The sequence below is a fragment of the Terriglobales bacterium genome, from assembly GCA_035651655.1.
Taxonomy (GTDB): domain Bacteria; phylum Acidobacteriota; class Terriglobia; order Terriglobales; family Acidobacteriaceae; genus DASRFG01.
On sequence record DASRFG010000015.1, the window covers coordinates 1 to 57,671 of the forward strand.

42 protein-coding genes and 1 tRNA gene (1 of these 43 running past the window's edge) are annotated in these 57,671 nt (G+C 54.4%); 19 read left to right on the plus strand and 24 right to left on the minus strand.

The window, feature by feature from the left end:
- Positions 1 to 171: 171 nt before the first annotated feature.
- The gene (locus tag VFA76_06610) at positions 172 to 645 is read right to left on the minus strand and encodes a hypothetical protein (protein ID HZR31508.1); all 474 of its coding nucleotides are present in this window, start codon (positions 643 to 645) and stop codon (positions 172 to 174) included.
- Between the two features lie 690 nt (positions 646 to 1,335).
- On the opposite strand from VFA76_06610, the gene VFA76_06615 reads away from it, so the two are divergent.
- A complete protein-coding gene (locus VFA76_06615; protein ID HZR31509.1) occupies positions 1,336 to 2,436 on the plus strand; it encodes a helix-turn-helix transcriptional regulator in 1,101 nt (366 codons plus the stop codon).
- Positions 2,437 to 2,625: 189 nt separating this feature from the next.
- Here VFA76_06615 and VFA76_06620 read toward each other — a convergent pair.
- Positions 2,626 to 2,702 (minus strand) — tRNA-Val (locus tag VFA76_06620).
- A 235-nt stretch (positions 2,703 to 2,937) separates the two neighbouring features.
- On the opposite strand from VFA76_06620, the gene VFA76_06625 reads away from it, so the two are divergent.
- Entirely contained in the window at positions 2,938 to 3,537 is a 600-nt protein-coding gene (locus VFA76_06625; GenBank protein HZR31510.1) for a hypothetical protein, read from the plus strand.
- Between the two features lie 135 nt (positions 3,538 to 3,672).
- Here VFA76_06625 and VFA76_06630 read toward each other — a convergent pair whose 3' ends face one another.
- Entirely contained in the window at positions 3,673 to 4,182 is a 510-nt protein-coding gene (locus VFA76_06630) for a hypothetical protein (GenBank protein ID HZR31511.1), read from the minus strand.
- Positions 4,183 to 5,188: 1,006 nt separating this feature from the next.
- Between VFA76_06630 and VFA76_06635 the strand changes: the two genes are divergently transcribed.
- The 4 genes from VFA76_06635 to VFA76_06650 all read left to right on the plus strand — a co-directional run bounded on the left by VFA76_06635 (position 5,189) and on the right by VFA76_06650 (position 11,395).
- Complete coding sequence (locus tag VFA76_06635) at positions 5,189 to 6,280, plus strand: hypothetical protein (GenBank protein HZR31512.1); 1,092 nt, start codon at positions 5,189 to 5,191, stop codon at positions 6,278 to 6,280.
- A gap of 214 nt (positions 6,281 to 6,494) precedes the next feature.
- On the plus strand, positions 6,495 to 8,789 hold the full coding sequence (locus VFA76_06640) for a polysaccharide biosynthesis tyrosine autokinase (GenBank protein HZR31513.1): 2,295 nt from the start codon (positions 6,495 to 6,497) through the stop codon (positions 8,787 to 8,789).
- A 135-nt stretch (positions 8,790 to 8,924) separates the two neighbouring features.
- Positions 8,925 to 10,088, plus strand: a complete 1,164-nt coding sequence (locus tag VFA76_06645; protein HZR31514.1) for a carbohydrate binding domain-containing protein — start codon at positions 8,925 to 8,927, stop codon at positions 10,086 to 10,088.
- A complete protein-coding gene (locus VFA76_06650) occupies positions 10,085 to 11,395 on the plus strand; it encodes an O-antigen ligase family protein (protein ID HZR31515.1) in 1,311 nt (436 codons plus the stop codon). Before VFA76_06645 ends, VFA76_06650 begins: the two co-directional genes overlap by 4 nt.
- Before the next feature lies 1 nt (position 11,396).
- Here the strand turns inward: VFA76_06650 and VFA76_06655 are convergent, their stop codons facing one another.
- From VFA76_06655 to VFA76_06665, 3 genes are read right to left on the minus strand one after another with little or no spacing between them, the layout of a single operon-like run.
- Positions 11,397 to 12,050 carry an exosortase-associated EpsI family protein gene (locus VFA76_06655; protein HZR31516.1) on the minus strand — a complete coding sequence of 218 codons (654 nt, stop codon included), beginning with the start codon at positions 12,048 to 12,050 and terminating at the stop codon, positions 11,397 to 11,399.
- The gene (locus tag VFA76_06660; GenBank protein HZR31517.1) at positions 12,023 to 12,952 is read right to left on the minus strand and encodes an exosortase/archaeosortase family protein; all 930 of its coding nucleotides are present in this window, start codon (positions 12,950 to 12,952) and stop codon (positions 12,023 to 12,025) included. The genes VFA76_06655 and VFA76_06660 overlap by 28 nt, the downstream gene beginning before the upstream one ends.
- Positions 12,927 to 13,121, minus strand: a complete 195-nt coding sequence (locus VFA76_06665) for a PExPT-CTERM protein (protein HZR31518.1) — start codon at positions 13,119 to 13,121, stop codon at positions 12,927 to 12,929. Before VFA76_06665 ends, VFA76_06660 begins: the two co-directional genes overlap by 26 nt.
- 337 nt (positions 13,122 to 13,458) lie before the next feature.
- Here VFA76_06665 and VFA76_06670 point away from each other — a divergent pair, with 337 nt between their 5' ends.
- A complete protein-coding gene (locus VFA76_06670) occupies positions 13,459 to 14,259 on the plus strand; it encodes a class I SAM-dependent methyltransferase (GenBank protein HZR31519.1) in 801 nt (266 codons plus the stop codon).
- Between the two features lie 40 nt (positions 14,260 to 14,299).
- On the opposite strand, the gene VFA76_06675 is transcribed toward VFA76_06670, so the two are convergent.
- From VFA76_06675 to VFA76_06685, 3 genes are all read right to left on the minus strand, one after another.
- Positions 14,300 to 15,379 (minus strand): peptidyl-alpha-hydroxyglycine alpha-amidating lyase family protein, encoded by a 1,080-nt coding sequence (locus VFA76_06675; GenBank protein HZR31520.1) that lies wholly within the window; start codon positions 15,377 to 15,379, stop codon positions 14,300 to 14,302.
- Between the two features lie 127 nt (positions 15,380 to 15,506).
- Entirely contained in the window at positions 15,507 to 17,108 is a 1,602-nt protein-coding gene (locus tag VFA76_06680) for a hypothetical protein (GenBank protein HZR31521.1), read from the minus strand.
- 301 nt (positions 17,109 to 17,409) lie between these two features.
- Complete coding sequence (locus VFA76_06685) at positions 17,410 to 19,134, minus strand: pyrrolo-quinoline quinone (GenBank protein ID HZR31522.1); 1,725 nt, start codon at positions 19,132 to 19,134, stop codon at positions 17,410 to 17,412.
- Between the two features lie 553 nt (positions 19,135 to 19,687).
- Here VFA76_06685 and VFA76_06690 point away from each other — a divergent pair.
- From VFA76_06690 to VFA76_06715, 6 genes are all read left to right on the plus strand, one after another.
- Positions 19,688 to 20,446, plus strand: coding sequence for a CpsB/CapC family capsule biosynthesis tyrosine phosphatase (locus tag VFA76_06690; protein HZR31523.1), 759 nt, complete (start codon positions 19,688 to 19,690; stop codon positions 20,444 to 20,446).
- Between the two features lie 100 nt (positions 20,447 to 20,546).
- Positions 20,547 to 21,896 carry a nucleotide sugar dehydrogenase gene (locus VFA76_06695; protein HZR31524.1) on the plus strand — a complete coding sequence of 450 codons (1,350 nt, stop codon included), beginning with the start codon at positions 20,547 to 20,549 and terminating at the stop codon, positions 21,894 to 21,896.
- A 132-nt stretch (positions 21,897 to 22,028) separates the two neighbouring features.
- The gene (locus VFA76_06700; protein ID HZR31525.1) at positions 22,029 to 22,151 is read left to right on the plus strand and encodes a hypothetical protein; all 123 of its coding nucleotides are present in this window, start codon (positions 22,029 to 22,031) and stop codon (positions 22,149 to 22,151) included.
- Positions 22,152 to 22,406: 255 nt separating this feature from the next.
- Positions 22,407 to 23,198 (plus strand): M23 family metallopeptidase, encoded by a 792-nt coding sequence (locus VFA76_06705; protein HZR31526.1) that lies wholly within the window; start codon positions 22,407 to 22,409, stop codon positions 23,196 to 23,198.
- 645 nt (positions 23,199 to 23,843) lie between these two features.
- Positions 23,844 to 24,455, plus strand: a complete 612-nt coding sequence (locus VFA76_06710) for a HEAT repeat domain-containing protein (GenBank protein HZR31527.1) — start codon at positions 23,844 to 23,846, stop codon at positions 24,453 to 24,455.
- A 278-nt stretch (positions 24,456 to 24,733) separates the two neighbouring features.
- On the plus strand, positions 24,734 to 26,317 hold the full coding sequence (locus VFA76_06715) for a hypothetical protein (protein ID HZR31528.1): 1,584 nt from the start codon (positions 24,734 to 24,736) through the stop codon (positions 26,315 to 26,317).
- A gap of 63 nt (positions 26,318 to 26,380) precedes the next feature.
- On the opposite strand, the gene VFA76_06720 is transcribed toward VFA76_06715, so the two are convergent.
- Genes VFA76_06720 through VFA76_06735 form a run of 4 tightly spaced genes read right to left on the minus strand, consistent with a single transcriptional unit; the run spans position 26,381 to position 29,559 of the window.
- Positions 26,381 to 27,142: an ABC transporter permease gene (locus tag VFA76_06720; GenBank protein ID HZR31529.1), complete on the minus strand. Its 762-nt coding sequence runs from the start codon at positions 27,140 to 27,142 to the stop codon at positions 26,381 to 26,383.
- A complete protein-coding gene (locus tag VFA76_06725) occupies positions 27,126 to 28,037 on the minus strand; it encodes an ABC transporter ATP-binding protein (GenBank protein HZR31530.1) in 912 nt (303 codons plus the stop codon). The genes VFA76_06720 and VFA76_06725 overlap by 17 nt, the downstream gene beginning before the upstream one ends.
- Entirely contained in the window at positions 28,034 to 29,044 is a 1,011-nt protein-coding gene (locus VFA76_06730; GenBank protein HZR31531.1) for an aliphatic sulfonate ABC transporter substrate-binding protein, read from the minus strand. Before VFA76_06730 ends, VFA76_06725 begins: the two co-directional genes overlap by 4 nt.
- A gap of 41 nt (positions 29,045 to 29,085) precedes the next feature.
- The gene (locus tag VFA76_06735; protein HZR31532.1) at positions 29,086 to 29,559 is read right to left on the minus strand and encodes an Rrf2 family transcriptional regulator; all 474 of its coding nucleotides are present in this window, start codon (positions 29,557 to 29,559) and stop codon (positions 29,086 to 29,088) included.
- A gap of 386 nt (positions 29,560 to 29,945) precedes the next feature.
- On the opposite strand from VFA76_06735, the gene VFA76_06740 reads away from it, so the two are divergent.
- The 3 genes from VFA76_06740 (at position 29,946) to VFA76_06750 (ending at position 35,542) form a co-directional block, all read left to right on the plus strand.
- Positions 29,946 to 31,709, plus strand: coding sequence for an Ig-like domain-containing protein (locus tag VFA76_06740; GenBank protein ID HZR31533.1), 1,764 nt, complete (start codon positions 29,946 to 29,948; stop codon positions 31,707 to 31,709).
- Positions 31,710 to 32,005: 296 nt separating this feature from the next.
- Positions 32,006 to 33,841, plus strand: a complete 1,836-nt coding sequence (locus tag VFA76_06745) for an alkaline phosphatase family protein (GenBank protein HZR31534.1) — start codon at positions 32,006 to 32,008, stop codon at positions 33,839 to 33,841.
- A gap of 165 nt (positions 33,842 to 34,006) precedes the next feature.
- Positions 34,007 to 35,542 carry a hypothetical protein gene (locus VFA76_06750; protein HZR31535.1) on the plus strand — a complete coding sequence of 512 codons (1,536 nt, stop codon included), beginning with the start codon at positions 34,007 to 34,009 and terminating at the stop codon, positions 35,540 to 35,542.
- A gap of 80 nt (positions 35,543 to 35,622) precedes the next feature.
- Here VFA76_06750 and VFA76_06755 read toward each other — a convergent pair whose 3' ends face one another.
- Positions 35,623 to 38,319 carry a N,N-dimethylformamidase beta subunit family domain-containing protein gene (locus VFA76_06755; GenBank protein ID HZR31536.1) on the minus strand — a complete coding sequence of 899 codons (2,697 nt, stop codon included), beginning with the start codon at positions 38,317 to 38,319 and terminating at the stop codon, positions 35,623 to 35,625.
- A 594-nt stretch (positions 38,320 to 38,913) separates the two neighbouring features.
- Between VFA76_06755 and VFA76_06760 the strand changes: the two genes are divergently transcribed.
- On the plus strand, positions 38,914 to 39,414 hold the full coding sequence (locus VFA76_06760) for an AMIN domain-containing protein (GenBank protein HZR31537.1): 501 nt from the start codon (positions 38,914 to 38,916) through the stop codon (positions 39,412 to 39,414).
- Between the two features lie 33 nt (positions 39,415 to 39,447).
- Here the strand turns inward: VFA76_06760 and VFA76_06765 are convergent, their stop codons facing one another.
- A complete protein-coding gene (locus VFA76_06765; GenBank protein ID HZR31538.1) occupies positions 39,448 to 41,001 on the minus strand; it encodes a CRTAC1 family protein in 1,554 nt (517 codons plus the stop codon).
- Positions 41,002 to 41,268: 267 nt separating this feature from the next.
- On the minus strand, positions 41,269 to 41,874 hold the full coding sequence (locus tag VFA76_06770) for a hypothetical protein (protein ID HZR31539.1): 606 nt from the start codon (positions 41,872 to 41,874) through the stop codon (positions 41,269 to 41,271).
- A gap of 291 nt (positions 41,875 to 42,165) precedes the next feature.
- Here VFA76_06770 and VFA76_06775 point away from each other — a divergent pair, with 291 nt between their 5' ends.
- Entirely contained in the window at positions 42,166 to 42,810 is a 645-nt protein-coding gene (locus tag VFA76_06775) for a hypothetical protein (GenBank protein HZR31540.1), read from the plus strand.
- 21 nt (positions 42,811 to 42,831) lie between these two features.
- On the opposite strand, the gene VFA76_06780 is transcribed toward VFA76_06775, so the two are convergent.
- The 6 genes from VFA76_06780 to VFA76_06805 all read right to left on the minus strand — a co-directional run bounded on the left by VFA76_06780 (position 42,832) and on the right by VFA76_06805 (position 54,494).
- Complete coding sequence (locus tag VFA76_06780; GenBank protein HZR31541.1) at positions 42,832 to 44,928, minus strand: DUF2723 domain-containing protein; 2,097 nt, start codon at positions 44,926 to 44,928, stop codon at positions 42,832 to 42,834.
- 167 nt (positions 44,929 to 45,095) lie between these two features.
- The gene (locus VFA76_06785) at positions 45,096 to 46,763 is read right to left on the minus strand and encodes a hypothetical protein (protein ID HZR31542.1); all 1,668 of its coding nucleotides are present in this window, start codon (positions 46,761 to 46,763) and stop codon (positions 45,096 to 45,098) included.
- A 346-nt stretch (positions 46,764 to 47,109) separates the two neighbouring features.
- Entirely contained in the window at positions 47,110 to 48,654 is a 1,545-nt protein-coding gene (locus tag VFA76_06790) for a glycosyl hydrolase family 28-related protein (GenBank protein ID HZR31543.1), read from the minus strand.
- An 84-nt stretch (positions 48,655 to 48,738) separates the two neighbouring features.
- A complete protein-coding gene (locus tag VFA76_06795; GenBank protein ID HZR31544.1) occupies positions 48,739 to 49,884 on the minus strand; it encodes a class I SAM-dependent methyltransferase in 1,146 nt (381 codons plus the stop codon).
- A gap of 190 nt (positions 49,885 to 50,074) precedes the next feature.
- Positions 50,075 to 51,166: a hypothetical protein gene (locus tag VFA76_06800; GenBank protein HZR31545.1), complete on the minus strand. Its 1,092-nt coding sequence runs from the start codon at positions 51,164 to 51,166 to the stop codon at positions 50,075 to 50,077.
- 91 nt (positions 51,167 to 51,257) lie between these two features.
- Positions 51,258 to 54,494, minus strand: a complete 3,237-nt coding sequence (locus tag VFA76_06805; protein HZR31546.1) for an Ig-like domain repeat protein — start codon at positions 54,492 to 54,494, stop codon at positions 51,258 to 51,260.
- A 550-nt stretch (positions 54,495 to 55,044) separates the two neighbouring features.
- Between VFA76_06805 and VFA76_06810 the strand changes: the two genes are divergently transcribed.
- Entirely contained in the window at positions 55,045 to 56,553 is a 1,509-nt protein-coding gene (locus tag VFA76_06810) for a glycosyl hydrolase family 28-related protein (GenBank protein HZR31547.1), read from the plus strand.
- 110 nt (positions 56,554 to 56,663) lie between these two features.
- On the opposite strand, the gene VFA76_06815 is transcribed toward VFA76_06810, so the two are convergent.
- Both VFA76_06815 and VFA76_06820 read right to left on the minus strand, forming a co-directional pair.
- Positions 56,664 to 57,641 (minus strand): polysaccharide biosynthesis/export family protein, encoded by a 978-nt coding sequence (locus tag VFA76_06815; GenBank protein ID HZR31548.1) that lies wholly within the window; start codon positions 57,639 to 57,641, stop codon positions 56,664 to 56,666.
- 21 nt (positions 57,642 to 57,662) lie between these two features.
- Positions 57,663 to 57,671, minus strand: partial view of a polysaccharide biosynthesis tyrosine autokinase gene (locus VFA76_06820; protein HZR31549.1) — the 3' end only. 2,256 nt of this gene lie beyond the right edge of the window; only the last 9 of its 2,265 coding nucleotides appear in the window; its start codon lies off the right edge, out of view; it ends in the stop codon at positions 57,663 to 57,665.

Sequence of the window (57,671 nt, forward strand, 5' to 3'; positions counted from 1 at the left end):
ATGACGTACATAAAACCCTCCATTTGCAATGACTTGCAGGCCGAGTGAAAACACCCCTTGCAAATGGCGGTGGACGCGCGTAGAAATACGAATGGCGTTTGCTTCTTCGCAAGAGGGGCGACACCTTCCGGGCTTATCGAAATTCGCGCTTCGATAGGCCCATAATTGTTTCTAGCCGCTTTTTAGTGCAACATACTTCTCACGACCACGTTTCTTCGTTCTGAAGATATCCTTGTGCGTGCTAATAGCTGATTCGATGGATTGACGCGTCACTCGCTTAATCTCGAGTGTCTCCAATGCTTCCTGAAGGTCGGAGACTCTTATCTCTCCCGTTACTGTGATTATCTGTTCGATTGCTTCCCACAACGAAAGACGCTGACGCAATTTGGCAGATGCCTTTCTCTTGTACGCATCCGAGTCATAATGCTCATCGAGATCACGTTGCGGAAGGTCGTAATCCGGCCCCAATGTACCCCGTAGCTTTTCAATGTCATGCTGGCGAAGTTCCATCTCTTTTCGCAAGTCGAGATAATGGTGGTACTCCGCAGCACTGCCCTCCATCTCACGACGGATTCTCACTACCTGCTCGTATTCGTGTACGAGCCGATTGTCGAGTGCCAGCAAGATGTCATTAACGGTGGGCACGAGAGACAGTGTAGGCCGTGTTGAAGATGTTGTCAACACTTCACTTGACAATGTCTTTACATTGACACGATCCGCGTTGAGAGTGCTAGACATCACGCACCCCCTTTTCCACAGCCTGTTTTGTGGGATTTGAGATTAGGACAGTACCTATCCCCCATTGCGTTGACCCTCTTCTTGTCCCGCCTGTAATATCGAGCTTTGCCCTCCCGGTGTTTCTGCCTGAAAGATGACAGTGAACAAGAGGCTTGAGAAATACCGAAACGTACTTCTCCGCACGAAAGCGAGACTAAGCGCAGAAGCCTGGCAGCCCGGCGCCCTGATGGAGAATCAATGACGATGTCCGATCGTCCAGCACAGCGCAGCACATCAGATCCAAAGCACACTCCTGAAGACGCACTGGAAAAAGTGAAGCTAAAATCTCTGAAGGCAGACCTTCGGGAGGAGCTGGCGCGGTGCGATACCGAATTAGCTGATCTGAAACGCGATCAGACCTTGTCTGCCGGCAGACGCGAGCTCCTTACGGAGCACTGCAACTATCGGCGCGAATCCGCTAGCGACAAACTAAGGCTCCTCGATTCACAGGCAGAAATCAAATCAGCGAGATTCTGGGCCGGAGTCAGCAAAGCCTGGGCCGAATCGCCAGACGCGATCAAGAGAGAAGCCACACATATCCGAAGGCGGCGCGCTGGTATGGCATTCGGCCCGGTCAGCGGGAACCAATACCATCGCTCCAAGGAGCAAACAACAACTCCCGAGCAGGAGGCTCTGCACAAACTCAAATCAGAGGCTGCGAAAGCGGCGGGTATTTTGAGCAGGTTGGAAACCGAAATTTCCGAGAGTCAACGCCGGGCACTGGATCGCTCCAGAATGGACACAGAATGGGAGCGTTTACTGGGCACACAGACAGAGAGCCCGAATACAGTTCTCGAGGCAGGGCAGGAGGTACCCGAATACGATCCGGTGAAGAAATTCGACAACCGGCTCACGTTCGCTGTGGCACAACAGGGAGATGCGCGGCTCGATGACGGTAGCGCCTCCAAATCTTCCAATCCCGACTTTGATTGGCAGCAAATTGACCTCTCCCTTGCCAACCTAATGCTTAGTAACATCTCAGAAGAGATTCGAAAAAGCATTCGAGAAGAAGAACATCGAATCGATTTTGACAACATTCGCAACGAAAATGTGCTTGCAATCCCCACCTTACGGTTAAAAATGCACTTGCGACGCACGGGTGAGTGGGCGCAGCGAATATACGACGCCTACCGCGAAGTTTGGCAACGACAAGGAAAGACCTTATCGCCGGAGTTTCTTCGTGCGGTGTGTGCGAGGGGGGTTCGTGTTTTAGTAGCGGCGCGTACAGGTGCGGTCATAAATGAACTTGAGACGGAAGCGGTACGTACGCGGAACTACCCGGAAGAGTGGCTGAAGGCCACCACAGCTGAGTTTCGTCGTGAAATGCAACGACTTCTCGCCCACTGGGAGCGCAGAATTGAAATCGATGCGAAGCGCCAAGAACATGACCGAAATGCCCTGACTGACGCTACTGGCAAGTACGACCACACCGCTGCAAAGTCCAAAAACTCCATTGTCGGAAAAAATCTAGACAGGTTTCGAAAGGAGTGTGGATGGAGTTTTAACGAGCTGGCGCAGCAGACGGGATTGGACAAGAAGCTAGTTCTCGGCCACATCAATAAAGGCAAAGGCATTCGGCCCAATACAGTAAAAATCTATGCTGACGCTTTCGGTAGAAAACTCGAACGCAAGGTTCTTGTTGCTGAACTGGAGAGCTAATGAGATTCGCCGAGCGATCGGAACGTCAGCAACGTTTAAAACGATACTCGCGGACGCGCGACTGAGTAGAAGCGTCGTGAGACGCACGCCAAAATTACCCGCGGATCCCTTGGTTATGCGCGACGCCGTGGCGAACGACACTCCCGGGTAGCATACTGGTAGCACGTCGAAATGTCGCTAAGGCAAGAATGGTGGGCAGTGCAGGACTCGAACCTGCGACCTCGTGCTTGTAAGGCACGCGCTCTAACCAGCTGAGCTAACCGCCCGTCTCGTATTGCACTCATTCTAAAATTTGGCCTTGCACCATGATTTTACCCTACAGCAGTGCACAATTTAGTGCACAAACTCAATTCAGCTTGCTTGCTGGCACTGCTTCCGGTGTTACGAATACACGTTGCTCCTGTGCTTGCGCTGCTCGCTTCTGCGAATCCTGGGAAATGTAGGGGCTAGGAGTTGCGATGGGGTTTATACTTTCGAACTTGTTTACAGGAGACTTCGACAATGTCCTCTGCACCTCAACCAGCCGTTATTGCCGGCGATCTAGCGAAGCTACAGCGAAGCACAAGGCGGCTAAAGATTACTTTTGCTATTGCCGCGATCATATTTTCGCTCTGCATAGGCGCATTAGTTTTTCTTGGTAGGCGTAAATCACAGGAATTGGGGAAAGCCAATGAAGACTTACAGTTCGATCAGTTTATCGCAGGTAACAATGCGGATACCGATTTTGTCCAACCGAGTGTGAACACGATTCAGTTTATGCACCGGGGATACTCAATTGTGTTCGATAGCGTGCAATACACCCAGAATGGGTTGGCCCTCAGCGGACGGCTCGGCAATCCAACGCAACTCTGGATTAGCTCACTAGCATTGAACTTTGCTGCTCGGCCATATCCATACAAAATTCGAGACAAATGGACCAAGGCGAAATTTCCATTTTGGGACTCCGAGTGGAATATCGGGACAGCAGAAACAACGGTTGGAGCCCTGAACCCGGGCGCAACAGCGCCCTTCAATGTCACCATTCCGAATGTGAAGCAGACCTCCGATACCCTTGAGATCGCAGTTCGCTTTTCGGGTGAGCGGTACTCATACACCCCATAGACAGTTCTAGTATTTTAACTGTCTCAACTGTTATTGGCATTAGCGTTGTTCCAAGCATGAGTGAGGCGGTAGAGCGAGAGTTGCGGCGGCTCAGCGCAAGAGATGGGGGCGGTCAAAGCCAAGCAAAGCAGTAGCCTATTTGCTCATCTTCCAAGCCATCGTGCGGATATGGTTAAAATTAAGCGCATCCAATCCAGCCTTACCCAATGCGTCCCAGAACGGCAAGTCATCAGTTATTACGAGGTAGTGTGATGCCCACTCTGCGATAACGCAATCTGTCAGTCCTAAGTAGGGGAACTCTGGTCTTGCCGTAGCTGAAAAGCTAGTGCTAGTAAGTTCCGTAAAGGTGCAGAAAGTTTCCACGAATTGTTTGAAACATCCTGCTTTGCGATTCTCTTGTATTTGTCCAGCAAGATTACTTACTTCGGTAAGTACGTGCGGAGTTGTCACAGACGTTTTGAACTTCTTCTCCAATAGCCAAGCCAACAATAAGAAGTCTTCAAGGGTATATGCCGCTACCCGCTTGAAATTTCCAATTAAAGTACGGTCATAAAAACCAATGAGAAGCAGAAGAAGCAAATTCGTATCAACCAAGGCACCTTTCGACTCAAATCGTGTTAACAAATCTTCGACATAAGTGCTCATAATTTCCGGATTCTGATGCTGTGGAGGTCGCCTTTATCGCTTCCGACTTGCACGACCTTGTATTCCCGATCCGATATCATGCTAAGTGGTGGAGGTTGGGGACGTAAAAAGGAAAAAGTAATGTTCCAGAACGGCCCTTCCTCTGCCAGCTCGACTTCTTCAAGTCTCACTTCTCTGACGTCTGGAAATACTTCAGCCAGATAGTCGCTAGCAATCTTAACCGCGTTTTTCATAGGGATCATTGGCATGCGAACTATTGTATCGTGGGACTATCGCCCTTTTAGGGCAGTGATGCATTCCCTCTGTTTTGTATTTGCACTTTCTTCGCCGGATGTTAGCTTTCGGTGCACAAAAAGTCTACAAAGCCCGGAGAAGTGGGGTAAACACGAAAGTATTAAGTAGAAGATGAGGCAAGGCTTAGTAAACGAGAGGAAATAATTAGCTGAACACGCGCTCTAACCAGCTGAGCTAACCGCCCGACTTTTGGTTACCGATACTTTATCACCCGACCTCGTTGCACAGCTTGCCCAGGGCAGCGGAGGGCGGCTGCCCCTACGTGAGTGTCGTCGCCATGGGCAGCTTCTCTAAACACGTGGGCACAGACGCCTCGCCTGTGCTGGCCAGCCGAGGGCGGCTGCCCCCCGTGAGTATTCTCGCCGTGGGCAGCTTCTCTAAATACGTGGGCACAGGCGCCTCGCCTGTGTCGGGCAGCCGAGGGCGGCTGCCCCTACGTGAGTATTCTCGCCGTGGGCAGCTTCTCAAAACACGTGGGCACAGGCGCCTCGCCTGTGCTGGCGAGCAAAGCTTGCCCAAGGCACGCGAGGGCGGCTGCCCCTACGTGAATTCAGAGACACTGGATTTTATCGAAAGACCTAGCGCTCGAAGTTGTTCCGTTAGCGGGTAAACACATCGTGGGCAGAGCGCATCACACATGGAAACCCCAGACCACTAGCCATTCTGGGGCTATATCCCCTTCTAACGTACACACAAAGAGTCCCATCTTTATATGAAACGCGTCTCGGTTCTCCTGCTTCTGGTAATTTCGGGCACCACTCCCTGGGTCACTGCTCAACACCTTCAATCTCAGCGTCGGGGAATCACTGCTGCAATTCCTCTGCATACGTCCAGCGGTATGGGGATGGCAGCGGCAGCAACTGCCGGAACCAGCACCCTGAAACACTGGTCGAGTTCGTTTGTCTGGAAGGGGACTACGTACCACTACACCATGGTGGGCACAAACCCGTGGAATGGGTCGGCAACCACGACCATCAGCACCGAGGTGCAGCCGTTAAAGGTAGTGTTCTCCAATGGGGCGACGTTTTGGCCGCCCACGCAAACGCTGGTTAATTCGCCGCTGTTTCTTAATACGAAATTTCCCAGCGAGACAGGCCAGTATGGGGACATCTTCCAGCGGGCAAACTTCTGGACGGTTGTGAGCCACTTGGCACCGAATTATCACGTTAAGCTGGGACAGCCGAGTGTGCGCCCCATCAAGACAATTCACGTACCAGCGATGTATGGCAGCACGCAAACGTGGAGTGGAACCAAAGTGGGCCTGGTTCAATTTGACTGGCTCACGGCGACGATTGACAACCTGGCGAAAGCTGAAGGCTTCAATGCCGCGACCCTGCCGATTTTTCTGGTGGGAAACGTGTTTGGGTACACCGACTCGCAAGTCAGCTCTTACTATGTCGGCTATCACTCGAGCGTTTCGCCGAGTCCCTCAACAATTCTGACGTACATCTTCGCGGCCTGGAACTCGGCAGGGTTGTTTACGAATGGGCTGAAGGACATGACGGCGATCAGCCACGAAGTAGCGGAATGGATCAATGACCCGTTCGTGAATAATATCGTTCCGGGCTGGAGTATCCCTATTAACCCGGGCTATTGTGTTTCCAACCTCTTGGAAGTGGGGGACCCAATTGATTCTTTCTCAGATGCGTCGTTCCCGGTGACGCTCAACGGCAAGACCTATCACCCGCAAGATGAGGCCTACTTCTCCTGGTTCGCCCACCAGAGTCCATCGAAGGCGTTGCACGGTCAGTACTCTTACATAGCACCGGAGAAACTGAAGAATCCCTCACCGTATTGCCAGTAAGGCCGGTTCCGCCAGCGCAGCGCAGTTGAACCCCGGTTGGGCTAGCTGAACGTGCGCCCCAAATTTTTCCCAAAACAACCCGCGCGTAGGGGTTTCACATACAAAACTTCTATTAACACCTGACAAAAAGTGCTAAACTTTGAGTCATCTCAGGATTAAACAATAAATCTTAATCAGCTGTCAGTGCGGGGATTTTTTCGTCTTGAAGTCTCTAATGCACCTGGAACCGAAGCCCGACAGGGTTGATACACCCTCCCTTGATGTCATAGAACCCCTCAGACTGAGGGCGTACCGGCCGATTTATCCGGACGCCCTGGAAGTTTCGCCTTTGCTGCACTACTGGCGAACCATCTACAAACGGCGATGGGTAGTGTTGGCAACTCTCTTCATCGTGTTTGCCTTAACGACGATTGCCACGTTGCGGATGACGCGCCTTTATGCAACGAGTTCGCGGATCGTAATTTTCCCCGAAAACGCTAATGTGCTGGGTTTGAAGGGGCCGGAGAACGCATACGCGGGCGAAGACGATCCTGACCTGTCACTGGAAACGCAAGTTGAAATATTACAAAGTGATGAGCTGGCAATGCGGGTCATTGAAACCGCCCACCTCGAAGAGAACCCCAGTTTTAACTTCGAAGCCGGAACTCCGGCTCAAAAAGACGGGCTAGGCTCCACGGGAACCGACCTTGACAATGTGCGCATGGCGGGTCTATTAGCCAGATTTCGTTCCGGTCTGAACGTAGAAGTGGTGCCTCGCACAAGGGTGGTGGAGGTCCGTTATGTTGATCCCGATCCCAAGCTGGCAGCCGAGATCGCCAACGCGCTGGTGAAAACCTTTGTCGAAGAGAACTTCAGGACAAAGTATGAAACCGCCATGCAGACCTCGGACTGGCTGTCCAAAGAACTATCAGATTTGCAGTTGAAGGTAGAAACTTCAGAACAGAGGGTGGTGCAGCACCAAAAGCAACACAACATTCTTGGAATTGACGAGAAGCAGAACATCGTCACCGCCAAACTGGATGCCTTGAACCGGGAGCTCATAGATGCGCAAAACGATCGCATCCAGAAGGAGGCGGACAGTAAGCTCGTAAGCTCCGGGGGCAGCAGCGCCTTTGCCCGCATATCAGCCAACTCATCGAGTGGAGGATTGCTGGAAAAACTGGAAGAAAAAGAAGCTGATTTGAGCTCCGACTACGCGCAAACCAGCACGCAATTCGGCTCTTCCTATCCCAAGGTAATGGCGCTGAGCAACCAACTCAGCCAGGTGAGAACGGCGATTGCTGCCGAACAGGCGAGGCTGAAGGCCAAGGTCCGGGACGGGTATCTGGCCGCGCTGCAGCGCGAAAAGATGTTGAGCGTCGAATTCGAAAAACAAAAACAGGAAGCTAACCAGCTCAATGAAAGCGCAATTGAATACCAGTCTTTGAAGCGGGACGCAGACTCCAACCGCCAGCTCTACCAGAACCTGTTACAGAGACTAAAAGAAGCTGGGGTCACGGCAGGATTGCGGTCCAGCAATGTGAGAGTGGTAGATATAGCCCGCGTGCCCGCCACTCCTTTCAAACCAAATACACGGCGCAATCTCGCGGTGGGGCTTTTCTTTGGGCTGCTGGCCGGTCTTGGCCTGGCTTTCTTGCTGGAAAGCATGGATTCGACGGTGCGTGATATGGAGGAAGCGAATGCCGTCTCCACGCTGCCGGGCCTGGGGACGATACCGTTGCAATTAAGTTCCCATGGCAGCAAGCGGCGAGAACTGTGGCAGGGTCCGCTCGGGGTTAACATCAGCAACAACCTTGTGGCGTATTGCAACCCGCAGTCGGCCGCGGCAGAGTCCTATCGCGCGCTACGCACTTCAATTCTGCTCTCTTCCAGCGGTGCGCCTCCCAAAGTATTGCTGATTACCAGTGCTCTCCCAGAAGAGGGAAAGACCACGATCTGTGCCAACTCGGCCATCGTGCTGGCACAAAAGGGCAGCCGTGTTCTGCTGGTTGATGCGGACCTGAGGCGGCGTGGGCTGGCAGCGATGTTGGGCGTGAGCTCCGACCGAGGTTTGAGTACGCTACTGAGCGGGGTGGATCCGGTGGAGCATTTCGTGATTCCGATTCCTCAGTTCCCTACCCTGTTTGTGCTTCCTGCAGGGCCGGTGCCGCCACATCCTGCCGAACTGCTCAGCTCGGACACCATGAAGGTATATCTGGCACAGTGGCGTGAGCAGTTCGACCACATCATTATTGATACGCCGCCCTGTCTGTCAGTAACCGATGCTGTGGAGCTTTCGGTGGACGTGGATAAAGTGATCCTGGTGGCCCGGTCGGGAAAAACACCGAAGGCAGCCTTGGGCAGGGCATGTGAGCTGCTGGGACAGGTAAACGCAAATGTTATGGGAGTGGTGTTGAATGCGCTCGATCTTCATGGCAGTTACTATCGGTATTCTTATCAGCAAACAGAATATGCCAGCCGGTATTACGCGACGGCGGAAGACCGGCCACTAAGTGTCCATGGTTCCTGAGTAGCTCCGCCCGTGGACCGTGGAGTGCAGTTGCGGCAGAAAGTCCGAAAACTACAAATTGCAATAGGTGCTGCGTGCGTGCTTCTTGCAATTTCGTATGGGTGGTTAGTCCTTAGACATTTCCGCGCGGAGCGATTGCGGGCTCGCTCTGATTTTGAACCTCTCAACCAAGCAGCCCAACTGGAAGCAGAAAATGCGGAAACGCATTGGCTGTTGGGACGCTATTGGCTACGACTAGCTCAGGCCCCCGAGCAAGCGCTGCCCGAACTGAATGCCGCTGTCAGCCTGGACCCGTACGCCGCACGTTATTGGCTGGAACTCGCGGTGGCATACCAAGTCTCAGATAATGCCCCACGGGAGAGATGGGCCGTGGAGCGCGCTCTGCAAGCTGAGCCCAGCTCGCCCGGGACCGCCTGGGAGGTGGCCAGTTCCTATTTAGCAACGGGGGAGTCCCATCGCGCGCTGCCGCTGTTTCGCATAGCAATGGCTAACGACGCAAACATGGTTCCCGCCGGCTTGGCCCTATGCTGGCGCGCCACCAAAGATGTACATCAGGTCTTGCGGGAAGCCGTACCTGCTGATCCGAAAGCCTATTTGCAATTCCTGCAGATGTTAGCGAGAGAAAAAGAACCGGAAGCAGCTAATCAAGTTTGGTCGGCGATTAAAGCACAACAATTAGAGCTCATTGCCAAAGATGCGTTTGGTTACGTTGATTTCCTGATCGAGAGGCGGGATGTTGATCGCGCACAGCAGGTATGGAGCGATCTGCGGGAGCTCGATCCCAAGCTGAAAGGCGTACCGCCAGACAGCAGCATGATCACGAACGGCAGTTTCGAGGGTGACACTTTTAATGGCGGGTTCGAATGGCGGCAAGAAGACAAAAACGGACTCGCGGTCTCAATTGATAGGCGGATTTTCCATGAGGGGGCTCGCTCGCTGCGCATTGTTTTCACCGGTCCGGCAGTGGATAACACGGGCGTCTTCCAGTTTGTTCCGGTGAAAGGTGATACGGCCTATCGGCTCTCGGCTTTCATCAAGGCAGACGGACTCGTAAGCGCCAGTGGCCTGCGCATTGTGGTGGAGGATGCATATTCCGGTGAGACATGGGCGGCAGGTGATGAAGTTCTTGGAACCTCTGACTGGCAGGAAAAGCACCTGGAGTTCCGCACCCGGCCCGATGGTCGCCTGTTAGTGGTCCGCGTTGTCAGGAGGCCGGGCACTCCTTTAATCAAAGGTACCTTTTGGATGGATGATGTGAGCTTGCTGCCGGACACAACTGTAGCGGCGCTCCAACCATGAGCGTGCTCCTGGCAGAACCGATTGTGCAGTTGAAAGCGACAACCTCCGCCGTTGGCCGGGCCTCGAAACTTGATCTTTTCTTGTTGATCGGCACCTCGCTGCTCCTAATGTTCGCGGTGCTCGCATTCGGAGCGGTCGAAATCTGGGCAGAAACGGCGCTCGAATTGGGAGCGGCCGCACTCTTGATTTGCGCAGTGTTAGCGCGGCTGTTTTCGAAAGATGCGCTGCGAATCAGGACCAGTCCATTATTCATTCCTGCCCTTTTATTCGCCGCTGTAATGTTAGCGCAGTTGGTTTTCCACCTTACGAGTTATGGTTACGTGACACTGATTACCGCCCTGCAATACGCGGCATACGGGATGGTCGCGTTCGTAGCCGTGCAAATGTCCGGGGAAGAAAAATCGTCAAGGGTGGTCATGTTGATGTGGAGCGGCTTTGGCGCCGCCCTGGCGCTGTTCGCCGTGTGCCAGCACCTGACCTGGAACGGAAAGATTTACTGGGTTCGTATGCTGCACATGGGTGGATCGCCCTTCGGTCCGTACGTAAACCACAATCATTACGCCGGGGTGGCGGAGATGCTGACGCCGTTCCTGGCTGTCCTTGCAGTTAGCGGGCAAGTAAGAGGAGGGCAGCGGGTCCTGGCGGGCTTCGGGGCCGTACTCATGGCGGGAAGCATCGTCCTTTCAGGGTCGCGAGGCGGCGCTGTGGCACTGCTGGCGGAAATTGCCGTACTCATTTATATCGTCGCGCGAATTCGGCAGTCGAACCTGAAAATCGTAGTCGCAGTTCTAGGGCTGCTGATGCTCGTATTTGTGATCTGGCTGGGCACACCCGCGTTGTGGCGTCATTTCGGAGACTTGCAGGACAGTACTCGGGTAGCGATTCTGGGCGACAGTTGGAAGATGTTTCGGCAGCGGCCGCTCTGGGGTTGGGGCCTGGGGACGTTTCCAACGGTTTACCCGGGCTTTCGAAGCTTTTACACAAACCTGCTGGTGAATGCAGCGCATAACGATTATCTGCAGGCATTGTTGGAGACCGGGGTGGCAGGATTCGCGTGCGTTGTATGGTTTGTTGCGTTGCTGTATCGCGACGGTCTGACCAAAATCCATCTATGGCACCGCACCTGGGGCCACTCACTTCGAGTGGCGGCGCTGGTGGGATGCACGGGAATCCTGGTGCACAGCTTCTTCGACTTCAACCTACAGATTCCGGCAAACGCCGCGATATTTTATTTTCTCTGCGCGCTGGTGACGAGTCCCAATGATCGGCCCGATGCGGCAGATAGAAGTCTGCACCTCGTTCCGTAAATTACTTTACTTGCGTCGCCTGGCGTAGCAGGCGCACCACGACGGGATCCACTTCTGCCGCTAATTGGGAGAGCCGGGAAAACGCCGCAGCAGAACTCGGCTGGTCCTTTATAGGCAGACAGAGATCCACGAGGAAAGAATCCTGGCCGCGGCCGCGTAGCAGGGCGAGTTTCTGTCGGAACCAGAGGCGGATCGCGTTGTCGTGAATACCGCCGTCCTCAACCCTCCAGTAGTATGCGCAAGCTTCAGTCTCGCCGGAAGGAGCAGTGGAGACGATCTGGCTGAGCTCCAGATTGGCAGCTCCGGGCAAGGGCGCTTGGCTGCGCTGCGTAAGCATCCAGCCGTTATAACGCAAGCAGTAGCTGGGACTGTGAACTCCCACGGGAACGGGCGCAATAAAGATTTCAACCGGAAGCTGTTTTCCATCCGAGTAATTGCGATAAACGATCGCCGCCGGCTGATAGGAGTTACGGGTTTCTCTCGCGTCGCTGTCCTGCACATCCGTACCGGAGAGTCCTGCTAATTGATAGGGGAAGGTGCGCAAGAGAGTAGTGTGAAGGAGTGGCGTCTGATGCTCCGGCAATATTGCTTGAGCAAGGATGCCAGAGCCCAGCATGGCGATAGCGATCAGCCAATTTCGCGAAATCGGTTGCACCTTATACCTCGAGCGATCACAAACAGGAGTAACACAGCCACCCCGAACACGAAAAATCCAAATACGTAATCTGATGCTTCTTCGTACTTCATGAAAGCTGGACCCACTGTGTACGTCAGGCAGACATTGGCAAAGAGCCGGATGAAATTTGAGAAATATGCGAGAGGTAGACCTGCGATAACCAACGCCGCCTTGCGATACCAGCGGGCGTCCACGAGATAGGCGTACAGGACTGCAACCACCAACATGGCCAGCGACGAGCGTACTCCATTACATGCCGGGGCCACATTCACCAGTTGCGCAGGATCGGGGAAAAGCAGCATGGTCCCGGCTCTCTGGACGCCAATTCCGATGGCGTGTGCCAGACCGACGGTAACTTGGGCACACATTATCTGCAGCGGATAATCGAAGCTGGCAAACACCGCGGGTGGCAGCGGCACCATAAACAGGAGAAATCCCAAGGGAAACGCCAAGGCACGCAGCACCTTGGAGCCCCACACCGCCAATATGATTCCGCTTAACGTAAAGACCAGGAGCAGAGGGGTCAACGAGTAGAACCCAGCACCCAAGCCATCCAGCGCCAGAAGAAGTAAAACGCTGGTTCCAAGCAGTAGAACGCCGCCGACTTTTGGACGCCGGGGGAGATCCCTGATCCGCTTAAATTTTAGATAAGCGAGCGCCAAGCTGGCGAAAGGCACCAATGCCGAGAAGGAGTACAACCCGTCCGACGTCCAGAGTTGAAACATCCAAACGAAGCGGTGCCAAAAGAGCCAGACCAGGAGAAAGGCTACGAGGAGCGCCAGGACAGTTTCGGATCCGAGAACATTCGAAGGGCCAGGCGTCGGGATGCGAAGGGATTCCGACTGCCGCACAGGATTATCGGCCAGAGCGGGCGCGGACATACTTCCACGTCACTCCTGCCGAACCTAAAAGTCCCAGAATGATGGTCGGGTTCTCCGGCGATCTCCTACGTCGGGCCTCGGCGTGAATAGGAATCAGAACAACAAGGAAAAGAACCACAATGGGTGCGCTCAATCCGCGCACACCCTTCGCCAATGCCTGAATGCTCATCGTAGGTCACAGAAAACCTTACTGAATGTTGAGCTGGACTGGCTGAGTTAACACCTTTATATCCGTGGCTTCCCTGACAGTCAACGTTAAAAAAAGTAGAAAAGTTGTGGGAAACCTTGGTGCGTGAAATAAAGGCGGCCAGCTGCTTTCGGCGGTGCAATTAGGTGGACGCAAATAAAGAGACTAGGTGCTTAATTACTTTGAGCACTGGTGCGTCTCGAGGTGCGCATTACACAAACAAGTCTTGACACTGTTCCGGAAGTGGATTAATGTGCTCGCACCGTCCCGCACCGCTCCGCAGAGCAACTTCCGAGCATCACGCTTCCGGTATTGAAACATGACTAGAGCGAGCACCGTAAGTGAGCATCACACGTTTACCATGCTCTCCGAGCTCCACGCCCTGCAGTCAGTGCTGGACTCCATGCCTGCACCGAGGACGGTCCTCGACGTTGGCTGCGGATCGGTAGCCTATGTCAACTTCCGAAACGCTGAGGTCACCGGGATCGATGTTTGCCAAGCGAATGTAGACCGGAACCAGAAACTCGCCCACAAGATTGTGGCTGACGTGGAAAAGCTTCCACTTCCGAAAGAGACATTCGATGCGGTTCTGTGCTGGGACGTGCTCGAACATCTGTCTTCTCCCATGGGCACTCTTGAACGGCTCTGCGGGTGTCTCACCCCAGGCGGCATCATGGTCATTGCGTTCCCGAATGTTCTCTCGCTGAAAGGGCTCGTCACGAAGTTCACGCCGCATGGTTTTCACGTGTGGGTGTACAAGCATTTCTACTCCAGCCAGAACTGCCCCTATGCGGAGCCTTTTCCTACGTACTTGCGATTCTCCATGTCGCCTGTTTCCATCAAGAGATTTGCAGCCGCGCATGCCATGGCGATCGAATACCTAAAACTTTACGAATCGCCTGAAGTCAGAAACATGCGTGCCCGCCGCAAGCTCATCAACACCTGTCTTGCCTTGATACGTCGTGCCTCGCTTTTGCTCATGCGACACGATACTGATTTGACTGACTGCATCATGGTGCTCAGGAAGGGGCAAGACCGCAGCGCCGTTACTTCGAGCCCCAGCAAAGACTACCGCGACCTAACCCGACAGCAAGCGGATAGTGACCTGTTGGTAGGTTGAATTGAGTGGGCTAGGAGTCCGCTCTTCCCGAGTTCTCTGACTAGTGGTTAGTTTCTAGAATGAGTTTCTGCACCCGCCAATTGAGCAGTTCGCCCACGTAGAGCTCGTTTTCCGAGGGGCAGGCAATTTCGTGGATCCACCCGAATTGTTTGAGTTGCTTGCCAGACTGGCCCAGCACTCCCATAACTTTTCCATCCAAACTCAGCTTGTATATACGGCCGGGAAATGCATCGGAGCTATACAAAACCTGATTAGGCGGAGGGGTAATGCAAATCGCCCACGGTGCGCCGGGCGCCATTGTGCCCGTGGGCTGCGTCGGCTTGTTGCCGATCGCGGGTCGAGCGTTCGCATCCACCGGCACGTTGATGGTGATCTGGCGGAGAAACTTGCCATCGCCGTCAAAAACCTGAATCCGCCGGTTGCCGCGGTCCGCCACATAGACATTCCCCTGGGCGTCAACTGCAAGGCTATGCGGCGTGCTAAATTGGCCGGGCTTGTCGCCGGGCTCGCCCCAGGACTTGATCCAGTTGCCATCCTTATCGATCTTCGCAATTCGGGAATTGATGTAGCCGTCGCTAATGTAAGTGTTGTCGGCTGAGTCCCAAGCCACATCAGTCACCTGCCTGAACATTCCGTCAACCGGAGGCAGCGGCGGCTGAGGATGCTTCAGCGGCGCCGTCCCCTCGTCGGAGGCCTCCTGTTTGCGTCCGAACACCATTGCCACTCGTCCCGCGGGGTTGAACTTGATCACCATGTCCGAGCCTTTATCGGTAACCCAGATGTTGTCATGTTTGTCTACCTTGACGGCGTGCGCGAACGACCAAGCGTAGAGATTGTGGCCAATCTCGCGCACAAAGGTTCCATCCGGGCTGAACTCCAAGAGCTGTGCCGCGCTTGCACCATAAGCAGGCCCAGTGCTGTTGGCGCGTGAGAAGACAAAGATGTGTCCTTTGGAATTCACCGCCACACCAGGCACTTCGCCCAAATAGAGGTCAGACGGGAGTTTCAGGAAATCAGGGACCGAGCTGTAGTGGATCTCCGGGACAGGTGATGATTGCTGAGCGGCCAGGCGGCCGATCAGAGCAAAAAACAAGATAATGACCAAGCACCTCATCGGCATGACCCTCCTGATAGCGCTCCGCATCATACGCCCTGGCTGTACTGGAGGAAATATAGGAGGCCGAAGAGCCGCAGTCGTTTAGCCAAAGGGAACCATTGTCCGAAATACCGGGTCGGGACGGCCCACTCTAAGGACCGACGTTGGTTACGTCTTTGGCGGTGCTCCATCGTGAGCCGCCGCCCGATGCAGTGGCCGAGTTGGTCACGCTAGCGGGAGCGTCGCTAGAGACGTTCACTGTCACCGTGACCGGCGGAAAAGTTGCACCGACCGCCAGCCCGTCGGACCGTGTGCAGAAGAGCGTTGCCAGTGTGCAGCTCCAACCATCGCCGGAAATGCCGGTCGCAACCAGTCCATCGGGCAGCCGATCAACCAGGTTCACGGCAGAGGTGTAGGCGGAGTGAATGGCGCGATCGCCAACGTTCTTTGCCGTAATCGTGTAGGTCGCGCCCATTTGGCCTCGGGTAAAATTGCCGGAGTGAGTGAGGGAGGTGAAGAGTTGGGGAGAGGCGAAGACCCAGGTCGCTCCGACGCCATTGTTATCAAATTCTTCGCTTTCGATCATGGTGTTACCATTTGCGGTAACGGCGAGAGCACTTCCACCTCCCGCTACGGTGCCTCCCTTTCCGATATATACGTTTTGCAGCTTCCAAGTGCCGCCTACTTTCACGAACAAATCTTGAAATGTCGTATGCTCGGAAGGGTGATAACGGTTTGCAATCACCGTGTGCCCATCTGCGGAAAGCACCGAGCCACCATCATCCGGGGCTCCAAGCTGGGGTCCGTTTTGAGACCACACACCATCTTTGCGGTAGAAAAACTGGTCACGAGTGAGAAGCGTATCGCCGTTGGCGGTAAGACTGGATGTCACAAGCTCATCGTTACTCACGGACAGCGACAACACTGCCTGTTGTGTCCAAATTTCATTCAATCGAGTGAAGACCACCACGGAACGTGCTGTGGCGTCTCCGGATGGGGGGAGGCTTCCAACAAGCGTGTTGCCGTCGGCAGAAATCGCAACAGGCCTTTCTAAGCCATAATCAGACAGTCTCTGCCTCTGCATCCAGATTCCGCTTGAGCGGGTGAAGACCCAAACACCTCCGCGACCACCAGCCGGAAAGCTCCCGGCATCGACAAGGGTGTTCCCATCAGCCGAAAGAGCAAGGCCGGTACCTTGAAATGGACGTCCGCTAGTATCACCAACGAGTTTACTTCCCTGCTGGGTCCAAGCACCGCCAGACCTGATAAATATCCATACGGCGCCGATGCCACCGTTATCTCCCCCACCGCCCACTGCGGCCGTGTTTCCGTCCGCGGAAAGCGCCACTGAGCCTCCTTGTGTGGCAGTCCCTATTGCACCAGTCCCGACAAGCTTTTCTCCTTGCTGGGTCCATACACCGTTGGTCCGAGCGAACACCCAAGCGGCTCCGACGCTTCCATTGTCCGATGGACCGCCGATCAGGGCAGTATTGCCGTCTGCCGAAATGGCAACAGAATTACCCTGCTGCACGAGGAATGGGGGCACGATGATCCATCCCGTCCCCACCAACTTCGGCCCTTGCTGGTTGTAGTTCCCGGGGCCGGCGCTTGCGACTGTTGCCGCCGTGCACACGACTAGCAATACGAGTAGGGTTCGTGCTGTTTCATTTCTGAACCGGCTCTTATTGCCCAGTTTCCGGCTGCCTGGAGATCCTCGCAATATCTCAGCAATGTTGAGAAGGGAGCGATTCACGGTACTCCTCCTGGGCTCGACAGGCGAACTGCCATTTCTGGCATCCTGGCCTCAATCGGTTAGTGGGCCGTTGTGTCCAATGGGCGGGAGAGTGCTCTTTGAGGCAGCAGAAGCCTACTCCCGAACAGGAGAAAAGGCAAATTGCATTTACAGAACAACCAGGCTTCGCTATTTCCGATTTCGGATGCAAGAACGGTAGCGCTGTCTTACTGCCGTCGTCTCAGAGGATGCAGATTTGGGTGAAGGCTGTGGCGCAAGATTCGGTGAGGGTAAGGTTTCGGTGACGGCGTCTGATCTCCCCTCACGGTAATAGACCAAAAATGAATAGCTTTCCCTGATTGTCGTTCAGATCATTGCTGGCGACGTAAACCCGCCCGTTTGCCACAGTAGGAACGCTGAACCTCGCGACCGCCTGCAAGGCGTCTCTGCTCGGAACCTGGTTGCTGTTGTACAGCTCTTTGGATAAGTTTGTAGCGTCATAGGCATGCAAGATGCCTGTACCCGGTCTTTCTAAGGCCCAGACAATGCCGTTCGTTAGACCGTTACTCGATACCACCGGGTTCGCACCCGGGTAGAAGAAGCTGGTAGAACTTTGTGACACCGGCGAAGTGGAGAGGCGGCCATCGGTAAGACTGAAGGCCTTCAGTGTAGTTGCGGACCCTCCAATGTAAACTCTTCCGGCAAAATAGGCAGGAGTGGTGTAGACACCATTAGGAAACTGACCGCTTATGGACTGCACAATCTGGCTGTCACTGCCGGGCTGGAAGTGACCCAGGTTTTGACGATCGAGAAGGTAAACACGACCCTCTTTTCCTCCGGCCACTATCAAGTCGGGATGAGGGGTTCCTGGTTTTGAAGGCAAAAGAAGTGTACCGCCAGACCCAACGTCAAGATCTTGAGCATCGAGAATGGATTGGTTAAACGGGGTGAAGTAATCGGCCACCTGCAAAACGCCACCGTTGGTGGTAAGACGCAGGAAGCTGTCCCCTAAGTTGGCATTAGGAACATCCCACGTGCCTTGCCCAACACTGCAAAACATATTTCCTTGCGCATCGGCGGCAAGGGCGGCGGGACTCCAAATGCCCGCAGCTTGCCCGTTAGGAGTTGGATTGAACACCGCGACAGTATCCAGCGTTTTAGTCGTATTGTTAGGAGCGTAACCGATTATCCAACCGTGATACGGATGAACGTCGTCGGGCGAACCAAAAGCCACGTAAACCACGCCATTTAATCGCAGCAGGGCAGCGCGGTTATTGGACGTCAAGCCATTAAAAGAAACGGTACTGCCGTTTCCGCCTTCTCCGTTGCCAGATACCGTAGCCTGAATGAGCTTCGAGCCCCACATTGCATGAAAGCCGGTTCTGATGTCTAAAGCGTGAATACGGTGAATATATTTGCCGTTCATCTTAAAACGCGCGACGACGTACATAGTATTGGTGCCGGGCGAGATGACGGGAGTCGCGGTAATCCCAATGCTGGCGGCAGTGCTGCACATGTGAACGTCAGCGCAGGGCACCGGTGTTGATCCGGTTGCTGCATTGTTAAGGTTTTTGTACCAGAGCGGCGTACTGTTCTTACCCTCGGCGTCAAAAGCGTACACGCTGTTGTTTTCAGTAGCCACATACACCACATTGTGCACGCCTTGATTTGGGATATCGACGTTCGAGACGTACAGCGGTTGGGCGTAGACGTAGCCGTCCACGGTGTAGGTAAATAATTTCCCGAAGCGAGAAGAGTTTACAGTCTTAGGAGTCAACACCGTTTCGCGGGAGTTCAGGCCAGACCGGGAATTATCGTTGCGATATGTAAACACCCCTACAAGATCGACGTCTGTAGCCGGGGCAATCGCGGACTGACTTTCGCCGGCCGAGCTGGCAGGAGTCAAAGTACCGTTCAGAACGTTCCCAGCAATGTGCACTAGCGAAAGCGTTGCGGAAGCAAACGTCGTGTTGACAAAGCTAATGAGTGCATTCTGATAATGAGCGGAGCAGGCAACGATCGAACAAAGCAACAGTACTACTCTCATTAAAGGCACAAGTCTCCTTCAAACAACCACCACCATTATGGTTAATTCGGCGCCCAAGCAATCCTGCAAGACGGGCGAAATGCTGCTAGCGCTATGTTGGAGATCAGAAAAGCCTGGGCTGTTGTCCGCCGCAACCCGCGACTGACGCCAGTTTTCTGGATTACCTTCCCCTTGTCAAGCGCTCGAAGCGCATACGCAATCTCCGAGCATAGAACTGCAACACTTTGCACTTAGGGAGTGCCTGATTGTGAACGCGATATGAATTTAGCTGCGAACGCTCACAGTGAATGAGTACATAGTGTCAGCATTTGATATCACTGTTTGAACGTGCGCACCTTGGCACCACGGGACTCCAAGCACGTATATATAATGCCAGTGTTCTGAATCTGTAACTTCATCCCCAACAACATCTGTGCCTGTCGCCAGGCAACAATTAAAAGGTTTGGCCTTCCCCAGGAGAGTTGTGGGCGGCTGGCTGCAAGGGACCATTTCCGCGGCATGCTACTGGGCGCTATGAGTCCGAATACATTAAGAGATCCTTCTGCCAGGTGCTATGATCAACAATTCCGGCACACTGATGGTTGACATCCACTGTCACATATTGCCTTTCCTGGATGATGGACCTAAATCCTGGGAAATTGCGTTAGAGATGTGTCGTCTGGCTGGGGAAGATGGTGTCGAGCATATCGTGGCGACACCCCACGCGAATGACCGCTACGCATACGATCGCAAGCAGGCACAGGCAGCGCTCGACCTTCTGCGACAGCGCAGCGACCCCAAACTCAGGTTTAGCCTGGGATGTGAACTGTTCCTGTCCTACGATAACCTGGAGAGCGCGCTGGCCAATCCGCGTAACTTTATCATTGGGCAGACGGGTTATCTGTTGGTGGAACTAAGCAGTTATGGATTACCGCCGGCAATAAACGATTCGCTGGTTCGGCTGCGATCGAGGGGGCTCGTGCCTATCATCGCTCACCCCGAGCGAAATCCAATTTTGCAGCGGAATCCCACGAAGATCATGGAATTTGTAGAACAGGGATGCCTGACCCAGGTCACCGCCTCTGCGCTCACAGGCGCCTGGGGCGGTGTGGCGCGCCGGAGCGCGTTGTGGTTGTTGGAGCGCGGGGCGGTGCACGTGCTGGCAAGCGACGCGCATGACATTAAACAGCGGCCCCCGCTACTTTCCGCGGCGCGGCAAGCCGTGGCAAAGAAATTTGGGGAAGCGCGCGCACATGCCTTGCTGGAAGACCACCCACGCGCCATCCTGGCAGGCCAACCTATACCCCCGGTTGCTCCGGTTTCTGGTTCTTGAACAAGCGAAAACTCCGGCGAGAGTCGATTGCTTGCCGCACCATTTAGAATTGTTGTGTTCCTGTTTAAGAGCGGAAAATATAACGGAGGTCGGATCCTTTATGACTCTGCAGCCACTCACGTCTAAAAGGTCACAGCTCATCTCGGCGATTGAGAGTCGCACGGCCGGCATCGGTGTGATCGGATTGGGATACGTGGGGCTTCCTCTGGCTTTGTTATTCAGCGAGCAGGGATTTCCCGTGACAGGATTCGACATTGACGACCGGAAAGTGCAGACCCTGAATACAGGAGGCTCTTATATACATCGCATCACCCCAGACGAAATTCAATTCGCCCGAGGGAAGGGTTTCTCAGCCACTGCGGATTTCGCGAGCCTGCGGGATGTAGATGCGATCATCATCTGCGTTCCCACGCCGCTCGATGAGCATCGCGAACCTGATTTGAGCTACATCACTTCAACCGGCGACTCTATTGCCCCGCACCTCCGGCCGGGACACCTTGTAATTTTGGAGAGCACTACGTATCCCGGTACCACTGACGAAGTGCTGCTGCCGATTTTGGAGCAGAACAATGGGCGCGGCTTGAAAGCGGTCCGGGCGGGATCGGAAGGACAGTTCTATCTGGCTTTCTCGCCCGAGAGAGAAGATCCCGGTAATAACAGTGTGTCCCGCCGCGATATACCGAAAGTGGTGGGAGGTTTAGAGCCAGAGGCTGCCGAGCTGGCCACCGCAGTTTACGGATCTATTTTCAATCGCGTGGTCAGGGTCTCGTCGCCAGCGGCAGCCGAGATGACAAAGCTCTTAGAAAATATCTACCGTTGCGTCAATATTGCGCTGGTAAATGAACTCAAACTGCTATGCCTGCGGATGGGAGTGGACATCTGGGAGGTGATCGAGGCGGCCTCCACCAAGCCATTCGGGTTCCAACCGTTCTATCCCGGACCAGGGCTGGGAGGACACTGCATCCCGGTAGATCCTTTTTACTTGTCGTGGAAGGCGCGCCAATTCGATTTTCAGACTCGCTTCATCGAGTTGGCGGGCGAGATCAATACCTCGATGCCGTATCATGTGCTGCGCTCGGTTTCCGACGCGCTGAACGCGCGGAAGAAATCGGTGAACGGGTCGAAGGTGTTGGTCCTTGGAGTGGCATATAAAAAGGATATTGACGACCTGCGCGAATCACCGTCTCTGACCATTATCGAACTGCTCCGTAAAGAGGGGGCGGAGGTGAGCTATCACGATCCCTACTTTCCGGTAGTCGGCCGCGGACGTAAATACAACCTGCAGATGCAAAGAGTTTCCCTGGAGAATCTGAGTGACTACGACTGCGTTCTTATCGTTACCGACCACTCTGACTACGATTATGCGCGCATCGTGCGTGAGTCACAGCTGGTAGTTGACACGCGGAACGCAACCCGGGGCATGCAAGCCAAAAACGTGGTCCGGTGCTGAACCGCTGGACGCCTACCGCCGTCTAAATTTGCTCGTGCACCTTGGCAGTTATTACTCGTGGCGGGCGGGCACTCTAAACTGTAGCCTGCGTCGGGCCATACGAGTTGGCTCAAGCTGCGACGAGGAGAAACAATGGACAGCCTGATTCTCGAGATCATGTTCGGGAGTTTGATTGCCGTCACCACATCCCTGACCTTCATGGAAGTACGCCGGATCCGCAAGCACATGGAACAGAAAGCGGGACCGCCTAAGTAAGAGGGAGTCAACTCGTCCCATCTACCTGTTGGGTTACACGCGAGCCCCGGCATCTCGTTCCCGAGTCTGATTTGCTTTTGACGAGCACACTCAGAAGTGTGCCTTGTCAAACGGGATACCCTTACTGGTTTACATCTTCAGTTGCGGTACAGTGGAAGAGTGTCGCGGGTCGGCGTTTTCCTAGTTTTTTTGTGGGTCCTTGTTTGGGGCGCCCTGTCTCTGGCCGGGCAGGTAGCCCCTGCGCCGAGTTGGCAAGTGCGTCCTGAGCCAGAAACTCTGGTCAACGGGGCCCCTGCGATCTTGCGAGTAATCCCTTCCATCGACCTGAGAAATCTGAGTGGGTCGTGGCTGGGTCATGATCTCCACCTCCGGTTCGATTCCGCCAGCAGGTCGTGGTACGGCTTTTTCGGGGTGGACATTACCACTGCAGCCGGTTCTTATCCTCTCAAGCTGAGGGGAGAAACCGCCGCAGGCTCCCCCGTTATTTATGAGGGCAGCCTGCAGGTAAGCACAGCCGCCTACCCCACGGTGACATTGACGGTCCAGCGCAAGTTCGTTGTCCCAAATAAGAGACAAGCTCAGCGGGTCAAGAAGGAAGAAGCGATCAAGCATCGCGCGTTCGCTCGCAGCAGCGACCAGCAGTTATGGAGCCAGCCATTCATGGTTCCAGTGAACACCGCCGTCTCTGAGGTCTTCGGTGTCAATCGAGTCTTCAACGGGAAATTGCAAACCCGACACTTGGGCTTGGATTTTCATGCGTCTCCGGGTACCCCGATCGTTGCCGCCAATTCCGGGACCGTCCTTCTCGCACGCAGGCTCTATTTCGAAGGCCGGTGCGTGGTGGTGGACCACGGCCAGGGACTCATGACCCTTTACATGCATTTCTCCAGGTTAAAGGTGAAGGAAGGCCAGAGAGTCTCTCGAGGACAGGTACTTGGCCTCAGCGGCGCAACCGGGCGGGTTACGGGGCCGCACTTTCACTGGTCGCTGCGATGGGAAGGAACATATCTGGATCCAGGCAAGCTCGCATCGCTGAACTTGCCCTGACAATTCGGCTCCCGCCGAAAGCCCGATGTGATGCCTCTTTCAGCTGACCGCCAACTGTAAGTGTGCAAATAATTGCATCTTTACAGCGCCGTTTCTTTGACGTATATTCCTCGCGCTTTTCAGGCTCACCAACTAGAGAAGTGCTTCTCCGCTCCGGCGTTCAGCCTAATTTTATCTGCGCGCCAGGAGCTATCGTGCAGCACTATTGAAGGAGTTATTGAATTGCTCCGACTGATCCGGTGTGCATTCTTGACCGCCATAGCGACTGGTGTCGTTGTGACCGCGAACGCCGACGCAATCTGTAAAAGCGGACCAAATTCCTTATCGGTCGAGTGGACGAACCAGCAGCTGAGTATTTGTGCAACGACAATTCCTGTCACTGCGGTGCTTCGCGAAGTGGCGCGCAAGACGGGTCTACGTATGCACGGCTTGGAGAAGCCGTTGGGGACCACTTCCCTTCAGCTTGAGAAGGTACCTTTACAATCCGCCCTCAACGCTTTGCTCGAAGGAGTTGACTTCATTATCGTTGGTGACCTGTCACATTCTTTAGAAACATCTCAGCTCTGGATACGGAGAGAATCTCACGTTGCCCATAAAGGGATGATTCGTCTGCCAGCGAGGGACTTGTCTGAATCGGGAGTTTCAGTGGAAGCAAATGCGGTTGCCGAACAGATGGATTCGGGAGAACGACTTGACGAGTCGGAACCGGAAGCTGAGGAAGTTCAGCAAACGTTCGAGCTTGACCCCACAGAAAAATTCGACTCCCTGGCGAGCTCTATTACAAAGCGGGACCAGGAAGCACTCGCCACCGCCGTTCTGGATTCGGATCCAGTGCTTCAGAGCAACGCTTACGAAGCGCTAAAATCGGTGAACGCTGATGCCGCAAAAGAGGCCCTATTCGCAGCGGCAGAGAGCGAGCAGCCATCCACCCGACTTGAAGCCCTTCAACTGTTGCAACAATCTGGTCTAACTGACGATCGAAGCTACCTGACCACGCTCAACAATGCTCTTGGGGACTCTGATGTTCAAGTCCGCATGGCTGCTCTCCAAGGACTGGCGCGGCTGGATAGTCCAGAGGCGATGAGTTACCTGCGGCCGCTGCTTCACGATCCAGATCCTGCCATTCGATTGATGTTGATCTCCAGTGTAGGGGCGAAAGACAAGTCTTTGATTTCCACGGCGCTGCAAGATGGAGACGAGGCCGTGAGTTCCGCTGCAGCCTCGCTGTTACAAGAAGTTCAGAACGAAGATAAATAGATTAAGGAGGAAAAATGCGGTCACGAAATGTGGTCTTCTTTTTGGCCCTGGTGTTATGCGGACCCATAGTGGTTGCGCAGGGCAATCCGGGGGTGTTTCAGTATTATGTCGCGCCAGTCTCTTCCCGACTCGCGTTTTTTGCCTCCCAGCAGGGGGGCCAGGTCTTGTTGCATTCTCCGGCACCTAACGCACGTGCCTTGCTATCGCGGTTCCACCCAGAATTGCTCGCATCCTATCCACAGAGTCCGGTGCTGAAGAGCCCCAGTGGAAGAACGGCCGTGCCGCTCGCATTAGTTGGCTGCGGGACGACCTCGGGTACACAAATGAACTTTGAGGGAGCAGCGAACGCGCTCCCTCAGAATAGCGAATCCATAGATCATATCCGGAACTTCTTTCCCACCGGTACCGGAAATCTGGATTTGGTTGTGGAGACCGCTAACGATGCGCGTGGATTGGCTGGGCCAGGAAACGCGGGAAGTATCTTTGTTCACCGCGACCCCAACGCTGCTTGCTACGCTGGACCGCCGGCCAGCCCTGCGAACACAGATTTTGAAATGGGCAATCCCACGATTACGAGCCCACTCCTCTCTACAGATATAGCGCGGAGCATGGGTCTATCTCGGGTACTGGCTGATCCCGCAAACGGACAATTCATAATCGCGGATTTGCGGCTTGGCAACCAAGTAGCCGGGGTTGGTCTGCGGCGGATCCCCACGGCTGAACTAACCAACACGACCAACTGTCCGCCAGGAACACTATCATTGGCGCAAAGTACTATTTGTGCCACTACCGGTGGAGCTGCAGTTATCGTAAGCGCGACAGACGACGAAAATGTGGATTTCCCCGGCTTAGCCCAAGACCAGCGAGCAAGCGGTGTCGGGGCGGGAGACATTTACGTCTCAAATACAGCTTTAGACGCAATTGGCTATACGACGGAAATTCACCTGACGGCTTGCACCAAGGCGTTCGCGACACTGGCGAATTGCTCACCGACAAAAACCATCAGCAGTGCCGCCGATACGGGAGCTCAATTCAGCAGCGTCTCGGTAGTGCCTCCGGGTGGCCCAAACGCAGGCACCATTACGGTAGTTTACGGAGCATTTGGTTATAACCCCTCTACCGGCATGCCAAATGTGGCAATCAGACTTGTAAAATGCACTCCCAAGGGCGCTCCAGTAGCCCCCACCTGCGGATCACCCATTGCGGTGGTCACGGAAGCCAATCCCTTGACCGTAGGCCGGACCTTCGGGTTTGCAGGACAGCTCATGGGCAACGCAGGACTAAACGTTAATACCATACCAACCCACGCCAACCGCGCGGACAGTACGACTGGGCAGACAACATTCGTTGTCTGGACCCGTTGCAAGGCAAATGTTATTGTCATTCCCGGTTCGGCGTGTCCAGACGCGGACATATCCATGAGAACCTCCACTGACCTTGGAACTACCTGGGCAGCGGTGACCGCCCTCGACGCCACCTCTAGTGCCCACGAGTTTGACCCGGCGATCACTGTCGACAATGGACAGAACATAACCGACGTGGCCTATTACCACACACCTGATACCGTCCGTTTCAAGAACCGGACCGTGGTTGATATGAAGCAAATACCCAACGCTTCCACCACACCAGGTGCGGTAGTGGCCATTACTTCTACCGCTGACTCGCCAGAAGGGGATGCAAACTTCACAACCTTCGGGTTTGGCGCCGGGCTGGGCGATTTTCTGGGAATCAGCAGCCATGGAGCCGCCGGCGTGGGAACGAGCTGCGCGTATGTGGGACACACTAATAACGTCCGTCTCGGCACATATGGCGGCTTGAGCAATGCAGAGTCGAACAACCACGTCAGCAAATTCTGCTATTGACAGGGTTGAAGGAGAGGGACACCCGGGTGTCCCTCTTTCTTCTTCTCTAAGCTGAGAACCGCGTTAGCGAGCCGCCGCCGATCCCCACTTTTCTTCCAGGCGTCGCTCAAACGAGCGGAATAGCAGCCCGTCCACAATGTAGCCAATTCCGACAATCAATCCCATGACCGCAATGACGCGGCTCATGTCATTGAGATCGCGTCCCATCATCAGCAACTGACCCAGACCGAGGCTGACGAATATCATCTCGCCGGAAATGAGAGAGCGCCAGGCGAATGCCCAACCTTGTTTCAATCCAGAGACCAGGTAAGGAAGACTGGCGGGCAGAAGCACATAGAGGAAGAGCTTAAGGCCACCAGCCCCGAGGTTTCGTCCGGCCATTCCATAGATTTTGGGCATCTGGTGGCGAGCGTCTTCCATGCTGATGGTTATGGAAAGGAGAGAGCCCATAACGATCACGAAAATTATGGCTTTCTCGCTCAAACCGAACCATAAAACAGCGAGCGGTAACCAGCAGATACTTGGCAAGCTTTGCAGGCTGACGAGCAGTCCGCCAACGGTTTCTTCCAAAAATCTGCTGCTGGCGAGAACCAGCCCCAACACCATGCCAAGCACGACGGAGATGCCATAGCCAATGGCAATGCGCCGCATGCTCACTTCAATGGCGATCCAGAAGGTGCGGTCGGAGAAACCGCTGACCAGCGAATCCCAGACACCTTTCGGGGTCGGTACCAGGTACGGAGGCCATATCTTTAATCTTGCGATCACTACCCAGATGGCGAGCAGAGCGGCATAAAAGAGCACCTGCCTAGTTATGCGCTTCATGGTACTCGGCCTCCAAGGATTTGTTGATCTCCTCACGCAACTCATCCAGGATGTCGCCCGCCGTGGTTGCTACTACCGTGTCTTCGAGATGGCGTGGACGAGGCAAGTCGATCTTGAACTGACTCTTTACCCGCCCGGGACGAAACGTCATGAGGACAACCCGGTCTCCAAGGCGGACGGCTTCGCGAACGTTGTGGGTGACGAAAACGATGGTCCGGCCGGTTTCCGACCAGATGCGTTCCAACTCATCGTGAAGCAAGTCGCGAGTTTGAGCGTCCAGGGCCGCGAATGGCTCGTCCATCAACAAGACATCCGGCTCGGCGGCCAGTGCGCGAGCCAAAGCCACACGTTGACGCATTCCCCCAGATAGCTGGTGGATGTAACTCTCTTCGAATTTGGAGAGATGTACCAGACGGAGATACTCGCGCGCGGCAGCGCGACGCTGATGCTTGCGAACGCCTGCCACTCGCATACCGAATTCGACGTTGTCGAGGACGGTGAGCCAAGGAAAGAGACCTAGTTCCTGAAAAATCATGATGCGGTTGGTACCGGGGCCGGTCACCGGTTGACCGTCCATCAGGGTAGTGCCAGCCGTAGGTTGAATGAGGCCGGCGAGCACATGGAGCAAGGTTGACTTTCCGCAGCCAGAAGGCCCGACAATGCAAAGAAACTCGCCAGGGTTCACCTCGAGGTTGATATTGGCAAGAGCGACCAAATCGCCGTTGTTCTGTGAGCGGTATGACTGAGAAATATTCTGCAGCGAAATTTTGGGCGTGCTCTGCGGAGCAGCTTGAACTGGGGTAGCGGTGGTTGGCTCCGCCGCAGGTCGAATTTGCCCATCGGGGCTGTCGTCGGCTCGAGCGGCGGATGCCCATCGTTGACTTTGTCGGATCATCGGATTGCGGCTCTTCCCTTCTCTTTAAGTACCTTGTCTAAGATCGAAAGATCGCACAAGCCTGATAAGTCCGGATTAGCTTTGCCCAGAAAGCCTTGTTCGTAGGCCATTCGGGCTGAAGTTGATAGCGAAGATCGAAGCGGATCGTAAGTCACTCTAATGCGAGAGAAGGCCTCGTCCAACACTGCGTCCGCGAGGGCTGCGCCCGTCAGCTTCTGAATTTCCTGGTTCAGCGCACGTTTACTCTCCGGCAGATGATGGTTAATCCAGTCAGTCAAGGCTACGTGCGTCCGGATGAAGTTCTCCACCATGTCGGGATGCTCATGGAGAAACTTGGTGTTAACCACCACCAACGCAGTCACAAATTCCCCCTTCGGCCAGAGTGTCCGCTCATCAAGAAATAGCCGACCACCACCCTCGTGGATCAGCCTCGTCGCCCAGGGCTCCGGGGCCCAGGCGGCGTCCAGTTGTTTTTTCAGAAAAAGATTGAGTTGGTCTGCGTTGGCAATGGGCAAGACCTGGACGTCACCGCCCTTCTCGCGCGGCTTAAGATTTTGTGAGCGCAGCCATGCCCGCAAGGCAATGTCCTGCGTGTTTGCAAGTTGCGGAGACGCTACTTTCTTGCCATGAAAGTCCGCCGGCTTTTGGATGCCTGAGTCAGCGCGAACAATGAGCGCGGCGCCTCCACCGGCGGCTCCTGCAACGACGCGCAGAGCTTCGCCGTTGGAGCGAATGTAGCCGGTAATGGCGGGGTTCGGACCGATGTAAGTAATGTCGAGCGCACCGGCAAAGAGGGCTTCAATAGCGGAAGGGCCGGCAGTAAAGATTTTCCAGTCCACTCGAGCCCCGGGCCCCATACCGCGCTCGAACCAGCCCTGATTCTTTCCTACCATGGCCTGCGCATGTGTGATGTTGGCAAAAGCGCCGATACGGACGACGGTCTGACCGAAGGCAGGCAGGCCTATGACGACGACCAGATAAACCAAGTTGGCAAGAACCAATCGCACAATTTGCCTCGTCAACGGGCAGCTTCCGGGCGGAACGCTAATCAGCGATGCGCCACGCTTACCTTCACACGACTTCCCTTCTTCAACCTGGCTGGCGTGCCACTACGGTCAGTGCCCGCTACATCTGCCAGCGAGGTGTTCTCTAGAATGTCAGCGGCAGCATTGCGAACATCCATGAATACGCGATACAGCGCCCGGTGCTCTTTATCTTCATCAATCAAGTGCTGCAACGAGGTGACGTCGCCGAACGGGGCAAGCGGACCGTCAATGATACGAATGACCTCACTCAATACAATCTCGGACGGAGGACGCCGGAGCTGGTAGCCGCCGCGGGCTCCACGCACGCTTTCAACAAGCCGCGCGTTCTTCAACTGAAGCAAAATCAACTCTAGAAATTTCTCCGGAAGGTCTTCTTCCTGGGCGATGTCGTGAATACGAATCGCGCCCTGGTCGTAGTGCCGGGACAACATGATGAGGGCCTGCAGCGCGTAAAGACCTTTTTGTGAGACCTTCATGGGAAATTGGGATTAAGTCTAGATATCCTACTGTATAAGTAGGGTATTAGGTAGAGGAATCTTTTAATTCGCCGAGCTTCGCCCGAGAAAGCCTCGGTTTGTAGCCAGTTCCCAAGGTTTCAGTGGCTTTTACGCCGCTTTCTTAGGTAGTGAGCGGTGAATCATGGGAGATAGCATCTCCGGCATGTTTTGCAACATGCCTCGGTCCCATGCAGTGTGCAAAACACTGCGATGGGGTGATTTTGCCTGCAACGCAAAATGCAGAAATTGCAACCATTTCGGTTCACCAGCGCTGGCAATCTAATTGCACCTCGCTTGGTTGTCTGGATTCAGCCCACCATCCCCCTGGGTTGATGCTCCACCTATCTTCCAAGGAGTTCTAAGCGATGACGCGTCACATCTCTGTATGCCTGGCGTTAGCCGCCGGGTTGTTGTTGATTGGAAACACAGCGTGTAGCGGAGGGGGATCCAGTTCAAACAGTCCCGGCCCCACGCCACCACCAGCGCCACCTCCGCAAGCGGCGAGCATAGCCGTCTCTCCAACGTCGGTCACGGTTCCAGCGGGAGCGCAGCAACAGTTTACGGCCAAGGCGACTCCATCCAAGAGTTCATTGATCTGGACGGTCAATGGAGTGCCTGGCGGAAATGCGATTGTGGGAACAGTCTCGAACAAGGGCTTGTATACCGCGCCTTCGTCCCCGCCGGCCGCAGGGCAGGTGGAGGTTAAAGTGACACTTAAGGCGGACCAGACAAAATCGGCTGCCGCGCGTGTCTCGACTGTGTTTTCAAATGCCAGCCTCAAAGGATCATATGTATTCAGTGCGGTCGTGGTTGATGCAGCCGGGTTCACCTTTGCGGGTGGCGTCCTCAAAAGCGACGGAATGGGAGGGATCGTTGACGGTATAGAGGATAGAAATAGCTCCGTTGATGGTCCTACCACGAACCTGGCGGTCTCAGGGACTTATTCGGTCGGGTCCGACGGCCGGGGCGTTGCGACTATTTCCAATGGGTCCGGAAGTGCGACTTTTAGTTTTGTGCTCGCCTCAAGCAAGGGCGGCCAGATGATCCAATTTGACAGCTCCTCCGTCAGCTCGGGAGCAATATTGCAGCAAGATCCCACTGCTATATCCGATGTCGCCGGTACCTATGTCTTTGGGTTCCAGGGGCAGGCGATTACACCTACTACCAGGCAGTCGATGTCGAGTGTCGGTCAACTGGTATTCGCGGGTTCCGGAGCGGCCTCAGGCACGGAAGATCTGAATGAAGGCTCGACGCAGGCGACTCTGCCATTCAGCGCCACCTACGTACTGGGTGCCAACGGCCGAGGCCAGCTAAACCTCACGAATTCGTGGGGCAGTAAGGCATACGCGTTTTATATTGTGGACCGCAGTAAGATTGAGTTGGTCAGTATTGACCCGAATCCTGGCCTTATTGAGGCCGGGGTCGCAGTGGCCCAACAGAATATTCCCTACAGCAACTCATCTCTGGGTTCGACCGCTGTCCTGCTAAGCGGGGTTGACCCATGCAACGAGTCACCCTTTGTTTCGGCCGCTCGGTTCGACACCGACGGGGCTGGCACAATTCTGAATGGCGTCCTGGACCAGACCTATCAGGGTGTTTTCACAGACGGGGCTTCGTTGTCCGGAGTTTACAACGTGGATGCAAATGGACGAGGAACAGCTTCATTCACGAGCTCGGCTGGAACGGTGAACTTTGTCTTTTGGCTGGCCTCCGTCGGCAATGCACAATTCATGGCATTGGACACGGGCGTAGTAGCGGGTGGCGTTGCTCTTTCCCAAAAAGGTCTGCCGTTCTCAAACACCTCCCTGCAAGGCAACTTTGCGTTGGCGCTTACCGGTACCTCGGGTAGCGTGTCATCGGCGGCTTTGGCCCGAGTAAACTTCAGCGGCACGGGGACGTTCGGCGGAAAAGAGGACGTGAATGTAGGTAGCGCGATGAATGCAGCCGTCCCGTTGACCGGCACATACTCGGTCGGCTCCGACGGGCACGGAACGGCGTCAATGACCGGTCTTGGAACCGTCCCCCTTCGACTGCACCAGGTAAACCAGTCAGAGGCCATCTTCATCTCTGCGGACCCCACTCAGCCAGTGATCGGGTTGGGCGAAAAGCAGTGTTCTGATTGTCACTAACGTCGCTGTAATAGACCGAAAGCTGCCGCCCTGCGGCGGCAGCTTTCAACGACGGCCCGCCCGCAGACGGGGACGGAACGGACAATCCGGTTGCCTGTCCCCTGCTTCGGGGAACCGCTCCCCTCTTTACAATCGGTAAACCCGACGAAAGACCCCGTGTCCATCAAAAGGGCATCGCCGTGCCCTGGAAGCCGCCTCCACCACACCTTAGCTCCAGGCAACAGCTACTCTGGTTGACTCATCTATCAGATTTCTGGGCCGCCTCGGTGATCGAATAGTTTCTTCTGGAGTACCCAATGCGATACAAGTCAGGTTTTAGTATCACCACTTTGGCGTTGCTGGTAATTCTGTCAGGGTGCGGAGGCGGAGGAGGCAGTAATACCCCTCCCGGTCCTACACCAGCCCCCCAACCGCCACCAGCGGCGGCTCCAAGCGTTTCAGTGGCAGTGCAGCCGGGCGCCATTGTGAGTGGTTCCAAGGCCGCCCTGACGTGGAGTTCCAAGGATGCAACCTCAGTTTCAATCGACCAGGGCATCGGACCGGTTGCGACCAGTGGATCCATGGAAGTCTCCCCCACGGCAACAACTCATTATCAAGCGACCGCGAAAGGGCCAGGAGGAACCACCTCCGCGGGCGCAACCCTGACGGTAGACGCCAAGGTGACAGTCCAGATCTCCGCCAGCCCAGACAGCATTACACCGGGCAAGTCCTCAAAATTGACATGGTCGAGTGCAGGAGCCACATCCATAAGCTTGACTCCCGGGATCGGAACGGTTGGTCCGGATGGATCCATCGACGTGTCTCCAAGTAGCGACACCACCTACACAGCGACCGCTACGGGCCCTGGAGGGACGGCCAGAGCGTCAGTCAAGGTGAAGGTGAAACGTGCCGGGATCGAGGCAATTAACCATATTATTTTCATGCTGCAGGAGAACCGTTCGTTTGACACTTATTTTGGCCACTTAAATGATTATCGAGCTGCCCAGGGATTGCCAACCGATGTAGACGGGATGCCTGCAGGCGCGTTTAACCCGAGTGCTGATGGAAAAAGCGCGGTATACGCATTTCATTTCAAAACCATGTGCATGGAAAATGTGACGGCGAATTGGAATTCCAGCCACGCTGATTACAATCGCCGGCAACCAGTTTCTGAAACGGCCACTCTTGACGGGTTTGTTCTAAGAGCCTCAATGTTGGCGGTCATAGATCCCCAAGGCATTAGAGCTATGGGCTACTATGACGCGAGTGATTTGCCCTATTACTATTACATGGCGTCACAGTTCGCGACTTCAGACCGTTGGTTCGCGCCGGTGTTGTCACGAACCAATAGCAATCGTTTGTACGTTCTTTCCGGAACTTCGGCTGGGTACACTGACATACCCACGAAACCTTTGACTAATAAAACTATCTTCGAACTGCTGGAAGAGAACGGAATCTCCTGGAAGGTTTACACCATTGGGAGCAACACCTTCCTGGACAATTTTCAACCGTTCGAGAAGCAGCACCTCGCGAATATTGTTCCAATAGCGCAATATTTTACTGATCTCGACAACGATACCCTGCCGTCAGTCGCGCTCATCGAAACTACCGGCTGGTCTGACGAACACCCCCGGGAGAACACCAGCATCCAGGCTGGCGCTGCGGAAGTTGCCAAAATAATCAATGCCCTCATGAAGAGCAGCTCGTGGGAGGATTCAGCATTTATATGGACCTTCGACGAAGGCGGGGCGCTCTATGATCACGTGCCGCCAATTCCTGCTCCCAATCCCGACGGCATTTTGCCCGTGGACCTGGCGCCTAACTCACAGCATCCTGCCCTGCTCTGTTGGCAACCAGATGGAAGTATCAATCCGAGTCCGACCTGTCGGTTTGAGTACACCGGGTTCCGGGTGCCGCTCATGGTGATTTCACCGTTTACGAAACCTCATTACGTTTCGCACACTCCCACCGACTACACCGCCATCCTGAAGCTGATCGAAACTCGGTTTAACTTGCCAAATCTCACCGAACGCGACAAGAGCAGCATTGACATGACCGAGTTCTTCGACTTTGTCAATGTTCCCTGGCAAATTCCGCCAACACCGCCCGTACAACCTCAGAATGGACTTTGTGATCCCAGTCAGATGCAGTGATGCACACAGCTTGTAGTGGCCACATCGTCAACACATAGGGACCGCCTTCTGCGCTACATTGTTGATGTGAGTGTCTTGGGCTTCTATCGAATTTCTTGCTCTTCTGGATATCTCCATCCAGGGCGAGACCGTGCATAACAAAGCTACAGCTCTATCAGGCCTCGTATGAGTAGCTCACCGCGCACTTATAGCGGGGTGCATGTAGTCTCCCTTTTGTCTGTAGCGCTGCTGGGGCTGATTCACCTTGCTTATCCCTTTGGTGGAGATCAAGCTCTGTTTGCTGTGGGCGCGCGCAGCATGGCTAAGGGTGCGGTGCTGTATCGCGATTTCTGGGACGCCAAACAGCCCGCCATTTATTGGTTCTACGTCACCGCCGGCAAGCTCTTAGGCTTTACAGAAGTTGGGATTCACACGTTTGAACTGCTGTACATGCTGGTGTTTTGCGTAGTATTGATCTTTGCTCTTAGACCTTACTTCCAAATCAGGCACTTCTCCGCCCTGGTCCCCATTCTGACCGTGGGCGTGTATTACGGCAGCGGGCATAACCAGCTCACGCAGGTGGAAAGCCTGGTTGGTCTTCCGATGTTCCTGACGGCCTGGTTCGCTGCGGATTCTGTGCAAAGAGAAAAAGCATCATGGCTGGGGCTGCTATTGTCAGGCATTTTTGGGGGAATTGTCCTGCTGTTCAAATTGTTCTTCTTGCCGATCGTAGGTTGCTTTTGGGCGGCCAGCTGTTGGTGGGCGTTTGCCCGCCACCGCCACGAGCCAGTTAAGTTCTTGACCTCCTACATCGTGCCGATCTGCCTCGGCCTTTTGATAAGCATCGGCCTGACCGTGGCGTATTTCGCACGAATACACGATCTGGCAAATCTAATATATGCGACCTGGGATTTTCCCCGCGAGGCTGCTCGCGAGCTGCCTTGGAAGCAACGCATCGGACAGTTGTTAGTTGGCTTTCAGTGGTTCCTGGATCGTTTCGCGCCGTTGCTTGCCCTGGGGTTCGTTGGCGCTTGGGCGAGCCTACGGCGCAGTCGAGACCCTCTGACCATCAACCTGGTCCTGTGGTTAGGCGCGGGGCTGTTCGTGATCATTCTGCAACGCTACTCCTGGTGGGATTACCATTACATGCTGCTTTTTGTTCCACTGGGTATTCTTGCTAGCAAGGGGATAGAAGTCCTGTGGATTCATCTGAGAGACAGCGGAACATCTTTGGCCCGCCCCCATCTGCGGTTTGCTCTTGTGGCGGCTCTAGTCTTGCTGTTTTCCCCGATAGCGAGTTCCTGGGCCATGGAGGCCCTTCAGTTAGCACACCACCACTTCGCTTTAAGTGCGGACGATCGTATTAAGTTACAGGGCAAGATTGATTCCTACTACGCTACCGCCCATGAGGAGGTTGGATTCTTGCTGCTGCCTGACAGCTTGCCCGGTGACATCTTCGTATTCGGCGATCCGGTTTTTTACCTGATGTCCGAACGCAACCAGGCGATTCCCTTCAATGGATGGTCGCCCGACACGTTGCTTCGTGAGCAGTGGAAAGCTGTTGAAAAGGATCTGGTGCGCGCCCAGCCCCCTTATCTCTTTGTAGCGCGAGATTTCGAGATCTCACCCGCCGTGATCCAGCTGATCGGAAGGAAGTACGACGTGTTGCACACCAGCCCCGACGGGGTTTGGTATATTTTGCGGGAAGCAAAAAGAAATTAGCCTATAACAACAAAGAGGCCCCGGCGGATTGTTGCAGACCCCCGGGGCCGTTTTTACTTCTATGCAGCAAGAGCGCTGCACTATTGACTTGGAGAGACCGCTCCAAACTGTTTAAATAAATTACGGGTTATCTGTTGCACCGCCGGGTCTACCAGGATGGGATGGATTGTTGTGGTCATCCTCCAGTCGTCCAGACCCCAGACCCATTGCATAGTGCCAGTGGCGAATACCAAACTTCCCGCGGGCGACGTGTAAATAGTCATATCGGAAAGCAAGCTCTGCGTGCCGTTGAAGTACGGCGAGCTCGCCAAGACTTGCGTTCCCGCAGGGGTATTACTAAATAGCGTATCGAGTTCGTAGCCGAGCATTTGAAAGAAATGGTCGCCATTGCGCAGCCCTGTGTTCTGAAAAAGAAAATGTGAGGCGGCGGACAGCACCACATCTCCAGAGACGTGAGAACTCTGATACATAACCCCCACCAGCAAGTTTTCTGGGCGATTGACCGGAGAGTCACGGAATCGGACGGTTACGAGTCGCTTGTCGTTGGGATTGCCATCGTTATTGAACGGATCAAGTGCCGCGCTCTTGTAGGACACCATGGTGCGATTTGCGGCTCCCGTAAGGGGGCTCGGCTCAAACCGGACTTGCCAGTATCCGGTATTAGCGCCTAAGAATGCCAAACCAATACCCGCTGCACGTGCTGCTTCGACGTTGTCCCGCATCTGCCCGGACCAGTACTCGTCATGAGGCACAGAAACGAATACCTTATGTTTAAGAAGCAGACTTCCGTTGATGTGGGTGTCCACATCCGCCACGTAGGAGACGTCATATCCCTCTCGCTCAAGGAAGCGCACGAGATTTATTCCCCAGCGAGGAAACTCTCCCAGTCCCCAGTAGGCGGAGAAGTATGGACGATTGAAGGACACTTTGTATGCCTGTGGAACTGTATACAGAGAATAGCCACCCCAATCGTTATAGGCCTGGTCCGTATTTAAACTGACCTGAAACAGGATGTTGGAAGAACGCGCGTCATCGCGAACCACAAAAATGATGCCGGCTTGTTTACCGGTTCCAGTGGCCGTCAGTTTGGCCATATAGACTCCGCTTGGCCAAGTACTCGGGACGTTGAGAGTATAAGGACTGATCCACGAGCACTCGACCATGCGCGTGACCGGATCAATTGAGGGTGCTGGCTGCTGCACCCCTGCCAGGGTGATCGTGGGGAGCATTCTGCGCGCTCCACTACCTCCATACCAGCCCAAGCGGTAAATATCCAGGGCGTATGTGGGTGCTGCTGTATTAACAAATAAGTTCACGGCTTCGCCGTGATTAATACTGCTTTCGGAGGCGTATCCCTCGATCTCACGATGTGTCGCTAAATTTGTGATCTGCCAGGACGAATCCCCGGCAGCAGCATTCTCCACCTGGGTCGGGTTGAGGGAGGTGGTTAAAAGACCGGTGCCGTACAAACTCAATATCTGAGGCCGAGAGCTGGCGCTGGAGGCGATACTAACGGAACCATTGAAAGTGCCGGCTTGAGTCGGGGTGAATTTCACGCTGATAGTGCAGCTAGCTCCTGCGCCTAAGGATGTAGCGCAATTGTTACTCTGCAAATAACCCGCACTGGCCACGATGCTGCTTATGCTCACTGGTGAAGACGAGTTATTGGTCAAAATGGTCGATTTCGTAGCACTGGTATTGCCTACCAACATTCCGCCAAAGTTCAAGCTTGAGGAAGACAGTGACGTGGAAAGAACACCGACGCCACTCGCCTGTACTACATGTGGGCTGGTGGCGGCGTCGTCGGTCAGCGTAATTGCGCCTGAAGTATTTCCATCTATCGTGGGACGAAACGTCACATTCATCGTACACGCCTGGCCGGTCAAGAGAGTCACTCCGGAGCACGCGCCATCTTGTGAGTAATTCCCGCTTGCAGTTACATTGCTTATGGTAAGAGCCGGGCCATTATTGGTGACAGTAACTGGCTTCGCCGCGCTGGTCGTGCCCACGATCTGATTGCTAAGCGACACTCTTGCTGGAGAATAGGTTAATGGTGAGACAGGGGACCCGGTGGCGCCTCCGGAAAGGGCCAGCACATGTGGGCTACCGTTCGCGTCATCAGTGATAGTCAAAGCACCCGGAACGGTTCCCGCGAATTTCGGGCTAAATGTGACCAGAATCGCACAACTTGCGAGAGCAGCGAGCGAAGACCCACAATTATTGGTCTGAACAAAATTGCCGCTGCTTACGATGCTGAAGATAGTTAATGGAACGGATTGATAGTTCGTCAGAGTAAGGGTGGTCGCGGAACTGGTTTTGCCCACACTTGCGGCGAATGTGGCCGTTGCCATGGGTGAGATCACAACCGGTGGAACACCGATTCCTGAAAGATTTATGGTGGTTGTAGCAATGCTGCCAAAGCGGCTAGCGGAGGTTACGGTCAGAGAACCAGTTACGGGTCCCACCCCAGACGGACCAAAGGCAACATTAATGGTGCATTGGGCGCCTGAGGAGAGCTGAGAGCAGTTGTTGCTTTGAGCAAACCCTGCGCTCACGCTGATTAGAATAGTCAATCGTCTTTGGGTTTGGTTTGTCAGGGTGATCTGCCTTGCGCCGCTGGTGGTGCCCGCGACCTGAGTTGAGAAGTTCAACTGATTCACTGACAAGCCGACTGCGGACGTCGCAGAGTAGCCAGTGGTTCCACAACCAAGAAAGAAGATTGCAAGAAAAAACACGCCAGAGATTCGGGCGATAAGATATTGGCCAACCATAATCATTCATCTCCTACGACGGTTGAAAGGACCTGTTGTGAAACAATGAACGCGCCCTCAGTCAGGAGTGAGTAAATCCCTCCCAACACGCGACCAGAGCGGGATTCGGAGCAAAGCGGAAATCAACTCGAGCCAGATATATTAGAATGCAGGGCTGCACCTGCTTGCAAGGAAATAAGGTGCTGAAGCATAATTTTTATCGCGTTGGAACAATCCAGAGGCAAATACCAGGTCCGCTGCGAGATCACTATGGAATGGGTAACTCATGGCTGGGGCTTGGTGCTAGTATCTCAGAGACAATAACAACAAGCCAAACAAAAGATGGGCAGCCGTCAATACGACATGACCTTACCGTTACATGAAGACGATGTGCAAAAGTCTGCACTCTCCAGGTGCCAAAAATGTGGAGCTCGGTGCCCTAGTCATTGGCTATTTTGCCCGGAGTGTGAGTCGTTTCAGGGAAAGCCCGCCCTTGAGCAAACCATCAGGGAAAGTCCTCCGGGGCCGCCGGAGCTTCCACAATGGAGGTTTTGGCTAAGATCCCCGGTCATGCCGCGGCTGTGGGGTTGGAACGCGGTATGGGTAGCTTGTGGACTTATTTTGGCTCTCTTACTTGCCCAGAATCTTTACCGCCGTCATCCTTTGCCGGTAAAGACAGCCACCGATCCCAAACCGCCGCAATCGGCCATTCCGGCTACCAGGCCGGGCAATAAGTCTGCGTTCAACTCAAAAGCGATTATCCAATCGGATCCCCGAAACGGGCAAACAACGGCAACAGATGGACCCGCGATCGTGCAGCGTTTAGATGTACGCCCCAATGTGGATGGCCTTACGATCCAAATAGTCTGCAACGTGCCGGTCACGCCACAGGTTGCAAGGTTGACTGATCCTCCCAGATTGGTGATTGACCTGCCCAATACTCGTCTGGCCGAAGGCCACAGTCGAATGGCGGTGCATTCGGGCTTCGTGACCGAAGTTCGAGCAAGTCAATTTCGAGATACACCAGCGGTGACGCGCATCGTGGTAGAGCTTACTGATCTGCGCCATTACCACGTGGTCGCGGTGGGAAACAACGTTGCCATCATCACCGGTAACACCTGAGCAAAAACACCGCAGATTCAGGACGATCTGCACTCAAGAGGTGGAATGCCGCTTCAGTGAGGGTAAACGCTTCATGACCTGCATACCGCCATCTTCAACAACCTTGTAGATGTAATCAGCTCGCACGCCTTTGAACTCGTCAACTTTGCCGCTGGGCCAAAGTACCTGGATGGAGTCAATCTTGTCATGGACTCCGAGCCCGAAGTGCAAACGGAGGTCGCTCTGCGACAGATATCCTCCCCCACCACGCACCTCGCGAAATTGCGTCAGGCCGCCGGCGCGAAGCACCAATCGGGCGCCGATAGCGGCGCGGTTGCTCTTGGTACCGATTAATTTGAATAAAACGCGATGGTTTGAACTCTCCCCCGTGTTCAACAGCAGCGACGGCTGCTTACCGACATTCAAGACCAGGACATCTACGTTCCCGGTATTGGCAATATCACCAAACGCCGCACCACGCCGAGACTCCAACGGCAGGGCGCGAAGGCCTGCGGGGGCGGAAACTTCCTCGAACGCTCCGTTGCGTAGGTTTCGATAGAGCAGTATCGGTTGGGCATATTTCGAACTTCCCGGGATCGTGTCGGCCTGAGGGTAGATGTGCCCGCTGGCGACAAACAAGTCCAGCCAGCCGTCATTATCCATGTCGAAAAGCGCTGTACCCCAACCCACCAAGGGAAAGCTATCTTTGGCTATGCCTGCCGACGAACGTACATCAAGAAATCCGTGGTCACCCCGGTTGTGGTACAGAGCGTTGGATTGCTCCGCGAAATTTGTCACGACCATGTCCAAACGCGCGTCGCCGTCGTAATCGCCCCAATCAACCCCCATAGACCCTTCTGCCATCGCATCGCCACTGAGAGCGGCGCCTGTCGGCAGGCCAACATCCTGGAATGTTCCATCGCGATTGTTGTGGTACAGATTGTTCGGAGAGGCATCGTTGCAAACGTATAAATCCGGCCACCCGTCGTTGTCGTAATCGGCCCATTCCACTCCCAGCCCAGGAAAACCCTGGTCGAGTATCCCGGCCTTTTGCGAAACCTCTTCGAAGGTCCCATCTCCACGATTATGAAATAGGAACGGCCTTTCTCCTACCATTCCCCAAGGGCCGCATTGAACCATGATGCTTTTGTAATGACAGAATTGGGTGCTGCCGAAGGCTGGCAGATGGTCAATCTCGACATGCACGTAGCGGCTGACGAAAAGATCCACATAACCATCACGATCGTAATCAGCCCACGCTACTCCGGAGCTAAAACCTCCACCGCGAACGCCTGCTTTTTGGGTTACATCTTCGAAGCCGCAATTGCCCTTGTTACGATAGAGCACATTACCGCCGTAGCCGGTGACATAGACGTCCAGATTTCCGTCATTGTCGAAATCAGCGACGGCCACTCCCATGCCCCACCCTTTTCGTAACATACCGGCGCGCTTGGTAATGTCTGTGAACTTGCCGTTCGACTCCTGGTGGTAAAGCGTGACCATTGGGTCGCCGCCTTCCCGAAAGCGTTCCACAGTAGAACCATTCACAATCAGGACGTCGAGCCTTCCATCATCGTCGCAGTCGAATAACCCTACGCCGCCGCTCATGGACTCGATAATGTAGCGCTTATCGGGCGACGAGATGTGTTGAACTTTTAGTCCTGAGAGAAGGCCGATGTCCCTGAAAACCGGGACCTTTGAAGAGGAGGACTTGCTGTCCAGTTTTCGCTTGGCGGGTCGCAGGGAGGATGTGGGAGCCCGGAGACGGTGAAAAGTCTTTCCTGGTAATTGGCCACTGGTTGTAGGGACGCAAAGGCCCAAAACAACAAGCACGGCGAGAGTCGGCCAAAACTGTTTCACGGTCCCAGGTAGACTCTACGGAAATTCAACTTTTACCGTGCATGATTTTGCTTGAACACTAACCTTTCCGGCAGCAGGCGTCTTAATATCAGGTAAATTCAGAGTAGCGGCATAAGTGCCGTCCTGACTTGCCTTGGCTTGTTGCTTACTATCCTTCGCCGAGCCGCTCTCGATCGTGAGCTCTTCATTCGGCTGGAACCCAGCCGCCTGAAGTCTTACAACGGAGTAGTCCAAGTCCAGCATTTGAATGCTCAAATGGCAAGACCCGCTGCTGGCTTCCACAGGAAACGGGACGATTTCTCCGTACGCGCGCAGGCGACCATCGTTAGTGACCAAACCTACTCGCTTCGGCTCAGCCCGGACAGCAGCGACCTTGAAATCAAGTGGCTCCTCGGTAACGTGTAGAGCGGAATTAGCCCGTCGAAAAACCGCCTTACCTTCATCGTTTAGCAGCACATTGGCGGCCGAGCGGGGATCTGTGCCCACATCCCATATCCACATAGTGTAGTCAAGGTCTTTGGGTAGTCCTGTCGCCCAAAGCTCATAAATAATCACAGGGGTACCTTGTACTTCCGCGCGGCTCTTTTCTCGCAGAGCAAGCTTGGCCCCGGGAGTACTCATTCCCCAAGTCTTAGGACTAGGCATGACCACCGACGCGTCTGGAGGGGCATTCCGGGATTGATTTTGGGTCAATGCATCTAAGCCGCTTAATAGCCAGAGTGTAGCTAGCAATAAAAATCCGGTTCTTGATTTCATCTACCCTTCCTTAATGCTTTTTGGTTTCCATCCGCTGTCGCCAAACAGTGCGCGGATTGGCATTGTACCTTTGCCGCTTGGCTGCTGTCCTTAGTAATCTGGCCGCTCTTTTTACGCGTGGCTACCCTAGAAATGGTTGTTTTGGTGGCCAACGCGATGAGACAAAGAAGCTGGATTCCGACGTTGCTGCTGGCGATGACGACCTTTTGGCTAAGTGGCTGCGGAGTCGGAGGAAAATCGGCACCGCAAGGCGGCATCGCAGTAAGCGTCTCACCGAGCACTCAGACACTACAATCTGGCGCATCCCGGCAATTCACTGCGACGGTAAGCAATGCCGCAAATTCCGCAGTTACCTGGAGCCTCAACGGGCCGGGGAGCATTTCGACCGACGGAATGTACTTAGCTCCTTTCGTCAGCTCCGCCACCCCAGTTTCAGTTGTCGCAACTAGCGTGCAGGACCCGACGAAATCCGGAAGCGCATCGTTAACCATCACCATTCCGGGATTCCAGATCCTGGACCTCAACGCGCCCAATGTAGTGCTCAAGGACACCAGCTTTGAAGTGGTGGTTTACGGAGCAAAGTTCAACTCTGGCGCCCAAGTGCTTTGGAATGGAAGCGCAATACCCACCACTTTCGGCAATGACACACGCTTGGTTGCGAGCATTCCGAGCACAGTAACAGCGGCATCCATTCAAGCCCAGCTCGCAGTCAGCAATTCCGCTGCGCCTGGCGACGTCTCCAACGTCGTTCCAGTCGATATCAAAGTATTTGACCCCAGTACCATGCAATTCTTGCCATAACGGATCCAAAGAACGCTTCTTCTAGTGAGAGGCTTCACCACGAGTTCCCATACCCTCTAATGCCTTACTGACTAACTTTTGAGCGGCTTCGGAAGCGGGATCGATGGCCAGCGCTTCTTTGTAGGCGGCGAGGGCTTCTTGAGGGTGGCCTTTCATCTGCAGGTATCTACCCCGATTTAGAATCATGCTGAGATAGGCTGGCAACACTTTGGTTTTGACCACATCGTCATCGTCAACCTGGCGGCTGCGTTCTTGTAGTGCCCGGAGGCGCAAAGGGGCATTTGCTGGATCGTCAAACTCACGATTGCCCGCAAGTGCAAACACCAAACCTTGGGGCACCAGTCCCATATTGACCATGCTTTGTGCCCAGCTTTCCTTGCCGGCGCGCGCCATCGAAAGTACGTCCTGAGTGACATAGACTGATTTGGCGCGTGAGTGGTCTGCGACCAACGAGATCACGAGCTGGGAAAATGCGGTGCTGATCTGCCGACTCAAGTTGAGATCCAACTCATATGCCTTCGGATCACTTTCCCAATGCTCCAGCTCCTGACGATAAGTAAGGATTGGCTTCTGCATATCTCGGAAAAGATCCGGATATTGCTGCTGCAAATCGTCCAGATACCACGAGCGGCGCAGCAACTCAAGATCGAGTAAGATCACGTCTCGGCGCGTGCCCTCGACTTCGCGGGCGTAAAGCATCGGTGAAAAAACCTGCCAGTCGGTGGTCAGCAACATGCCTCCAGGGGAAACAGTTTGGAGGATGTTGTCCACATACTCCCGGGCGACGAGATCGCGACGGCGATTGCTGTGCGAAAAATTGCCGACAAAGGCCACCCCTATGGAAGCCAGCACGAGTGCGGCCATAACTGCATAAGACCCGGCGATCCCGAGACTCATACTTGCCGCCTTAAGGGTCAGCCAACGCACCCCCACCGCTGCCAGAATCACGACGGCAATATAGATGGGTAGATAGTATGCATCTTTGTCTTCCGAAATCTGGTAAAGAAAGTTGAACGCCAAGTTCCCCGATATGAAAACCAGCACGAAATAGAACAGCGCGCGATCTCGTCTCGCCAATGTTCCAAAACCGAGGGCTGCCAGGACAAAAACTAAGGGCAGCCACCGCGGGCCGAATTCCCGGGACGCATACATCAGAAATTCTTTGGCCAGAGCGAAAATGCGGGAAATTGAAAGCTCAATACCACCGCGGTACTGGACTGCAGTGACGTGGTTCCAAATTCGCTCCAGAGTGCGTGGGTCACCCCAGTTCAATACTGGGTGCCGCGAGGCAGCAATCGGGAGATAAACGTAAACGCACACCCCTGCGGCGGCGGATAGCAAAGCATAGAGAAACCGTCTGCTCCAAAAGAACTCAAGGCCACCAATGGAATAGAGCAACCAAAGGAATGCGGGCAAGGCCAGAGCAACGGTTACATGGTGAACCGCGAGACCTAATCCGAGCGCGAGCGCGGCGAGATAGACCCAGCGGTTCTCTGTCGCATTGTCTCTAACCGTACTGCGCCATCGCAATATACAGAAGAGGGCCGACACCAGCAGCAAGGAATTCAGGGAGTACACCTCAGCAACGGTGGCGTATGACCAGAGGGTCCGCGAAAAAGCGAAGACTCCTCCCGCCATGAGCGCTGGGGCCAGAAGAGTGAAAAGTCTCCAGTGTTCTCCCGCAGCCGTCTGGGTGTGAAACTCCTCACGTTCGCTGCTGCCACGGCCACGTGCACGCCAGGGTTCACCTAGTTCCGATCCTCTCAGCAGAGGAGCTTCTATTTGAGCAAGCGCTAGCGTAAGTAAACCGGCGGCAGAAGCAGCAAAGAAGGCTGAGGCGAAGTTTACCCTGGCGGCTACGTTGGAAATCGGGAGAAGAGTAAACCAATGCGTCAACAACAGGTAAAAGGGAAATCCCGGGGGGTGCCCAATTCCCATGTTCCGAGCATCCACAACCAGTTCACCACTATCCACCAGGGTTACTGTGGGGGCGAGCGTTAGGAGGTAAACCAACAGCGCGGACACAAAAACCAAGGCTGCCGCCATCTGCCGACCGTGAGCCAATGCGAAGCGCAGTTTCGTGTTGATCTGTGGCAAGCCGCTCTTAGTTTCAATCATGTACTCGGACAAGAAGACTGCGGAGTTGCGGAACCGCGGAGGGGACATCGGCGATGGCGTCGGTCAGAATGCGGGACCGATGGCCTCTAAAATACAGAGGGAGTCCAGTCTGAGAACCGGGCTGGACTCCCCAAGGTTAAGAAACCACTTACGATGGTTTCGGCGAATTATGGGTAAATGCGATGCGAGCCTTTGTGGGCCCGATAGCATTCGTAGCTTTGAGAGTCAGCAAACTCATTTGAGCGAGCGTTGACCCCGCCGTTGAGCAGCCCATATACGGAAGCTACGAAAGCCTGCCGACAGGTGTTGCCTCGGTTGACAGTAGTGTAATCGCCCATGCGGCTGGCGTTCTGGTTCGCTGTGGCCGTAAAGATCGCGTTACACGGGTTTCCCCTCGTGCCTGCACAGATGTTCTCGTCACTGACACCAATGAAGCCGGTCGCGGGACCGACGCCGCAGGAGCCGCTAGGGCAGCTGCCAAACAGACCCGAGAACCCGATGTCCCCGTTTTCATTGCTGGCGACGTTCACGTAACCAATACACGACGCACCGTTTGCCAGGTGTGGCTGGGAGAGCAAGGCAAAGTCTGTCGCTCGCACCAGTGCGGCGTGAGTGTAGGAGGCGGAATGGGACGCATCCTGGGCCCCATTCCAGTACACGGCAACGTATTCCGTGCCGCGATCACGAGCAACGGTAGACTTCACCGTAAACCCGTGCACCGACGTGCTCAGGAAGAAGCTCTGCCAGTTCACGCCGTTGAAAAAGCAGGATCCAGCTCCATTGTTGGTGGTGTCAACGGCGATGTCGGCGAAGTTAAGGAAATTGTCAAGATCCCTCCACCGGAAGACTCGCAAGGTGCTGGCGTCCTTTTGAAATTCGAAAAACATTGTGTCACTAGCGCCGGCGGCGGGAGTAAAGACCCGCTGTCCGGTGTCCGCTCCGGTGTAGTCAAACTCCTGAAGACCGGCTCCAACGCAGTTGGCCATCTGGTTGATATTGAAACGGCGCATCTTAGAGACCCACTGGTTAGATGTACTGATCTCGTTCGTGGACAGGTACAACCATTGGTAGGTGCCCTTGATGTGAGGATAGTCGGGAATCCACTGGTGGTTCACCGGATCAGGGTCGATGTCATAAAAGCAGTTATCGCCTGAAACCAGATTACGCACGTGGATGCGAACATCGCCTACGCTGCAGTTTGCATTACAGAAGAGCTCCGACCAGAAGAACGTTTCGGAAGCCTCGTCCTTGTACACGTCCTGATCGCAGCAAAAGAAGGGAGCAAAGGCCGGTCCGGCATCGTCGGGAATCGTTGTCCACGTAGTCCCGCCATCGGTAGCATAGCCACGGTTCCAGTTCGCCGAATAGAAGACGTACGGACCATCGGAGGCATTGGCAGGCTCAAAGACAGCCGATCTTCCATCGCCAACCACGGTGTAAGGTAAATTACGACCGACGTACACAGTGCCACCCGCAGGAAAAACACCGCCCGCTGGAGGACTGGTTACTTCGGGAAATCGCGGTTGCACGCTTACGTTCGAAGCAGGGCGCAATTGCTGGACTACACCCCGATTAGGGCCGGGCAGTACCGCCGGGGTGCGGCTGAGAACAGCATTCATCCGGGCCTCGTGAAGCTCTTCCAGTTGTTGGTGCTGGGCAGCGCTCATTTGAGCAGCCGGCCGCAGCTCACTTGCAGGGTGGGCGGCGATTGTGCCACTGGTGACAGCGCGCTGCTGTATGTTCTCGGTTTGCGCCTGCAGGACGCTGGGGGAGACCATACAGACCACCGCTGCCATTGCGGCAATGGCAATACAACAGGCAAAAAATCTTTTCATTTGAAGCTCCTTAGTGTGCTTCTAAATTCAATTGGTACAGATACAGTCATACCGATTCAAGAACGGACAACCATCAACCCAAGACGATGCGCAAATATCGACAGCTTGCGCGCGCTTATGTAGAAGGCCTTTCAACTCTGCTGTGTATCAATGGAAAAACGACGTTGAGTGGTATTGCAAAGTGCAAGTGCGGCGTGATTCTGCAGCCACGGTAAACAGTTGTCAAGACAAAAATCGGCTTAATTATGAATTGTTTCTGAATATGTATCTTGATGTGTATCTTGCAGATGAAGCGATGAAGTGAATTGCGATGAGAGTGAATTAATTTGCAGTTTTTATCTGAAAATTAGCGCAAATGACTGGCGAACTCAGCAGGGGTGGTTCCGTCAGGTATGGAATTGCTGGAGAAAGTGCCGTGGGTCTGGGGCGTGACGTAAACATCGCGGCCTCTGGCCAATCCGGAAAACCGGTTATTCGTGACGACGGCATCTTTCCCGGCCAAGGCCAGCCCAAATGGCGCCATGCCATTATCATCGTAAACGGTAGCATTCGACATCGAAAAGTGGTCGGAGTTGATCTGCAGGATGGCGTGCGGTCCGCGGGCACAACAGTAAACGCCGCCGTTAATTGTGGTGTAGTGGTCCTGGAACTGGTGGTCCCAGGTCCACGATTGGCCCAATTGCGAATTCGTATTGTATTTAACGGTACAGTTGTTGAAGGTATTGTGGATGTTCTGATTTCCAAACATCGAAATACCGGCGCCAGTGTTGTTGAGTACAACACAGTCGTTGAAAGTGTTGTACTGCGAGATATCGGTAATGCTTATGCCGTTGTGATTGCCGCCACCATTTTTGACGGTTGCGCCATTAATGGTGTTATGGCTGGCCCTCTGCAATTTAAACGGCCGCCCATCAGCGCTACCCGCATCAATATTTATCTTTGAAAGAGTGCTGTAGTGGGTTTCGCGCAAGCCAAAACTGAAAGCTTTTTGCTCGTTGGTGTTAACTACATTCACGCTTTCGATGGCCGCGAGTGTCTGTCTTTGGAAGCCGATGGAATCCTCACCGCGACCGCTGCCCCCGTTACCACATTTAGTACAGGTAACGTCATGAACGTGGTTTTCGTATCCCGTGTCCAGCCTGATACCTCCGCTGGCCTGAGTTCCCATTAGGTTAGAGACGTTCACGTACCCGATTTCCGATTGGACGGCGAAATTCAAGTCAAGGCCACGGCTCGACGCTCCAGTGTTCCCTGATCCATCAATACTCAGGTGGGAGATGATCACTCCAGAGATGGGGGTCAATTTTTGTATGTATGTACCGGCGGCCACCGTAAACAACCATGAAAATGAATTCTCTATGGTCGCAGTATCACCCCTGGTTGAAGCGACTTTAACCAGTTGCTGATCGGCAATAAGAGGAGAATTGGGACCGTTGCTTTGAACCGCCACGTCGGACACCAGCACATAGTCACCAGGAGCGATCTTCAGCTCTACCAAGGCCCCTTTTTCGGCGGTGAAGGTATTGTCGGTCACATCTGAAACTAGTTTGCGGCGGCCACTCAACCCACCGCCGGCAACCCGCAAACCCACAATATCCGCGGTCCCACTAAGTTTCAGAGTCGCGCAATCGTTGGCCGGACCGCCGATAGTCAATGCGCTGGTATGAATGATTAATTCGGCGGTAATGAGATAGGTGCCGCAAGGAAAGTACAACCGGTCCCCCGGCCGCAGTGCGGCGATGGCGTGATTGATAGCGGCCGTAGCGTCGGTTTTGCCGTTGCCGACAGCACCGAAGACGCTTACATCACGGGTGGCGCCAGGGGAGAATGTACTGGTAAGGCAGCAGAGCAAGGCGATCAATAAAACCTTGACAGGCCGCAAGCAGCACATAAATTCCTGAGAGGGGAGAAGCACACGGCGGCAGAACAAACTTTCAGCTACTCCTTTTAGCGTCCCGAGAGAGGGTACAGAATCTCAGACCTTTGTAGCAATGGCGAAGATCAGGCCGCCTTTGCCGGTGGCCGCTTCCCACACCCGGAGGAAAGGCGCTGATTTGGAAATCAGGTTCATTACTGAATTGCTAAAAAATGTGTAATGCTCACCAGAGCGAGTAACCTCTGACCGTGCTCGGAATATGTTTTCGTATGAACTTATAACATCAAGACGCAATGACAGAAACGCCAGCAGTTCGTCGAAGTCCGTACCGGTTTCGGTAAACATAGTGAGAACCTTAAATCCGTTTTTAGCAAACATCTCCTTCAACGTTCCCGTAGTGAACATATTCATGTGACCGGGATTGCCAGGTCCGCCCATGCCATGAAAACAGCGGTCCTGCAGAACGCGAAAGTGCAGATTATCAAAGTTCGGGACGGTAACAGCGACCAGCCCGCCTGGAGCGAGCAGGTCGTAGGCCCTGCGCAACTCGGCGGCGGGGAGATTTACATGTTCCAGGACTTCCCACATGGTGAGCAAATCGAATTGCTCGCGACCAAGGGTTTCCACTACCTGGCCCAAAAATCCGGGAATGATCGGAATACCGTGGAATTCCGCGCCTGCCACGGCGGCGTCGCGGTAGACCTCCACACCCGTGCATTCGTAGCCCATCCGCTTCGCCACGCCCAGGAAGTTCCCGGTCAAACAGCCAACGTCGAGTACGCGGCCCGGCTTCATGTGCTTACCGATCCGCCACAGGTACTCGCTGAAACGCTCTTCGTCCCCCTCCAGCGAGAGGGGTGAAAGGCGGGTTTCCACGAGTTTCTGGTTGATCGGATCGAGTACATCCCTACATTCCTTGAGAAACTCCGACCATTGTTCGTCCGACAATGCGGGACTGCTATAGACCATGTTGCAAGCTTCGCAAGCCACATAGCGGTAGCCATCGGCGGTATTCCAAAGCTTGCGTGCCTGCCAGCTACCGCATAAGGGGCAGGAGCGCTCCGTAGCCTCAGCGAGATACAAATCGCGCTTCTCTTCCCAGATTCGATACTGTCGAACCCAAGCCTCGGAGCTGACAAACTGGCTGTTGCTCTTGGGTCGGTATTCGCCGGGAAAGAAAACTCCGAGCACTTTGCTGCACAGAGTTATCATGGCCGACACTGAGGCAACCGCCGCACTCTTCACCCAAAATTTCAAAGCGGGCCTGGAAACGGGTTTGGTTGCTTGTCGGTTTATGCGGGCGGTGACAACTCCCGGGGAAGATGTCAACTTCGGTTCCGGCTGTAGGTGAGTTCGAAGGGAAGACAAGGTAGTCCTCGATGTTGGATTAACTCAACGGCGCAATCTTAAATGGGAAGGCTGAAGGCGCGTCTGTTCACTGCTTCCTTGAACCTGACACTGGTGTGAGCAGAAAAAGATGGGTCGGTCCTGCGTGCTGCTCGTCATCCAGGTGAACGTTGTGCAGCAGATCACCTGCCATGCCCCCAACCACCAGGATCTGCCCACGATCGTTGATATTCAACGCCGACGTCAGCAGTACACCTGATTCGGCAGGGACCAAGGTGTTGAGGTCCTGCATTCCGTCCTTGCGGGTCCAGACGAAGGCCCGCGAGCCGATAGAAGTCTTTACCGTGCCGACGACCTGGCCGGAGTTATTAATGGCCAGACCCTCGTTCATGTTACTACCCCCAAGTGGGTCTAATGCCTGTATACCGTCGGTCCGCGTCCATATAAATGCATGCCTTACGGATGCACTACCGGAAGAGCCGGTAATTTCGCCGCGATCATTAATGGCCTGGGCTTTACTCATAGTATCGCCAGGAAGGGCACCCAAGTCCTGCACCTGCCCGGTGGAGGACCAGCGGCAAGCGTGTGATCCGGCCGGCAAATCACAGGCCCCAACCACTTCACCTTTATTATTGATACCGTAAGCTTCGGCGTGACGGCTGCCGACGAAATTGGCCAAACGCCGCATTCCGGTCCGGCTCGACCAAACGAATGCATGCACCCCAGTTGCTCCGCTGGAGTAACCCACGACCTCGCCTCGATTGTTAACGGCGAAGGCTCGGCTCCCGGTGTCCCCGGGCAACATACCCAGATCGCGGAGAGTTCCGTCTCGAGTCCAGAGCACCGCATGTACAGATTCGGATGTATTCGATTCACCCACAATCACTCCAGAGTCATTAATCGCAAAAGCGCTGCCAGAATCGCCTCCTTGGAGCATCTGCAGTCTTTGGATGTGGTTCTTCCCTCCCCAAATGAAACCGCGGGAGTCACTGCCGTGGCTCTGACCAGCACGGCCGATTACTTCACCATTGAGATTTAGGGCATGACCAACGGTATCTCTGCCGGAATTGGCATCGATCTCAAGGATTGTGTACTCCGGCGCTGCCAAGGCAGTTTGCATCATCCCAACCAATAAAGCCGTCAATCCCAGGCAAGAGCGAACACGCGAAATCAGTCTCATCTGCACTCCCTACATGAACACAATAAGAATAGTTGTCAAGATTGCATCGTCAGCTCTTCGTAAAGGAGGAGTGTGACGATGAACGATAAAGCTACTCAACCGATTCCATCAATGTCGGCGAGGTACTGGCAGCAAAGTTGTTATCAGAGCTGTACACCGCGCTCATGGAATGTACACCGACCGTGAGGGCATCAGTTGCAAATGAAGCAGTACCACCGGTTAGCGATGCGCTTCCGAGCAATGTCCCACCGTCGAAAAACTGCACAGTGCCTGACGCCCCCGGGGGAGAGACACTGGCCGTAAAGGTCACCGCCTGACCAAAAGGCGAGGGGTTAACATCAGTCGCAAGCGAAGTGGATGTAGCCGATTGATTGACTGTCTGTGTCAGGGCCGAGGAAGTACTGCCGGCAGTAGCGGTATCGCCGGAATATACCGCGGTCAGGCTGTGAGTACCCGCAGCCAGAGAAGACGTCGTAAAGGAGGCGGCTCCGGAGTTAAGTGACGTGGTCCCCAGCAGGTTGCTGCCGTCGTAGAACTGCACAGACCCGGTTGCGGAGTTAGGCAGCACGGCAGCTGTGAAGGTCACACTCTGTCCATATGTTGAGGGATTCGCACCAGAAGAAAGGTTCGTGGTGCTGGTAGCCTGAATCGTAACTTGAGTGGTGCCGGTCACCCCAGCAAAACTTGCGGATCCGCTTGCCGTTCCTGCGGCAACTCCTTTTATAAGCCCCTTGCTTCCAGAAACGTTGTTTACGCTTAAGACATTGCTGTTACTGCTCACCCACTTTGCGGACGCTGTCAGGTTGACAACGCTGCCGTCGCTATAGTTTCCGTTAGCGATCAACTGCGACGCACTACCAATTGTGATGGTCGGACTTGCCGGTACCAGGCTGATACTACTCAGATATGGCACACCGATCCCCGTCAAGCCCACGATATGTGGACTTGCAGGATCGCTATTCACCACACTCAAGTTAGCCGTTCGAGTACCCAGCGCACTTGGACTGAAGGTCACTGCGAAACTGCAACTGGTCCCAGCGGGCACGCTGCCGCCACATGTATTACCTGAAACGTTGAACTCGGTTGCATTCGGTCCAACCACGCTAACGCTAGAAATAGTTAAGGGACTACCGCCCAGGTTAGTGAGGGTTATGGGGAGGGGTTTGCTGGTAACGTTTGTGGCCACGCTGCCATAACCAACGGCCTTGGTGGAGAACTGAACATTGCTCCCCATACCGCTGAGGACCACGAGGCTAGGACTACTCGGGTCCGTGTCGCTGATGTTTAGGGTAGCGTTTCGCGGACCAGCATCGGAAGGGGTAAAGGTGATCCCTGGCGCACAGGATGCACCTGCAGCCAGCGTAATAGCACAGTTGTTGGTCGCGTTGAACTCCGCCGACGAGAAATTCAAGCTGTTGATGGTTATGGGTGCGGTACTGACATTGGATAAGGTCAAAGAAGCTTTATAGGTTGTCGGGACCCCGACTGGTTGAGTACTAAAAGCAAAACTCGTGGCTGATATTTTAAGACCAAATCCGGCTCCGCTCAGCCCGATCTGACTGGGACTGGTGGGGTCAGAATGATTCACCACCATTGTCCCGGTATTCGCTCCGACCAGTTTAGGCTGGAAAAGCACGCGGACGGTACACATGCGCCCAGGCTGAAGCGGAGTACTACAAGTATGGCTGGCGATGGAGAAGGAATCTCCGTTGGCTACGATGCTGTTAATGGTAACCGGTCCTTGACTTACATTGGTTATAGAAACGGTAAGGGGCGCACTGACGGTGTTCAATAGCCGGCCGGCAAAACTAAGAGATGCCACATTAAAGGAAAGGACGCTCGGGGGCGAGGCCGCAGTGGTGAACGTTACCATGCTCGCAACGGAGGGCACACCATTGCTGTTGATTAGGAACAGCATATAGGGTCCAGGCGGGGCCAAATTGTTACTTGCAGGTGCGGTGATGTTCAATCCCCCGGGGGCCTGGGTAAACGTCAGGTGATTGATGCGCTGGCCCATGTTGAAGGTGTGGGTCACCGACGAGGGTGCGATCCAGTTGACACTGTTGATGCTGGCAGCGTCATTAGTGGCGACGAAGAAGGTCTGTCCGGGATTCACCGATGTGGGAGCGGATTGGATCACAGGTCGCGGCCCCTTAAATAAATAAGGAGGAGAGAAGACCTCAGCACTTGCATAGCGACCTCCGGCAGACAAAACGCGCCCATCCGGCAAAAGCACTGCAATCGAGTGATATCCGCGGTACACGCTGAGACTCGCAAGGGTCGTCCAGGTGTTGGTCTTTGGATTCCACAGTTCAGTCGGCAAAACCTGCTGACTTGGATCGTCGAATCCGGGTGCGCTAGATCCGCCCGAAACAAATACCGTTCCATCCGGCAGCAGAGTTGCATTGTGCTGGCGACGAGCCACCGACATGGGCGCAGCGTACTGCCATTGCGGCGAGCTCGCGGTGAGATCTATGGTCTCAGTTGTAGCGGTGGGAGGATTACCACCACCGGCCAGCAATATCTTGCCATCATCGTACTGTACCGCTGGACCGTAGTCGCGAGGAGAAAAGAGAGTGCGAGCCACGGATGTCCAAGCCCCGGCGTTATTCGTATTCAGGTACCGAGTGTTGTAACTGGGCCCGGCATAGAATACCGACCCGTTGGGCGCGAGAAACATCTTTGGGTAGAGCGGCAATATCAATTGGGCGCCGGTAAGTTCCCGCCATGATGAAGTGGCAGTTTGCCAAACTTCGGGCATCGCGTAATTACCCGCAGCGGGACTAATCTCACCGGATATGACCAGAACATCTCCGGTCGCGAGGGTTGTGTTGGTCGGATACCAGCGTGCGCCACTCATGTTTGGCAGATTGGTCCAACTACCACTAACCGGATCGTATATAGCGGCACTAGCAATGCCATAGTTGGTGGATATCTCGCCACCCGCTACCAGCAGTTGACCGCTGGGCAGGAAGGAATGCCCCGAGCAAAAAATATTGAAGCCGGCGGGCACCGCGGCAGTAACAGCGTTGGTGGCCGGATCCCAGAGTTGGGGGTTATCACCGAGGTCAAAAGAAGGCCAGAACAGCACCTTACCCGTCGGCAACATGTGGGCGTGCACCGCAAGAAAAGGCCAGCTTTGAGGAGCCGACCACTGGCCCACAGTTGCGGGATCCTGAGCCCGGCTGGGTAGCGCCGCCAACAACATCTGAGCCGAAATAAGCAGCAGCCAAAGTAGTCCCCGGACACTCATGCTTGGCATACCATAGCGGCCGATATTCGCCCGTGACGTACGGTTCCAGCGAACATTTGAGAAAAAAAGCCGCATTCTCCGAGACTGGGCAGGTTTCCGGCTAACTTCCATTTCATCTCCATCTGTGAATCGCTGCGTTGAAAACGGCAGGCTAGAATTCGTGGGAACAGGTGTTATACGTCAGTGTCGGTGTGTATCAAATCTAACAGTTATTGAAGAAATGTAAAACTCCTCGGCGTCCTGCGTTCGGGGGCCGGTCTTGCAATCCTTCTCCTGACCATTCGTGGGTCGCGATGCGTAATCCAGAAAAACAGTAATTTACCTTAAGACAATTAAGGTGTTTTAGGGGGTTTTATGTTGCCTTCTAAGATTCTTTTTGATCCCCGGTAATCCTCTCATGAGCCGTTATCGTGCTAGGGTTGGTTTTAGCGCGCCCCGTCTCCCCCAATAACAATTTTTGGCAACTATCTTTGGAGAGCGGTTATGGGAGGGCGCACTGAAGTACATGAACATCAGGGCATGTGCGAATGGTGCACACGCCTTGTCTCCCCGCCCAACTGTAATCTCGACCCCGAACGCGAATAGATGGAACATCGAACATCGAACCTGCGTCTGGAGGAATTCAGTGGGCAAAGCGAGCATTTTCCTAATCCTACTTCTTCTTGCAATCGCTGAATCGGGCCTGGCGGGCACCATTAACGTCACAACTTACGGGGCGACGGGAAATGGGTCCACCGATGATACGGCAGCCATTAATCGCGCCGTGGCCGCCATACCTTCGACCGGCGCTACCCTTTACTTTCCTTGCGGGACATACATCGTGAGCTCCACGATTGGACCGATTTATACCAGCAATACCACCGTAACCGGGCCGGCGGTGAATCCCACCTGTGTAACGCTGAAAGCTACCGGCACTCGGAACTTTGAAGTACTAACGGTCACCGGCCAGGGCTTAACCGGCTCGACGTTATTGGCTGCGAATGCCGCATTGGGTTCCAACAAGTTTACGGTCGTGGCCGGTGGATTAGCTGCCCTCGGCATCCAAGCGGGCAGTTACGTTTTAGTTTCCGACCTGCCAACCGGACCGGGTACGCCACCGATCAGCCATCAGCAATTGGTGCGGGTGATCAGCACTGCTGGGGACGTTGCCACTTTCGATGGCACATTCGCGCAGGCCTTTACTTTAGCGGCGGGCAGCTATGTACAGAATATCTCGACACCCATCATTGGAGCACGGGTCCTATATCTGGCGATAGATGGGGGAACCAACGTCGGAACGTCAACTTCAGGGTTGACGCTCGCGATGGCGGCAAACTGCGAAGTCGCGCATGTCTCGGTAGCCAACGTGTTAGGCCCGGGCATCAATATAGATATGGGCTACGGCAACAACTTGCATGAATTGACGGTCACCTCAAGTGGCTCCAAGCTCGGCGATGCGATGCAGCTCTCTCGGCAAACGGTCGCGACGGTCCAAAACGTATTGATCAATAATTCTGTTGGACACGGCTTCGGTTTCAGCATCCGCAAGGTCCACATGAGCACTCTGTCCTACATCACGGCGAACCAACACGGATCAATTGGCCGCGCATTTAAGACCCAGCGCTCCAGTTACAATCTGCTCACGAACATAATCGCTACCGGCGCCGGTGGAGGGCACAACGGTATCAGCGTGACCGACCAATCGACTCACAACACATTCGTGAACTGCCAAGGACTTAGTAATACAGGAAACGGAATCTCGACGTTTGGTACCGGGAACTCCAACAACAGCTTTATCAGTTGTCAAGCCAAGTACAACACCGCGCAGCAGTTCTATCAAGTTCCGGGAACGGACGACAACACCACCGTCATAGGTGGGGTCTTTTGCTGCGGTCGTGTGGCCGCTCTCGACATTTTTGTAATCAAAGACAACAATTTCCACCTTGAAAATGCATCCATCTACGACGACCAACATCTGGCGATTGCGGGCTTGGTTGTATACGGCGCTCGACCGGCCATCTTCGGCAACACGTTTTCTGGACTACCTGCTACTACGGATATTTACATTCGGAGCGGCGATGGCATCTACGGTTCCAACAAGACACCCGACGGGATAGACAAGGGGAGCGACCCTACGAACATCTTCTTGCCTTGAGCTATCGAGGGGCCATCGCCGGTCCAATGTCGCTAGCTTGAAACAGGTGCGAGAGCCCCTTTTGCCTGCTGCAATGAGGGACCCTCCGCCAGTGCAACGCTTCAGCTTGGTTAATAACGACTGTACATGGCAACCCCAGTGGCGGCTTGCAGGATGGCTTCCATGCCGCGCTTGGAGAATGCCTTGGTGGCGCTGGTCGGAACAAATATGATGTCTTCAGCTTGTACCCTTACATCGGGTTTTTGTAGCGCAAGCATTCTCTTAAGTGGAAGGTCCCTTTGCTCGGGGCCTTGGGCGGTGCGTCGTATGAGCTTGGCCTTGTTCAAGGCCGCGGTTGGATTCGTGCCTTGGGCCAAGGCGATTGCCTGCAGAACGGTAAGATTGTCATTTTCTAGCACGATGCCGCTGGGCAAGCGAACATCGCCCACCACATAAACTACACCGGCCTTTTCTACGACAATAGTGTCCCCAGGAAGTACGTCCGGGCTCTCCTGCTTGGTATCCGCTTGGCCGGCAAGGGTGGCAACGATTTGCTTCTGTGGCCGGTTGGGATTCGAAATAGTGACTCTTCGAGCCGCCTTCGGCGTTGTGCCCCCGGCAAGAGAAATTGCCTGTAAGAGATTACGAGCTTTCAAGATCGAGTAAAAGCCCGGTTTTTGCACTTCCCCCAGAACGTAAACCCCCTCGGTGGAGTATTCACTGACTAGAACTGAGACTTGGGGATTCTTGTAGAAATTCCCATCCACCAGCTTCTGGGCGATCAAACTGGAGGCCTGAGCAGGTGAGAGACCGGCTACATGTAACGCGCCGATCAGGGGAAGCGAGATTTCGCCTGAATTGCTGACCCGGGTTTCCTGCTTAAAATCCTGGACCCCATAGATATTTACCACAACCAGATCTCCCGATCCGATGGGCAGTTCCGAAGTAGCGGACGGAGTTTCGGGGATCTTAGCGTCAGTCCTAGTGGCTTGAGCAGGCGCAGCTGAGGGGACTTGTGATTCAGACTTCACCTGGGCCCGGGCAAAAGGCAAAGAAGACAATAGCGCGAGTCCTAAGAGGTAAATTGCCGATTTATTAACCATACCCATAACAAACCTCAATTTCGAATACTAGCTGTT

What these genes read in the sequence shown, in the direction of transcription:
- VFA76_06805 (HZR31546.1), bottom strand. Translation starts at nt 54,494, where the DNA reads ATGCGGCTTTTTTTCTCAAATGTTCGCTGGAACCGTACGTCACGGGCG.
- VFA76_06660 (HZR31517.1), bottom strand. Translation starts at nt 12,952, where the DNA reads ATGTCCGCGCCCGCTCTGGCCGATAATCCTGTGCGGCAGTCGGAATCC.
- VFA76_06750 (HZR31535.1), top strand. Translation starts at nt 34,007, where the DNA reads ATGAGTAGCTCACCGCGCACTTATAGCGGGGTGCATGTAGTCTCCCTT.
- VFA76_06725 (HZR31530.1), bottom strand. Translation starts at nt 28,037, where the DNA reads ATGATCCGACAAAGTCAACGATGGGCATCCGCCGCTCGAGCCGACGAC.
- VFA76_06775 (HZR31540.1), top strand. Translation starts at nt 42,166, where the DNA reads ATGAGACAAAGAAGCTGGATTCCGACGTTGCTGCTGGCGATGACGACC.
- VFA76_06755 (HZR31536.1), bottom strand. Translation starts at nt 38,319, where the DNA reads ATGATTATGGTTGGCCAATATCTTATCGCCCGAATCTCTGGCGTGTTT.
- VFA76_06640 (HZR31513.1), top strand. Translation starts at nt 6,495, where the DNA reads ATGCACCTGGAACCGAAGCCCGACAGGGTTGATACACCCTCCCTTGAT.
- VFA76_06700 (HZR31525.1), top strand. Translation starts at nt 22,029, where the DNA reads ATGGACAGCCTGATTCTCGAGATCATGTTCGGGAGTTTGATTGCCGTC.
- VFA76_06630 (HZR31511.1), bottom strand. Translation starts at nt 4,182, where the DNA reads ATGAGCACTTATGTCGAAGATTTGTTAACACGATTTGAGTCGAAAGGT.
- VFA76_06735 (HZR31532.1), bottom strand. Translation starts at nt 29,559, where the DNA reads ATGAAGGTCTCACAAAAAGGTCTTTACGCGCTGCAGGCCCTCATCATG.
- VFA76_06635 (HZR31512.1), top strand. Translation starts at nt 5,189, where the DNA reads ATGAAACGCGTCTCGGTTCTCCTGCTTCTGGTAATTTCGGGCACCACT.
- VFA76_06765 (HZR31538.1), bottom strand. Translation starts at nt 41,001, where the DNA reads ATGAGCGGCGGCGTAGGGTTATTCGACTGCGACGATGATGGAAGGCTC.
- VFA76_06625 (HZR31510.1), top strand. Translation starts at nt 2,938, where the DNA reads ATGTCCTCTGCACCTCAACCAGCCGTTATTGCCGGCGATCTAGCGAAG.
- VFA76_06650 (HZR31515.1), top strand. Translation starts at nt 10,085, where the DNA reads ATGAGCGTGCTCCTGGCAGAACCGATTGTGCAGTTGAAAGCGACAACC.
- VFA76_06670 (HZR31519.1), top strand. Translation starts at nt 13,459, where the DNA reads ATGACTAGAGCGAGCACCGTAAGTGAGCATCACACGTTTACCATGCTC.
- VFA76_06685 (HZR31522.1), bottom strand. Translation starts at nt 19,134, where the DNA reads ATGAGAGTAGTACTGTTGCTTTGTTCGATCGTTGCCTGCTCCGCTCAT.
- VFA76_06675 (HZR31520.1), bottom strand. Translation starts at nt 15,379, where the DNA reads ATGCCGATGAGGTGCTTGGTCATTATCTTGTTTTTTGCTCTGATCGGC.
- VFA76_06745 (HZR31534.1), top strand. Translation starts at nt 32,006, where the DNA reads ATGCGATACAAGTCAGGTTTTAGTATCACCACTTTGGCGTTGCTGGTA.
- VFA76_06720 (HZR31529.1), bottom strand. Translation starts at nt 27,142, where the DNA reads ATGAAGCGCATAACTAGGCAGGTGCTCTTTTATGCCGCTCTGCTCGCC.
- VFA76_06770 (HZR31539.1), bottom strand. Translation starts at nt 41,874, where the DNA reads ATGAGTACTCCCGGGGCCAAGCTTGCTCTGCGAGAAAAGAGCCGCGCG.
- VFA76_06740 (HZR31533.1), top strand. Translation starts at nt 29,946, where the DNA reads ATGACGCGTCACATCTCTGTATGCCTGGCGTTAGCCGCCGGGTTGTTG.
- VFA76_06695 (HZR31524.1), top strand. Translation starts at nt 20,547, where the DNA reads ATGACTCTGCAGCCACTCACGTCTAAAAGGTCACAGCTCATCTCGGCG.
- VFA76_06780 (HZR31541.1), bottom strand. Translation starts at nt 44,928, where the DNA reads ATGATTGAAACTAAGAGCGGCTTGCCACAGATCAACACGAAACTGCGC.
- VFA76_06815 (HZR31548.1), bottom strand. Translation starts at nt 57,641, where the DNA reads ATGGGTATGGTTAATAAATCGGCAATTTACCTCTTAGGACTCGCGCTA.
- VFA76_06690 (HZR31523.1), top strand. Translation starts at nt 19,688, where the DNA reads ATGATCAACAATTCCGGCACACTGATGGTTGACATCCACTGTCACATA.
- VFA76_06665 (HZR31518.1), bottom strand. Translation starts at nt 13,121, where the DNA reads ATGAGCATTCAGGCATTGGCGAAGGGTGTGCGCGGATTGAGCGCACCC.
- VFA76_06790 (HZR31543.1), bottom strand. Translation starts at nt 48,654, where the DNA reads ATGTGCTGCTTGCGGCCTGTCAAGGTTTTATTGATCGCCTTGCTCTGC.
- VFA76_06615 (HZR31509.1), top strand. Translation starts at nt 1,336, where the DNA reads ATGGCATTCGGCCCGGTCAGCGGGAACCAATACCATCGCTCCAAGGAG.
- VFA76_06785 (HZR31542.1), bottom strand. Translation starts at nt 46,763, where the DNA reads ATGAAAAGATTTTTTGCCTGTTGTATTGCCATTGCCGCAATGGCAGCG.
- VFA76_06800 (HZR31545.1), bottom strand. Translation starts at nt 51,166, where the DNA reads ATGAGACTGATTTCGCGTGTTCGCTCTTGCCTGGGATTGACGGCTTTA.